Annotated in this window: 45 protein-coding genes, 3 tRNA genes and 1 pseudogene; 41 read left to right on the top strand and 8 right to left on the bottom strand. The window is 65.8% G+C overall.

Annotated features, from left to right (window positions below):
* From HLH48_RS18535 to parC, 32 genes are all read left to right on the top strand, one after another.
* Nucleotides 1–713: ADP-dependent NAD(P)H-hydrate dehydratase (locus HLH48_RS18535; RefSeq protein WP_182998961.1), on the top strand; the 713-nt coding region annotated here is incomplete at its 5' end.
* A 29-nt stretch (nt 714–742) separates the two neighbouring features.
* Nucleotides 743–827 (top strand) — tRNA-Leu (locus HLH48_RS18530).
* A gap of 147 nt (nt 828–974) precedes the next feature.
* Entirely contained in the window at nt 975–2,312 is a 1,338-nt protein-coding gene (gene tig, locus HLH48_RS18525; protein ID WP_182998960.1) for a trigger factor, read from the top strand.
* 199 nt (nt 2,313–2,511) lie between these two features.
* Complete coding sequence (locus HLH48_RS18520; RefSeq protein ID WP_182998959.1) at nt 2,512–3,150, top strand: ATP-dependent Clp protease proteolytic subunit; 639 nt, start codon at nt 2,512–2,514, stop codon at nt 3,148–3,150.
* 207 nt (nt 3,151–3,357) lie between these two features.
* Nucleotides 3,358–4,617 (top strand): ATP-dependent Clp protease ATP-binding subunit ClpX, encoded by a 1,260-nt coding sequence (clpX, locus tag HLH48_RS18515; protein WP_114727217.1) that lies wholly within the window; start codon nt 3,358–3,360, stop codon nt 4,615–4,617.
* A gap of 341 nt (nt 4,618–4,958) precedes the next feature.
* A complete protein-coding gene (gene lon / locus HLH48_RS18510) occupies nt 4,959–7,358 on the top strand; it encodes an endopeptidase La (RefSeq protein WP_246387514.1) in 2,400 nt (799 codons plus the stop codon).
* Between the two features lie 171 nt (nt 7,359–7,529).
* Complete coding sequence (locus tag HLH48_RS18505; protein WP_012227333.1) at nt 7,530–7,814, top strand: HU family DNA-binding protein; 285 nt, start codon at nt 7,530–7,532, stop codon at nt 7,812–7,814.
* Nucleotides 7,815–7,947: 133 nt separating this feature from the next.
* Nucleotides 7,948–8,022 (top strand) — tRNA-Val (locus tag HLH48_RS18500).
* Between the two features lie 88 nt (nt 8,023–8,110).
* Nucleotides 8,111–8,187 (top strand) — tRNA-Asp (locus HLH48_RS18495).
* Nucleotides 8,188–8,471: 284 nt separating this feature from the next.
* Nucleotides 8,472–8,837: an NADH-quinone oxidoreductase subunit A gene (locus tag HLH48_RS18490; protein ID WP_182998957.1), complete on the top strand. Its 366-nt coding sequence runs from the start codon at nt 8,472–8,474 to the stop codon at nt 8,835–8,837.
* Nucleotides 8,838–8,874: 37 nt separating this feature from the next.
* Nucleotides 8,875–9,450, top strand: coding sequence for a NuoB/complex I 20 kDa subunit family protein (locus HLH48_RS18485; RefSeq protein WP_182998956.1), 576 nt, complete (start codon nt 8,875–8,877; stop codon nt 9,448–9,450).
* A 19-nt stretch (nt 9,451–9,469) separates the two neighbouring features.
* Nucleotides 9,470–10,108, top strand: coding sequence for an NADH-quinone oxidoreductase subunit C (locus HLH48_RS18480; RefSeq protein WP_182998964.1), 639 nt, complete (start codon nt 9,470–9,472; stop codon nt 10,106–10,108).
* 52 nt (nt 10,109–10,160) lie between these two features.
* Complete coding sequence (locus HLH48_RS18475) at nt 10,161–11,411, top strand: NADH-quinone oxidoreductase subunit D (RefSeq protein ID WP_182998955.1); 1,251 nt, start codon at nt 10,161–10,163, stop codon at nt 11,409–11,411.
* A gap of 5 nt (nt 11,412–11,416) precedes the next feature.
* Nucleotides 11,417–12,055 carry a complex I 24 kDa subunit family protein gene (locus tag HLH48_RS18470; RefSeq protein ID WP_182998954.1) on the top strand — a complete coding sequence of 213 codons (639 nt, stop codon included), beginning with the start codon at nt 11,417–11,419 and terminating at the stop codon, nt 12,053–12,055.
* A 14-nt stretch (nt 12,056–12,069) separates the two neighbouring features.
* The gene (gene nuoF / locus HLH48_RS18465) at nt 12,070–13,395 is read left to right on the top strand and encodes an NADH-quinone oxidoreductase subunit NuoF (RefSeq protein WP_182998953.1); all 1,326 of its coding nucleotides are present in this window, start codon (nt 12,070–12,072) and stop codon (nt 13,393–13,395) included.
* 5 nt (nt 13,396–13,400) lie between these two features.
* The gene (nuoG, locus tag HLH48_RS18460; protein ID WP_182998952.1) at nt 13,401–15,467 is read left to right on the top strand and encodes an NADH-quinone oxidoreductase subunit NuoG; all 2,067 of its coding nucleotides are present in this window, start codon (nt 13,401–13,403) and stop codon (nt 15,465–15,467) included.
* Between the two features lie 6 nt (nt 15,468–15,473).
* Nucleotides 15,474–16,499, top strand: coding sequence for an NADH-quinone oxidoreductase subunit NuoH (nuoH, locus tag HLH48_RS18455; RefSeq protein WP_182998951.1), 1,026 nt, complete (start codon nt 15,474–15,476; stop codon nt 16,497–16,499).
* Entirely contained in the window at nt 16,499–16,987 is a 489-nt protein-coding gene (gene nuoI / locus HLH48_RS18450) for an NADH-quinone oxidoreductase subunit NuoI (RefSeq protein WP_182998950.1), read from the top strand. The genes nuoH and nuoI overlap by 1 nt, the downstream gene beginning before the upstream one ends.
* Nucleotides 16,988–17,047: 60 nt before the next feature.
* On the top strand, nt 17,048–17,812 hold the full coding sequence (locus HLH48_RS18445; RefSeq protein WP_182998949.1) for an NADH-quinone oxidoreductase subunit J: 765 nt from the start codon (nt 17,048–17,050) through the stop codon (nt 17,810–17,812).
* Nucleotides 17,809–18,132: an NADH-quinone oxidoreductase subunit NuoK gene (nuoK, locus tag HLH48_RS18440; RefSeq protein WP_182998948.1), complete on the top strand. Its 324-nt coding sequence runs from the start codon at nt 17,809–17,811 to the stop codon at nt 18,130–18,132. Before HLH48_RS18445 ends, nuoK begins: the two co-directional genes overlap by 4 nt.
* Before the next feature lie 7 nt (nt 18,133–18,139).
* Nucleotides 18,140–20,080 (top strand): NADH-quinone oxidoreductase subunit L, encoded by a 1,941-nt coding sequence (nuoL, locus tag HLH48_RS18435; RefSeq protein ID WP_182998947.1) that lies wholly within the window; start codon nt 18,140–18,142, stop codon nt 20,078–20,080.
* 23 nt (nt 20,081–20,103) lie between these two features.
* On the top strand, nt 20,104–21,528 hold the full coding sequence (gene nuoN, locus HLH48_RS18430; protein WP_182998946.1) for an NADH-quinone oxidoreductase subunit NuoN: 1,425 nt from the start codon (nt 20,104–20,106) through the stop codon (nt 21,526–21,528).
* Complete coding sequence (locus HLH48_RS18425; RefSeq protein WP_182998945.1) at nt 21,525–22,310, top strand: biotin--[acetyl-CoA-carboxylase] ligase; 786 nt, start codon at nt 21,525–21,527, stop codon at nt 22,308–22,310. The genes nuoN and HLH48_RS18425 overlap by 4 nt, the downstream gene beginning before the upstream one ends.
* A gap of 258 nt (nt 22,311–22,568) precedes the next feature.
* Nucleotides 22,569–24,215, top strand: a complete 1,647-nt coding sequence (locus tag HLH48_RS18420; RefSeq protein ID WP_182998944.1) for a ribonuclease J — start codon at nt 22,569–22,571, stop codon at nt 24,213–24,215.
* Between the two features lie 278 nt (nt 24,216–24,493).
* The gene (gene proS, locus HLH48_RS18415; protein ID WP_182998943.1) at nt 24,494–25,810 is read left to right on the top strand and encodes a proline--tRNA ligase; all 1,317 of its coding nucleotides are present in this window, start codon (nt 24,494–24,496) and stop codon (nt 25,808–25,810) included.
* A gap of 3 nt (nt 25,811–25,813) precedes the next feature.
* Nucleotides 25,814–27,064, top strand: a complete 1,251-nt coding sequence (locus HLH48_RS18410; RefSeq protein ID WP_182998942.1) for a lipoprotein-releasing ABC transporter permease subunit — start codon at nt 25,814–25,816, stop codon at nt 27,062–27,064.
* The gene (locus tag HLH48_RS18405) at nt 27,057–27,746 is read left to right on the top strand and encodes an ABC transporter ATP-binding protein (protein ID WP_182998941.1); all 690 of its coding nucleotides are present in this window, start codon (nt 27,057–27,059) and stop codon (nt 27,744–27,746) included. The genes HLH48_RS18410 and HLH48_RS18405 overlap by 8 nt, the downstream gene beginning before the upstream one ends.
* A gap of 150 nt (nt 27,747–27,896) precedes the next feature.
* On the top strand, nt 27,897–31,325 hold the full coding sequence (dnaE, locus tag HLH48_RS18400) for a DNA polymerase III subunit alpha (RefSeq protein WP_182998940.1): 3,429 nt from the start codon (nt 27,897–27,899) through the stop codon (nt 31,323–31,325).
* 182 nt (nt 31,326–31,507) lie between these two features.
* Nucleotides 31,508–32,296 (top strand): 30S ribosomal protein S2, encoded by a 789-nt coding sequence (gene rpsB / locus HLH48_RS18395; protein ID WP_182998939.1) that lies wholly within the window; start codon nt 31,508–31,510, stop codon nt 32,294–32,296.
* 119 nt (nt 32,297–32,415) lie between these two features.
* Nucleotides 32,416–33,321: a translation elongation factor Ts gene (gene tsf / locus HLH48_RS18390; RefSeq protein WP_182998938.1), complete on the top strand. Its 906-nt coding sequence runs from the start codon at nt 32,416–32,418 to the stop codon at nt 33,319–33,321.
* 42 nt (nt 33,322–33,363) lie between these two features.
* The gene (gene recO, locus HLH48_RS18385) at nt 33,364–34,107 is read left to right on the top strand and encodes a DNA repair protein RecO (protein WP_182998937.1); all 744 of its coding nucleotides are present in this window, start codon (nt 33,364–33,366) and stop codon (nt 34,105–34,107) included.
* A 79-nt stretch (nt 34,108–34,186) separates the two neighbouring features.
* Nucleotides 34,187–36,406 (top strand): DNA topoisomerase IV subunit A, encoded by a 2,220-nt coding sequence (gene parC / locus HLH48_RS18380; RefSeq protein ID WP_182998936.1) that lies wholly within the window; start codon nt 34,187–34,189, stop codon nt 36,404–36,406.
* Between the two features lie 26 nt (nt 36,407–36,432).
* On the opposite strand, the gene HLH48_RS18375 is transcribed toward parC, so the two are convergent.
* From HLH48_RS18375 to HLH48_RS18365, 3 genes are all read right to left on the bottom strand, one after another.
* On the bottom strand, nt 36,433–37,212 hold the full coding sequence (locus HLH48_RS18375; RefSeq protein WP_182998935.1) for an arginyltransferase: 780 nt from the start codon (nt 37,210–37,212) through the stop codon (nt 36,433–36,435).
* Between the two features lie 142 nt (nt 37,213–37,354).
* Nucleotides 37,355–38,350: a porphobilinogen synthase gene (gene hemB, locus HLH48_RS18370; RefSeq protein WP_182998934.1), complete on the bottom strand. Its 996-nt coding sequence runs from the start codon at nt 38,348–38,350 to the stop codon at nt 37,355–37,357.
* Between the two features lie 102 nt (nt 38,351–38,452).
* Nucleotides 38,453–39,853 carry an APC family permease gene (locus HLH48_RS18365; RefSeq protein ID WP_246387512.1) on the bottom strand — a complete coding sequence of 467 codons (1,401 nt, stop codon included), beginning with the start codon at nt 39,851–39,853 and terminating at the stop codon, nt 38,453–38,455.
* Nucleotides 39,854–40,120: 267 nt separating this feature from the next.
* Between HLH48_RS18365 and glyA the strand changes: the two genes are divergently transcribed.
* A complete protein-coding gene (gene glyA, locus HLH48_RS18360) occupies nt 40,121–41,419 on the top strand; it encodes a serine hydroxymethyltransferase (RefSeq protein ID WP_182998932.1) in 1,299 nt (432 codons plus the stop codon).
* 107 nt (nt 41,420–41,526) lie between these two features.
* Here the strand turns inward: glyA and HLH48_RS18355 are convergent, their stop codons facing one another.
* From HLH48_RS18355 to HLH48_RS18345, 3 genes are read right to left on the bottom strand one after another with little or no spacing between them, the layout of a single operon-like run.
* Nucleotides 41,527–42,852, bottom strand: coding sequence for a c-type cytochrome (locus HLH48_RS18355; RefSeq protein WP_182998931.1), 1,326 nt, complete (start codon nt 42,850–42,852; stop codon nt 41,527–41,529).
* The gene (locus HLH48_RS18350; protein WP_182998930.1) at nt 42,849–44,627 is read right to left on the bottom strand and encodes a GMC family oxidoreductase; all 1,779 of its coding nucleotides are present in this window, start codon (nt 44,625–44,627) and stop codon (nt 42,849–42,851) included. The genes HLH48_RS18355 and HLH48_RS18350 overlap by 4 nt, the downstream gene beginning before the upstream one ends.
* A 14-nt stretch (nt 44,628–44,641) precedes the next feature.
* A complete protein-coding gene (locus tag HLH48_RS18345; RefSeq protein WP_246387505.1) occupies nt 44,642–45,340 on the bottom strand; it encodes a gluconate 2-dehydrogenase subunit 3 family protein in 699 nt (232 codons plus the stop codon).
* A gap of 327 nt (nt 45,341–45,667) precedes the next feature.
* On the opposite strand from HLH48_RS18345, the gene HLH48_RS18340 reads away from it, so the two are divergent.
* From HLH48_RS18340 to HLH48_RS18315, 6 genes are all read left to right on the top strand, one after another.
* On the top strand, nt 45,668–45,811 hold the full coding sequence (locus tag HLH48_RS18340) for a hypothetical protein (RefSeq protein WP_182998928.1): 144 nt from the start codon (nt 45,668–45,670) through the stop codon (nt 45,809–45,811).
* 125 nt (nt 45,812–45,936) lie between these two features.
* On the top strand, nt 45,937–46,563 hold the full coding sequence (locus HLH48_RS18335) for a GlcG/HbpS family heme-binding protein (protein ID WP_182998927.1): 627 nt from the start codon (nt 45,937–45,939) through the stop codon (nt 46,561–46,563).
* A gap of 80 nt (nt 46,564–46,643) precedes the next feature.
* Entirely contained in the window at nt 46,644–47,330 is a 687-nt protein-coding gene (locus tag HLH48_RS18330; RefSeq protein WP_246387503.1) for a sorbitol dehydrogenase family protein, read from the top strand.
* Nucleotides 47,331–47,333: 3 nt separating this feature from the next.
* Complete coding sequence (locus tag HLH48_RS18325) at nt 47,334–48,992, top strand: GMC family oxidoreductase (protein WP_182998926.1); 1,659 nt, start codon at nt 47,334–47,336, stop codon at nt 48,990–48,992.
* Nucleotides 48,989–50,416, top strand: a complete 1,428-nt coding sequence (locus tag HLH48_RS18320; RefSeq protein WP_182998925.1) for a cytochrome c — start codon at nt 48,989–48,991, stop codon at nt 50,414–50,416. Before HLH48_RS18325 ends, HLH48_RS18320 begins: the two co-directional genes overlap by 4 nt.
* 83 nt (nt 50,417–50,499) lie before the next feature.
* Complete coding sequence (locus HLH48_RS18315; protein WP_182998924.1) at nt 50,500–51,651, top strand: lactonase family protein; 1,152 nt, start codon at nt 50,500–50,502, stop codon at nt 51,649–51,651.
* Nucleotides 51,652–51,684: 33 nt separating this feature from the next.
* Here the strand turns inward: HLH48_RS18315 and HLH48_RS18310 are convergent, their stop codons facing one another.
* The gene (locus tag HLH48_RS18310) at nt 51,685–52,716 is read right to left on the bottom strand and encodes a M14 family metallopeptidase (protein WP_182998923.1); all 1,032 of its coding nucleotides are present in this window, start codon (nt 52,714–52,716) and stop codon (nt 51,685–51,687) included.
* A 180-nt stretch (nt 52,717–52,896) separates the two neighbouring features.
* On the bottom strand, nt 52,897–54,081 hold the full coding sequence (locus HLH48_RS18305; RefSeq protein ID WP_182998922.1) for a DEAD/DEAH box helicase: 1,185 nt from the start codon (nt 54,079–54,081) through the stop codon (nt 52,897–52,899).
* A gap of 93 nt (nt 54,082–54,174) precedes the next feature.
* Here HLH48_RS18305 and HLH48_RS18300 point away from each other — a divergent pair, with 93 nt between their 5' ends.
* Both HLH48_RS18300 and HLH48_RS18295 read left to right on the top strand, forming a co-directional pair.
* The gene (locus HLH48_RS18300) at nt 54,175–55,143 is read left to right on the top strand and encodes a mitochondrial fission ELM1 family protein (protein WP_246387508.1); all 969 of its coding nucleotides are present in this window, start codon (nt 54,175–54,177) and stop codon (nt 55,141–55,143) included.
* Nucleotides 55,144–55,307: 164 nt separating this feature from the next.
* Nucleotides 55,308–55,805: pseudogene (locus HLH48_RS18295) on the top strand (winged helix-turn-helix domain-containing protein); the annotation flags it as partial.
* Nucleotides 55,806–55,936: the final 131 nt, after the last annotated feature.

Genomic DNA, 55,936 nt, shown 5'->3' with positions numbered 1-55,936 from the left:
CCGGGGCGGGGCTGGTGCTGCTGGCGGCCGGGCCGGCGGCGGATCGGTACCGCATGGCCGAGCCGGGGTTGGTCGTGGATGACGGCGACCTGTCCGGCCTGCTGGAGGACCGGCGCAGGGTGGTCTGGGTCTGCGGGCCGGGCCTGACGGAGCAGGAGGTGGGCCGGGTGTTGCCCATGTTGCTGGAGGCTGGGCGGACGGTGCTGGCCGATGCGGGGGCGTTCGCCTGGGCGGCCGGGGCGCCGGAGCGCCTGGCCGGGGTGAGCGTGGTCACGCCGCATGAAGGGGAGTTCGCCCGGGTCTTCGGCGCGCCGCCGGCCGGGCGGCTGGCGGCGGCGCGGGCGGCCGCCCGGCGGATCGGGGCCGTGGTGGTGCTGAAGGGGCCGGATACCGTGATCGCGGCGCCCGACGGCCGGGCGGCGATCAACGACCATGCCTCGGCGGCGCTGGCGACCGCCGGGTCGGGCGATACGCTGACCGGGATCATCGCCGCCCTTCTGGCGGCGGGGATGGCGCCGTGGCAGGCGGCGTGCGCCGGGGTGTGGATTCATGGCGAGGCCGGGATGCGCGCGGGACCCTGGCCGGTGGCCGAGCAGTTCGACCGGCATCTGGGGGCGGCCAGGGCGCGGGCGGTGTCGCTGGGCCTGGCGGCGGCGCCCCGGGGCGCGGACTCGCGCCTTTGTCGGCTTGCCGGATCTGGCGGCGTGCGCTAAAGCCGCGCGCTTGGAGACCGGGCGCCGATGCGGGCGTGGTGGAATTGGCAGACACGCCAGATTTAGGTTCTGGTGGCGCAAGTCGTGGGGGTTCAAGTCCCTCCGCCCGCACCAGCCCGGCGAGAGACTGATGGAATTGGTGTGGGAGTCGGGCGCCGCGCGCGGCGCTGCCCGTGCCGGTTGTTTTGGCGTGCGGATGTCGCCGTCCGGGGTGGACACGTGCGTTCTTTGGAAGTTCTGACCGAGAGGATGGCCTGGCAGATGCAGGTTACTGAAACGCTTTCCGACGGCCTGAAGCGCGGCTTTACCGTCACGGTGCCCGCCGGCGAACTGGAGAGCAAGCGGACCGCCCGCCTGAAGGAAATGGGGCAGTCCATGAGCCTGCCGGGTTTCCGTCCCGGCAAGGTGCCGCTGAGCCTCGTCACGCAGCGCTACGGTGCCGCCGTGCAGGGCGAGGTGCTGGAGCAGGCCGTCAGCGAGGCCACCCGCGCGCTGCTGGAGGACCGCAATCTGCGCCCCGCGTTGCAGCCGCGCGTCGACCTGGTGTCCGGTGCCGAGGCGGACGGCAAGGCCGATCTGCAATTCACCGTCGAGATGGAAGTGCTGCCCGAGATCGCGCAGCCTGACCTGTCGGGGCTGACGCTGACGCGCCTGAAGGCGACGCCGGATGCCGAGACGGTCGACAAGGCCCTGAAGGACATTGCGAGCCGCCAGCGCAATTTCGAGACGATCGAGGAGATCCGTCCGGCCGCGCAGGGCGATATCGTGGTCGTCGATTTCGTGGGCAAGCTGGACGGCGAGCCGTTCGAGGGCGGCACCGCCGACGACGTGAATGTCGAGATCGGCGGCGCGGGCTTCATCCCCGGTTTCGCCGAGCAGATCGAGGGCCTGTCGCCGGGCGAGGAGAAGGTGATCACCGTCACCTTCCCGGCCGATTATTCGGCGGAGAACCTGGCGGGCAAGGAAGCGACCTTCGACATCAAGGCGAAGGGGTTGAAGCGCGCGATCGATGTCGCGATCGACGACGACCTGGCCAAGAAGATGGGTTTCGAGGGGCTGGAGCAGGTTCGCGACCTGATCACCAAGCAGGTCGAGCAGGAATACGAGCAACTGTCGCGCCTACGCATCAAGCGCGAGCTGCTGGACGCGCTGGCCGGGAAGACCGATTTCGAGGCGCCCCAGGGGATGGTCGAGGCCGAGTTCGCCCAGATCTGGCAGCGGGTCGAGGCCGACCGCAAGGAAGGCCAGTTGGACGATGAAGACCAGGGCAAGGACGAGGAGACCCTGCGGGCCGATTACCGCAAGATCGCCGAGCGCCGGGTGAAGCTGGGCCTGCTGCTGGCCGAGATCGGCCGGGCGAACGCCATCACCGTCTCGCAGGACGAGATGTTGCAGGCGATCCGCGCCGAGGCCATGCGCTACCAGGGCCAGGAACAGGCGGTGTTCGACTTCTTCCGCAAGAACCCGCAGGCGGCCGAGAGCCTGCGCGGCCCGATCTTCGAGAACAAGGTCGTCGATTACGTGATCGAGCTGGCCACGGTGACCGACAAGGACGTGACGCCCGAGGAACTGGCCGAGATCCCGCCCGCCGATCTCTGATCGGCCCGGTTTTCCGCCAACGGAGCCTCCATCGCTTTTATCGCCGCGAAATGATGGCGGTGGGGTGGTATCCGGACGGTTTATCTCTATCTTGATGGAGGTAACCGGGGAACGACCCGGCCACCATGCCCGGCGGCGCCGCAGGTGCCCTCGGGATGGTGAGTCGGGTCTTCGCGTCTTCAGGAACGGGAATGAGACTATGAGGGATCGGGATCCCGTGGAGATCTTCAGCAACGCCCTAGTGCCCATGGTGGTCGAGCAGACCTCGCGCGGGGAGCGGGCTTTCGACATCTATTCCCGCCTGTTGCAGGAACGGATCATCTTCCTGACCGGGCCGGTCTACGATCAGGTGGCGGCCCTGGTGTCGGCGCAGCTCCTGTATCTTGAGAGCGTGAACCCGACCAAGGAGATCTCGTTCTACATCAACAGCCCCGGGGGCGTGGTGTCGGCCGGGCTGGCGATCTATGACACCATGCAGTATATCCGCAGCCCGGTGAGCACGGTGTGCATCGGCCAGGCGGCCTCGATGGGGTCGCTGCTGCTGGCGGGCGGCGAGAAGGGGCGGCGGTTCGCGTTGCCGAACGCCCGCGTCATGGTGCATCAGCCCTCGGGCGGCGCGCAGGGGCAGGCCAGCGACATCGAAATCCAGGCACGCGAGATCCTGACGATTCGCCAGCGCCTGAACGAGATCTATGAAACCCATACCGGCCAGTCGCTGGAAGAGATCGAGCGCAAGCTGGAGCGCGACAGCTACATGTCGGCCGACGAGGCGCTGACCTTCGGCATCGTGGACGAGGTGGTGCGCAATCACGCATCGACGGCCGCGGCCAAGAGCTGAGGCCGGCCAAGATAGTGATTTATCGCGCGTCCCGGCCCTGAAGCCCTCCGGGATGCGGGGGCGGGATGCCAAGGTGGGGCATGTCCTGCTGATCTTCGGCGGTGCCCGCCGGCTTGGGCGGGCTTGATAGGAGGCTCGTCCTGAGTCAAGATTTTCGACCCCGGTCCGGACGCCATGCGGCCCGGCATTCCGGGGTGAGGAGCGGTTATGAATAACAAGTCCAGCGATTCCAAGAACACCTTGTACTGCTCGTTCTGCGGCAAGTCGCAGCATGAGGTCCGGAAGCTGATCGCTGGTCCGACTGTCTTCATCTGTGACGAATGCGTCGAACTGTGCATGGATATCATCCGTGAGGAGCACAAGACGCATCTGGTGAAGTCGCGCGATGGCGTGCCGACTCCCAAGGAGATCTGCAAGGTTCTGGACGATTACGTGATCGGGCAGTTCCATGCGAAGAAGGTGCTGTCGGTCGCGGTCCACAACCATTACAAGCGCCTGGCCCACAGCCAGAAGAACAACGACGTCGAAATCGCGAAGTCGAACATCCTGCTGGTCGGGCCGACCGGCTCGGGCAAGACACTGCTGGCCCAGACGCTGGCGCGGATTCTCGACGTGCCCTTCACGATGGCCGACGCGACCACGCTGACCGAGGCCGGCTATGTCGGCGAGGATGTCGAGAACATCATCCTCAAGCTGTTGCAGGCCGCCGACTACAATGTCGAGCGGGCGCAGCGCGGCATCGTCTATATCGACGAGATCGACAAGATTTCGCGCAAATCCGACAATCCGTCGATCACCCGTGACGTCAGCGGCGAGGGCGTGCAGCAGGCGCTGCTGAAGATCATGGAAGGGACGGTGGCCTCGGTGCCGCCGCAGGGCGGGCGCAAGCATCCGCAGCAGGAATTCCTGCAAGTGGACACCACCAACATGCTGTTCATCTGCGGCGGAGCCTTTGCCGGGCTGGACAAGATCATCGGCGCGCGGGGCAAGGGCTCGGGCATCGGCTTCGGTGCCGATGTCCAGTCGCCCGACGAGCGGCGGACCGGGGCGATCCTGCGGGATGTCGAGCCGGAGGATCTGCTGAAATTCGGCCTGATCCCCGAGTTTATCGGCCGTCTGCCGGTGGTGGCGACGCTGGAGGACCTGGACGAGGCGGCGCTGATCGAGATCCTGACCAAGCCGAAGAACGCGCTGGTGAAGCAATATGCCCGGCTGTTCCAGATGGAAGGGGTCAAGCTGACCTTTACCGAGGACGCGCTGAAGCAGGTGGCGCTGCGGGCGATCGCCCGGCGGACCGGCGCGCGCGGCCTGCGCGCGATCATGGAGAGCATCCTGCTGTCCACCATGTTCGACCTGCCCGGGCTGGAGAACGTGGAGGAGGTCGTGATCAACAAGGAGGTCGCCGAGAACAAGACCAGCCCGGTCTATGTCTACGGCAAGGAAAAGCCCGCGGAGCAATCGGCCTGATCGGTCGCGCGTGCCGCCTGCTCCCCCGAGATTTCCATCCTGCATCGGTGGATGCCGCGCGCCGGCGGTCATGCCCGATTTCTTCTCCTCATTCTGGGGTCTTGCCGTGGCGGCCCCGAATGACGACTTGATGTTTTCCGTCATCGCGTCAGCGAGACACCGGGCGGTGCGCGCCGCCATTGGGCGCCTGCCCGCGATCGTCCTTCAGGAGGTCACACGATATGCCCAAACCCACCCGATCCGAGTCCGATCGTCCCGATAGCGGCGAGGCCGCCGCTGTCGAGGACCATGTTTCGCCCGTGTCCGTGTCCGCGCCCGACTCCGACGGGGAGGGGGCCGGGATGTCCGACTCCGAGACGATGGCGGTGCTGCCGCTGCGCGATATCGTCGTCTTTCCACACATGATCGTGCCGCTGTTCGTCGGGCGCGAGAAATCGGTCCGGGCGTTGGAAGCGGTCACCAAGCATGACAAGCAGATCCTGCTGGTCGCGCAGAAGAATGCCTCGCAGGATGATCCGTCGGCCGACGACATCTATCGCTACGGCACGGTGTCGACGATCCTGCAATTGCTGAAGCTGCCCGACGGCACGGTGAAGGTGCTGGTCGAGGGGGTGCGCCGGGCGCGGATCACCGCGCTGCACGATATCGATGGGCATTTCGAGGCCGAGATCACCGCGGTGGCCGAGGAGCCGACCGTCGATAACGAGGGCGAGGCGCTCGGGCGCACCGTGGTTTCGCAGTTCGAGCAATATATCAAGCTGAACAAGAAGATCGCGCCCGAGGTGCTGGTTTCGCTGAACCAGATCGAGGATCTGTCGAAGCTGGCCGACACCATTGCCAGCCACCTGAATTTGAAGATCGCGGAGAAGCAGGAGATCCTGGAGATCCCTGGCGTCAATGCCCGGCTGGAGCGGGTGTTCGCGCATATGGAAGCCGAGATCGGCGTTCTCCAGGTGGAAAAGCGCATCCGCAACCGCGTCAAGCGGCAGATGGAGAAGACGCAGCGCGAGTACTATCTGAACGAGCAGTTGAAGGCGATCCAGAAGGAACTGGGCGAAGGCGAGGAAGGCCGGGACGAGACCGCCGAGCTTGAGGAGAAGATCGCCAAGGCCCGCCTGCCCAAGGAGGCTCGCGACAAGGCGCTGGGCGAGTTGAAGAAGCTGCGGGCCATGAGCCCGATGTCGGCCGAATCGACGGTGGTGCGCAATTATCTGGACTGGATCCTGAGCCTGCCGTGGAAGAAGCGGTCGAAAGTGCGCGGGGATCTGGCCGAAGCCGAGAAGGTGCTCGATACCGACCATTACGGTCTGGAGAAGGTCAAGGAGCGCATCCTGGAATATCTGGCGGTCCAGAGCCGGGCGCAGAAGGTCAAGGGGCCGATTCTCTGCCTGGTCGGGCCGCCCGGCGTGGGCAAGACCTCGCTGGCGCGGTCGATCGCCAAGGCGACGGGGCGGCACTATGTGCGCATGTCGCTGGGCGGCGTGCGCGACGAGGCCGAGATTCGCGGCCATCGGCGGACCTATATCGGCTCGATGCCCGGCAAGATCATCCAGGGGATGAAGAAGGCCAAGGCCTCCAACCCGCTGTTCCTGCTGGACGAGATCGACAAGCTGGGGTCCGACTGGCGCGGCGATCCGTCCTCGGCGCTGCTGGAGGTACTGGATCCGGAGCAGAACGGCACGTTCGCCGACCATTATCTGGAGGTCGATTACGACCTGTCGGACGTGATGTTCGTCACTACCGCCAACAGCCTCAACATGCCTCAGCCGCTGCTGGACCGCATGGAGATCATCCGCCTGTCGGGTTATACCGAGGACGAGAAGGTCGAGATCGCCAAGCGCCATCTGTTGAGCAAGCAGGGCGAGGCCCATAGCCTGAAGCCGGACGAATGGTCGGTCAGCGACGATGCGCTGCGCGAGATGGTGCGCAGCTATACCCGCGAGGCCGGCGTGCGGAACCTGGAGCGCGAGATCGCGACCCTGGCCCGCAAGGCGGTGCGCGAGATCGTGACCGGCAAGGCCAAGAAGGTGGCGATCACCCGCAAGAACCTGGAAAAATACGCCGGTGTGAAGCGGTTCCGCTATGGCGAGACCGAGGCCGAGGACATGGTCGGCGTGGTGACCGGGCTGGCCTGGACCGAGGTGGGCGGCGAGATCCTGACCATCGAGAGCGTGATGGTGCCGGGCAAGGGCGCGATCAAGCATACCGGCAAGCTGGGCGACGTGATGCAGGAAAGCGTCGCGGCGGCGCTGTCCTATGTCCGCAGCCGGGCGGTGAGTTTCGGCATCAAGCCGACCCTGTTCGAGAAGCGTGACCTGCATGTGCATGTGCCCGAGGGGGCCACGCCGAAGGACGGGCCTTCGGCCGGGATCGCGATGGCGACCTCGCTGGTCAGCGTGCTGACCGGCATCCCGGTGCGGCGCGACGTGGCGATGACCGGGGAGATCACGCTGCGCGGCAGGGTCCTGGCGATCGGCGGGTTGAAGGAGAAGCTGCTGGCCGCCCATCGGGCGGGCATCAAGACCGTCTTCATTCCCAAGGATAACGAGAAGGACCTGGTCGATATTCCGGACACGGTGAAGAAGGGCCTGCGCGTCATTCCCGTCTCGCATGTCGACGAGGTGATCGGCAAGGCTTTGGCCAGGCGCCCGGAGGCGATCGAGTGGAGCCAGGAGTCGGAAGACGCGGTGGCCAGCCCGGCCCCTGCAACGGGAATGGCAGCCTCGTCTCTGCCGCATTGAGACCGCATTGATTGTGTCAAAAAGGCACCAGCCCCCCGGTTCGGCCCGATTTTCGGCCGATCGGGGGAGTGTGCTTGGTTGACGCGATGAAAAACGGCTGCATAGTGCGGGCCACTGCGGCGTTGGCGAAAACATGGTTCCGGCGCGCGCACAGAGAAAGAAAGGCGTAAAATGGAGAAGCCACTTAACAAGCAGGAACTCGTCGCCGCTGTGGCGGATGATGCCGATCTGCCGAAGGCGAAGGCTGGCGAAGTGGTCGACGCCGTGTTCAGTGCGATCGAGAAGGCCCTGTCGAAGAAGCAGGAAGTCCGCCTGGTGGGCTTCGGCACCTTCGTGACGGCGACCCGCAAGGCCGCCAAGGGCCGTAACCCCCGCACGGGCGAGGAAATCGACATTCCGGCTTCGACCTCGGTGCGCTTCAAGCCGGGCAAGAACCTGAAGGAAGCCGTGAGCTGATCACGCCCTGACAGGGTTGGGGCGGGCGGCCCGTTCGCCCGCCCCCGGCTGGCCCGGTGGGCCAGCCCCGTTTGGGAGCCTGACCGGACAGGTGCGCCGGATCGCCGCCCGCGCAGGTGCGGCCAGGTTTCGAGGGCGATTAGCTCAGCGGTAGAGCGTCTCGTTTACACCGAGAGGGTCGGCGGTTCGATCCCGTCATCGCCCACCAGCATGGTGCCTGTCCGGCGATCGGACAAAAAGACGATCGTCTGGTTGACGCGTCCGGGCAGCATGGTTAAACACCGCCTCACGCCTTCGCGGGTGTAGCTCAGTTGGTTAGAGCGCCGGCCTGTCACGCCGGAGGTCGCGGGTTCGAGCCCCGTCACTCGCGCCATGGTCGTTTCATGCCTGATAATGATCGACCGCGTGGCACCTGTCTCAAGGTGCATTTCCCCAATAATCCGATCTGTGTCCGGCCCTTTATTCTGGCCGGAGAAATGTGGGTTGTCCGTAACGCGCATGTTCGCGTGGCGTATTCGTCATCACGGGAATGTTCATCACTTGATGACGCGTCGCGGTCTGGTCGGGTCCGGACGATGGGTCTAACCTCCTGACCATGACGACGCCCTGTTTCGTCGTGACGCCGCGTCGGCGTGCCATCAGCCAGGGAGACGCGCCATGCAGCCGGTGCTCGCAAATTATTTCCCCGTTCTCGTCTTCGGTGTGCTGGCGGTCGTCATCGCCGGCGCGATGCTGGGAAGCTCCCTGCTCTGCGGCCATCAGAAGCCCTATGCCGAGAAGGTCTCGGCCTATGAATGCGGGTTCGAGGCGTTCGACGATGCGCGGCATCGGTTCGATGTCCGGTTCTATCTGGTGGCGATCCTGTTCATCATCTTCGACCTCGAAGTCGCCTTTCTTTTTCCGTGGGCGGTCAGCCTGTCGCGAATCGGCCTGTTCGGCTTTCTGTCGATGATGGGGTTCCTGGGCATATTGACGGTCGGGTTCATCTATGAATGGTGCAAGGGCGCGCTGGACTGGGATTGAGCGGCACCGGGGCCGGGCTACGGGAGGGAACAGAGGCATGAACAAAGCTGATGCGACAGGGGACGGGCAGGGCGCGATCGCCTGGAACCGCGAAATGCTGCCCCCGGGGCCGGAACAGGATGCCGTCATCAAGGGGATTACCGGCGAGATCACCGAGAAGGGGTTCGTCGTCGCCAATCTCGACAAGCTGGTCAATTGGGGCCGCACGGGCAGCCTGTGGCCGATGTCCTTCGGGCTGGCCTGCTGCGCGGTGGAAATGATCCACGCCTATATGCCGCGCTATGATCTGGACCGGATGGGGATCATTCCGCGTGGCTCGCCGCGCCAGTCGGATGTGATGATCGTGGCGGGCACGCTGACCAACAAGATGGCGCCGGCCCTGCGCCGGGTCTATGACCAGATGGCCGAGCCGCGCTGGGTGATCTCTATGGGGTCCTGCGCCAATGGCGGGGGCTATTACCATTATTCCTATTCCGTCGTGCGTGGATGCGACCGGATCGTGCCGGTGGATGTCTATGTCCCCGGTTGCCCGCCGACGGCCGAGGCGCTGATCTATGGCATCCTGCAATTGCAGAAGAAGATCCGCAGAACAGGGACGATTCTCCGTGGCTGAACCGGGTGCCGAACTGACGATGCAGGTGTCTCTGGCGCGCGGCGCGCTGGGGGCCCTGGCCTTTGCGCTGTCGACCGGCGTGCCGGGGATCCACGCGGCCGCGATCGAGGGGGGCGAACTGGTGGTGCGGACCAGCCGCGACCGGCTGCTGGCGCTGATGAGCCTGTTGCGCGACGATCCGCGTTATGCCTGCGAGCAGTTGATGGATCTGTGCGGCGTCGATTATCCGGCGCGGGCCGAGCGGTTCGAGGTCGTCTATAACCTGCTTTCGGTGACGCATAATCACCGGATCCGCGTGATCGTGACGACGGACGAGACCAATCCGGTGCCGTCGGTCCATCATTTATGGCCGTGCGCCACATGGTGGGAACGCGAATGCTATGACCTGTTCGGCGTCCTGTTCTCGGGCCAGCCGGATCTGCGCCGCATCCTGACCGATTACGGGTTCGAGGGGCATCCGTTGCGCAAGGATTTTCCGCTGACCGGCTATGTCGAGATGCGATACGACGAGGATCGGCGCCAGGTGGTCTATGAACCGGTCAAACTGACGCAGGATTTCCGTAATTTCGATTTCGAATCGCCGTGGGAGGGCATCCTGACCCTGCCGGGCGACGAGAAGGCGCATGAATCCCGCCAGGGGCTGAAGCTGCCGCGATGACGGGACCATCCAGACACGAGGCGAGGACGCGCACGGTGAGGGAGAGCGGACGATGAGCGAGATTGTCCTTCACGAGGATATTCCCGAGGCGCTGCTGTCCGAGGGCGCGGCCGCCGAAGCCGAGATCCGGACGGTGGAGATCGATTCCCACGCTCTGAATTTCGGCCCCCAGCATCCTTCGGCCCACGGTGTGCTGCGGCTGGTGCTGGAGATGGAGGGCGAGGTCGTCGCCCGCGCCATTCCGCATATCGGGCTGCTGCATCGCGGCACCGAAAAGCTGATCGAATACAAGACCTATCCGAAGGCGCTGCCGTATTTCGATCGGCTCGATTACGTCTCGCCGATGTGCGAGGAGCAGGCCTTCGCGCTGGCGACGGAAAAGCTGCTGGGGATCGAGGCCCCGGACCGCGCGAAGTGGATTCGCGTGATGTTCGCCGAAATGACGCGCATCCTGAACCATATCCTGAACCTGACCTCGTTCGGGCTGGATTGCGGCGCGCTGACCCCGGCGCTGTGGGGGTATGAAGAGCGCGAGAAGCTGATCGAATTCTACGAGGCGGCGTCGGGCGCGCGCTTCCATGCCAATTATTTCCGCCCGGGTGGGGTTGCGCGTGACATGCCGGCGGGCCTGGAGGAGCGGATCGCGGAGTGGGCGCGGGACTTCCCGCGCTGGATCGACGATCTGGAAACGCTGCTGACCAACAACCGGATCTGGAAGCAGCGAACGGTGGGGATCGGCGTGTTCACCACCGAGCAGGCGCTGGCCTGGGGGTTCAGCGGGCCCTGCCTGCGGGCGTCGGGCGTGCCGTGGGACCTGCGCCGCGCGCAACCGTATGACAATTACGACAAGGTGACGTTCAACATTCCCGTCACGCGCCAGGGCGATTGCTACGACCGCTATCTGGTGCGTGTGGCGGAGATGCGCGAGAGCGTGAAGATCGTCGAGCAGTGCCTGGCGCAGATCAGGCCGGGGCCGGTCAAGGTGCAGGACCACAAGATCACCCCGCCGCCGCGCCGGGAGATGAAACGCTCGATGGAAGCGCTGATCCATCATTTCAAGCTGTTCACCGAAGGCTATCACGTGCCGCCGGGGGCGACCTATACGGCGGTCGAAAGCCCCAAGGGCGAATTCGGGGTCTATCTGGTCGCGGATGGCAGCAATCGGCCCTACCGGTGCAAGATCAGGCCCACCGGCTTCGCCCATCTCCAGGCGATCGACGAGATGTCGCGCCGCCACATGCTGGCCGACGCGGTTGCCATCATCGGGTCGCTGGACCTGGTGTTCGGCGAGATAGACAGGTGACAGAGATGTCCGCTCATTCCCCCATCGACCAGATCGAACAGCCCGACGGCTTCGCCTTCGATGCCGAGAGCGAAGAGCAGATCGCGGCGATCCTGGCCAAATATCCGCCCGAGCGTAAGGCGAGCGGCACGCTGCCGCTGCTGTATGTGGTGCAGAAGCAGATGGGCCGGCAGACCGGCAGCGCCTGGGTGCCGCGCGTGGCGATGGACGAGGTGGCGCGCCGGCTGGAGGTTGCGCCGATCCGTGTCTACGAGGTGGCGACCTTCTACCTGATGTTCAATACCAAGCCGATCGGGCGGTATCATCTTCAGGTCTGCACCACGACTTCGTGCTGGCTGCGTGGCTCGGACGAGGTGGTCGCGGCGTGCAAGAAGGCGACCGGGATTTCGGGGTTCGGCCAGTCGAGCGCCGACGGGTTGTTTACCTTGACCGAGGTCGAGTGTCTGGGGGGCTGCGCCAATGCGCCCATCCTACAGGTCGATGACGATTTCTACGAGGATCTGGACGGGCCGCGCACGATCGAACTGATCGAGGCGCTGCGGCGCGGCGAGCGCCCGGTGCCGGGACCGACGATCGACCGGCTGAATTCGGCGCCGGAAGGTGGGCGCAGGACGCTGGCGGACAGTCCAGCGAAGCAGGGCTGAGGGGGAGAGACGGCATGTTGCAGGATAAGGACCGGATCTTCACCAATCTGTACGGTCAGCATGACTGGCGGCTGGCCGGGGCGCGCCAGCGCGGCGACTGGGACGGCACCGCCGAGATTTTGGCGCGCGGGCGCGACGCCATCGTCAACGAGATGAAGGGGTCCGGCCTGCGCGGCCGGGGAGGGGCGGGTTTTCCGACCGGGGTCAAATGGTCGTTCATGCCCAAGAATTCGGACGGGCGCCCGCATTATCTGGTCATCAATGGCGACGAATCCGAGCCGGGGACCTGCAAGGATCGTGAAATCCTGCGGCACGAGCCGCACAAGCTGATCGAAAGCGCGTTGATCGCGTCCTTCGCGATGGGGGCGCATGCGGCCTATATCTATATCCGCGGCGAGTTCTTCAACGAGGCGCGGCATCTTCAGATCGCGATCGACGAGGCCTATGCGGCCGGGCTGATCGGCAGGAATGCCGCCGGATCGGGCTGGGATTTCGATTTCTACATTCATCGCGGCGCCGGGGCCTATATCTGCGGCGAGGAAACCGCGCTGCTGGAGAGCCTGGAGGGCAAGAAGGGGCAGCCGCGCATGAAGCCGCCCTTTCCGGCGGCGATGGGGCTGTATGGCTGCCCGACGACGGTCAACAATGTCGAGAGCATCGCGGTTTCGTCCACCATCCTGCGGCGCGGAGCCTCGTGGTTCTCGGCGCTTGGGCGGCCGAACAATGCCGGCTCCAAGCTGATGGCCATTTCGGGCCATGTGAACACGCCCTGCGTGTTCGAGGAAGAGCTGGGCGTGCCGCTGAAGGAGATCATCGAGACGCATGGCGGCGGGGTCCGCGGCGGCTGGGACAATCTGCTGGCGGTGATCCCCGGCGGCTGCTCGGTGCCGGTGCTGCCGGCGTCGGTGTGCGAGACGGTGCTGATGGATTACGACAGCCTGCGCGCCGAGCGCTCGGGCCTGGGCACCGGCTGCATGATCGTGATGGACAAATCGACCGACATCATCCGGGCGATCGCCCGGTTCTCGCAATTCTTCAAGCATGAGAGCTGCGGCCAGTGTACGCCGTGCCGCGAGGGCACCGGCTGGATGATGCGGGTCATGAACCGGATGGTCGAGGGTCGGGCGGAAATCGAGGAAATCGACATGCTCGAACAGGTGACGCGCCAGGTCGAAGGCCACACGATCTGCGCGCTGGGCGACGCGGCGGCGTGGCCGATCCAGGGGCTGATCCGGCATTTCCGTCCGGTGATGGAGGAGCGGATCGCGTCCTACAAGGCGGCCCACGGCGTGGGGCGGATCACGCAGGTGCCGCTCGGCATTCCTGTGGCGGCGGAGTAAGGGCGATGGTGAAGGTAACCGTCGACGGGATCGTCGTGGACGTTCCCAACGGGTCCAGCGCGCTCCAGGCGTGCGAGGCGGCCGGCAAGGAAATTCCGCGCTTCTGTTTCCATGAGCGCCTGTCGGTCGCGGGCAATTGCCGCATGTGCCTGGTGCAGGTGGTGCGGGCGCCGAAGCCGGTGGCGTCCTGCGGCTTTCCGGTCGGGGAAGGGATGGAGATCCTGACCGACACCGAGATCGTGCGCAAGGCGCGGCGGGCGGTGATGGAATTCCTGCTGATCAACCATCCGCTGGACTGCCCGATCTGCGACCAGGGTGGCGAGTGCGATCTACAGGACCAGGCGTTCGGCTATGGCGCCGATCATTCGCGTTATCACGAAGCCAAGCGCGCGGTGACGGATAAATATCTCGGCCCGCTGGTCAAGACCGTGATGACGCGGTGTATCCAGTGTACGCGCTGCATCCGCTTTGCGACCGAGATCGCGGGCGTGCCCGAACTGGGTGCGGTCTCGCGCGGCGAGAACATGGAAGTGACCAATTACGTCGAGAAGGCGCTGACATCCGAACTGTCGGGCAACCTGATCGATATCTGCCCGGTGGGCGCCCTGACCTCCAAACCCTATGCCTTTACCGCGCGGCCGTGGGAATTGAAGCGGACGGATTCGATCGATGTCAGCGATGCGGTAGGGACCAATATCAGCCTGCATGTGCGCGGCACCGCCGTGCTGCGGTCGGTGCCCCGGGTCAATGACGCGGTGAACGAGGAATGGCTGGCCGACAAGGGGCGGTTTTCGGTCGACGGGTTGAAGCATCGCCGGCTGGATCGGCCCTGGGTGCGGGTGCATGGCAAGCTGCATCCGGTCTCGTGGCAGGACGCGTTCGTGGCGATCGGCCGGCGGCTGGAGGGCGTGGCGGGTGAGCGGATCGGCGCCATTGCCGGCGATCTGTGCGACGCCGAGAGCATGCTCGCGCTGAAGGACCTGATGACGGCGCTGGGGTCGCCCAATATCGACTGCCGGCAGGATGGCGCGGAGTATGATCTGTCGCACCGGGCCTATTATACCTTCGGCACCACCATCGCCGGGATCGAGGAGGCCGATGCGCTGCTGGTCGTGGGGTCGATCCCGCGCCAGGAGGCGCCGGTGCTGAACGCGCGCATCCGCAAGCGCTTCCTCTCGGCGGGAAGGGGCGGCTTTCCGGTCGGGCTTGTCGGCGCGCCGACGGCCGACCCGACCTACAAGGCGGACGTGCTGGGCGAGGGGCCGGAGGTGCTGGCCGCGCTGCGGGATGGCACGCATCCCTTCGCCGAGGTTCTGAAGACGGCGAAGAAGCCGATGATCATCGTCGGGCATGGCGCGCTGACGCGGTCGGATGCGCGGGCCATCCTGGCCGCTGCCTGGGCGCTGGCGGCCGAAACGGGGGCGGTGGGTGCCGGATGGAACGGCTTCAATGTCCTGCATCGCGCGGCCAGCAGGGTCGCCGGACTGGATCTGGGGCTGGTGCCCGGCAAGGGCGGGCGCAGCGCCGCCGGGATGATGAGCGGCGGTGTCGAGGTGCTGTGGCTGCTGGGGGCGGACGAGTTCCATACCGCGCAGATCGGGCCCGAGACCTTCGTCATCTACCAGGGCCATCACGGCGACGCGGCGGCGGCACGGGCGGATGTGATCCTGCCCGGCGCGAGCTATGCCGAGAAATCGGGAACGTATGTGAATACCGAGGGGCGGGTCCAGCGGTCGTTCCAGGCGGTCATGCCGCCCGGCGACGCGCGTGAGGATTGGCGCATCCTGCGGGCGTTTTCCGAGGTCGTGGGGCATACGCTGCCCTATGACACCATGGAGGCGCTGCGCGAGCGGCTGGCCACGGTCAATCCGGTCTTCCGGGTGATCGGCGGGCTGGACGAGGTGGACGTGTCGGCGCTGCCGGGGCCGGTGGGGGTCGGCGCGGTGTCGCCGGTGCCGTTCCGCCCGGTCTTCGACGATTATTATCAGACGGATCCGATCTGCCGGGCCAGCCCGACGATGGGCGAGTGTTCGCGGATCTATGTCCATCCCCGGACCGTGGCGGCGGAGTAAGGCGACGTGGCGCATTTCTTTCTGCACACATTGATCGGCCAGGTGATCCTGACGGTCCTCGAGGCGCTGGCCGTCCTGGTGCCGCTTCTGCTGGGCGTGGCCTATCTGACGCTGGCCGAACGCAAGGTCATGGCGGCGATGCAGCTTCGCAAGGGGCCGAACGTCAATGGCCCGTTCGGCGTGTTGCAGGCCTTCGCCGACGCGATCAAGATGATGACCAAGGAAACCGTGATCCCGTCGGGGGCCAATCGCTTCCTGTTCCTGTTTGCGCCGTTCCTGACCTTCTCGCTGGCCATGACCGCCTGGGCGGTCATTCCCACCAATGACGGGTGGGCGGTGGCCGATATCAATGTCGGGGTGCTGTACCTGCTCGCCATTTCCTCGCTGGGGGTCTATGGCGTGCTGATCGCGGGCTGGGCGTCCAATTCGAAATACGCCTTTCTCGGCGGGCTGCGCGCGGCGGCGCAGATGGTGTCGTACGAGGTGTCGATCGGCCTGGTGATCGTGTCGGTGCTGCTGGCGGTGGGGAGCCTGAACCTCAACGATATCGTGCTGGCGCAGCGCCATGTGTGGTTCTGCCTGCCGATGTTCCCGATGTTCATCATCTTCTTCATCTCGGCGCTGGCGGAAACCAATCGCGCGCCGTTCGATCTGCCCGAGGGCGAGAGCGAGCTGGTGGCCGGCTTTTTCGTCGAGTATTCGGCGCTTGCCTTCGGCCTCTTCTTCCTCGGCGAATATGCCAACATGTTCCTGATGTCGGGAATGGTCAGCATCCTGTTCCTCGGTGGCTGGCTGCCGCCGATCGGGATCGCGCCCTTTACCTGGATACCGGGGCCGCTGTGGCTGATCGCGAAAATCCTGTTCTGCCTGTTCGTCTTCATCTGGGTGCGCGCGACGTTCCCGCGTTACCGCTACGACCAGTTGATGCGGCTGGGGTGGAAAGTGTTCCTCCCGCTCTCGCTGGTGTGGATGGTGCTGACGGCGGGTTTCCTGATGGCGACCGGGCTGCTGCCCCAGGGAGGAGCGAGCTGATGGGCACTCTCGACCGAACGGTCCGTTCCTTTCTGCTGGCCGAACTGGTGGCCGGCATGGGGGCGACGCTGCGGGCTTTCTTCAAGCCCAAGGTGACGATCAACTATCCCTACGAGAAGGGACCGCTGTCGCCGCGTTTTCGTGGCGAGCATGCGCTGCGCCGCTATCCGAACGGCGAGGAGCGCTGCATTGCCTGCAAGCTGTGCGAGGCGGCCTGCCCGGCGGAGGCGATCACCATCGAATCCGAACCGCGCGATGACGGGTCGCGGCGCACCACGCGCTACGACATCGACATGACGAAATGCATCTATTGCGGGCTGTGTGAGGAAGCCTGCCCGGTCGACGCGATCGTCGAGGGGCCGAATTACGAGTTCGCGACCGAGACGCGGGAAGAACTCATGTACAACAAGGACAAGCTGCTCGCCAACGGCGACCGCTGGGAAAGCGTCCTGGCGCGGCGGCTGGAACTCGATGCGCCCTATCGCTGAGGGGGAGGCCGGGACAGTGCGGCAGCGGGAGAAAAGAGCCATGCGGCAGGAAGGTCACCGATGATGACCCAAATCGTCTTCTACGTGTTCGCGACGGTGCTGATCCTGTCGGCCGGAATGGTGGTCAGCGCGCGGAATCCCGTTCACTCCGTGCTGTTCCTGATCCTGGCCTTCTTCAATGCGGCGGGTCTGTTCCTGGTCGCGGGCGCCGAGTTCCTGGCGATGATCCTGGTCATCGTCTATGTCGGCGCCGTCGCGGTGCTGTTCCTGTTCGTGGTGATGATGCTCGATGTCCGCTTCGCGCAGATGCGCGAGGGATTGCAGCGCTACGCCCCCTTTGGCGCGGCCGTGGGGCTGGTGCTGCTGGCGGAACTGGCGCTGGCCTTCAGCCACTGGCGGGTGGCGCAGGACATCGCCTCCGTGCCGCATGTGGTGGCGGCGCCGGGCCGGACCAATACGGCCGCCCTGGGTGACGTGCTGTACACGCACTACGTCTTCCTGTTCGAATCGTGCGGCCTTGTGCTGCTGGTCGCGATGATCGGCGCCATCGTGCTGACGCTGCGCGAACGGCCGATGGGGCGCAGGCAGAATATCGAGCGGCAGCACGAGCGCACCGCGGCGGATACGCTGGCCATGATGACCGTGCCGCTGGGGCAGGGGGTGACGGCCAATGGCGGTTTCCGCCGGCCGGAACGTTCCTACTACATCGCGTCGGTGCCCGGATCGTACGGGGTGACGGCCGAGCCCGTGCCCCAGGCCACTCCGGCCCATGAGACCCAGCGGGGCGGGCACGGCGCCGACAATCATGGAGGGCTGGCGCAATGACCGGCGGACTGGGAAGCATCGGCATCGGGCCTTATCTGACGGTCAGCGCCATCCTGCTGGTTCTGGGCGTGTTCGGCATCTTTCTGAACCGCAAGAACGTCATCATCATCCTGATGTCGATCGAGCTGATCCTGCTGTCGGCGAATTTGAATTTCGTCGCGTTTTCCTCGGCACTCGGCGATCTGTCCGGGCAGGTCTTCACCCTGTTCGTCCTGACTATCGCGGCGGCGGAATCCGCTATCGGGCTGGCGATCGTGACGGTCTATTTCCGCAATCGCGGGTCGATCGAGGTCGACGACGTCACCATGATGAAGGGCTGAGCGGGCCATGCAGACGGCATCCATCCTTTTCGAGATCGCGGTCCTCGGCCCCCTGTTCGCCTGCGTGGTGGCGGGGCTGTTCGGGCGGGTGATGGGCGACGGGCCGGCCAAGGCGCTGACCACTTCCGTCATGCTCATCGCAGCCCTGTGCGCCGGTGGCGCGCTGGTTACGGCGATGCATGCCGGCGGCATGCCGGTCGTGGTGCAACTGGCGGACTGGATCCGCGCCGGCAGCTTCCATGCCGCCTGGACGCTGCGGCTGGATACGCTGTCATTGTCCATGGTCGCCATGGTGACGCTGGTCTCGGCCCTCGTGCATGTCTACAGCGTCGGCTACATGGGGCACGAGACGATCCCGACCTATCGGTTCTTCTCGTATCTCTCGCTGTTCACCTTCGCCATGCTGATGCTGGTGACGTCGAACGACCTGATCCAGCTCTTCTTCGGCTGGGAGGGCGTGGGCCTGGCCAGCTATCTGCTGATCGGCTACTGGTACGACCGGCCCAGCGCCTGTGCCGCCGCGATCAAGGCCTTCGTGGTCAATCGCGTGGCCGATCTGTTCTTCATGGTCGGGATCGCGCTGCTGTTCGTCGAATTCGGCTCGGTCACCTACGACAATATCTTCGCGCTGGTGCCCGCGCATGGCGACGATACCTATACGCTGTTCGGCACGCACCGGATCTATGAGACGATCTGCCTGCTGCTGTTTATCGGCGCGATGGGCAAGTCGGCGCAGCTTTTCCTGCACACCTGGCTGCCGGACGCGATGGAGGGCCCGACGCCGGTCTCGGCCCTGATCCATGCGGCGACCATGGTGACGGCCGGGGTGTTCCTGATGGCGCGGATGTCGCCGCTGGTGGAGTTCGCCCCCGATACCAAGGCCTTCATCCTGTTCATTGGGGCGACGACCTGCTTCTTCGCCGCCACGGTCGGGCTGGTGCAGCCGGATATCAAGCGCACGATCGCCTATTCCACCTGTTCGCAGCTTGGCTACATGTTCATGGCGGTGGGGGCCGGGGCGTATCAGGCATCGGTCTTCCATCTGACGACGCATGCCTTCTTCAAGGCGCTGCTGTTCCTGGGCGCGGGTTCGGTCATCCATGCCGTGCATGACGAGCAGGACATGTTCCGCATGGGCGGGTTGTGGAAGAAGATTCCGCTGACCTATGGCGCGATGTGGGTGGGCAGCCTGGCCCTGGCCGGCATCTTCCCCTTCGCCGGCTACTGGTCCAAGGATGCGATCCTGGAAGCCACGTGGATGGCGCATAGCGGCCTGGGCTTCTATGGCTGGACGTTGGGCTGCGTCACCGCCTTCATCACCGCCCTGTATAGCTGGCGGCTGATCTTCCTGGTGTTCCATGGCGCGCCGCGCGAGGCGCACCTGCATGAGGGCGCGCATGAAAGCCCGGCCTGGATGACGGTGCCGCTGGTGCTGCTGGGGATCGGCGCCGTGCTGGCCGGCCTGCTGCTGGCGCCGTACTATATCGGCGCGGGCCAGGAAGCGTTCTGGAACGGGGCGATCGTGAACGCGCCGGGCAACACCATCATCGCGACGCTGGAACAGACGCCGGAACTGATTGCGCTGGTGCCGACCGTTGCTGGCGTGCTGGGTATTCTGGTGGCCTATCTGTGCTATGTGGCCAGCCCCGGCGTCCCGGTGTCGCTGGCGGCCAGCCTGCGGCCGATCTATCTGTTCCTGCTGAACAAATGGTATTTCGACGAACTGTACGACCATCTGTTCATCCGGCCGTATCGCGCCCTCGCCACCCTGCTGTGGAAAGGTGTGGACGAGGAGGTGATCGAGGGGATTCCCCACGGCCTGGCCCGGGTGACGGCGGGGACCGCCGCCCAGGCGGTGCGGACCCAGACCGGTTCGATCGCGATCTATGCCTTCACGATGCTGATCGGCCTGGTGGTGCTCGTCTCCACCCTGCTGGTCTTCCATTGATCTCCGGGAACGGGTTTGAACCGATGAACTGGACACTTGCTCTGCCGGAAATCGTCCTGGCGCTGTGCGGCCTCGCGATCCTCGTCTTCGGGGTGGTGCAGAAGAAGGAACAGCCCTTTCTCTCCTGCTCCATGCTGAGCATCGGCGCCTTCGCCCTGACCGCGTTCCTGGTCGTGATGTCGCCCGACGGGATCGGTTACAACCACATCTTCATCAATGACAGCTTCGCCCGCTTCATGAAGATCCTCAGTCTGGCGGGCGGGGCGCTGACGACGGTGCTGACGGTCGGCTATGCGCGGGAGATGAAGATCGAGCGGTTCGAATTTCCGGTCCTGCTGCTGTTCTCGACCCTTGGCACCATGATGATGGCGTCGTCGGGCAACCTGATGACGCTGTTCATCGGGTTGGAACTGTCGTCGCTGGCCATCTACATCCTCTGCGCCTTCGCGCGGGACGATGTGCGGGGGGCCGAGGCGGGGCTGAAATATTTCGTGCTCGGATCGTTGGCGTCGGGACTGCTGCTCTATGGTTCGGCCCTGGTCTACGGATTTGCCGGCACCATGGAATATGGTGCCATCCGGACCGCGCTGAGTGCGACCTCCGCCGTGCCGATGGGGTTGATGATCGGCATCGTGTTCATGCTGGCGGGCCTGACCTTCAAGCTGTCGGCGGTGCCGTTCCATATGTGGACGCCTGATGTCTATCAGGGCGCGCCGACCCCGGTGACGGCCTTCATGGCCGGGGCGCCGAAGATCGCGGCCTTCGCGCTGTTGCTGCGGGTGATGGCGGGGCCGTTCGGCCATGTTTCGCCGCAATGGCAGATCCTGATCGAGGCCATTGCGATCGTCTCGATGCTGTTCGGGTCGCTGGCGGCCATTCCGCAGACCGACATCAAGCGGCTGATGGCCTATTCGTCGATCGGGCATATGGGCTACGCGCTGATGGGCCTGTCCGCCGGCACCGAGGAGGGCATGCGCGGCACGCTGGTTTATCTGACCACCTATCTGCTGATGAATGTCGGGGTCTTCGCCGTTATCATCGCCATGCGCCGCAAGGGGCGCGCGGTGACGCGGATCGCCGATCTGGCCGGATTGAACCGCACCGATCCAGGGCTGGCCACCGCGATGGCGATCTTCATGTTCAGCATGGTCGGCGCGCCGCCGATGGCCGGGTTCTTCGGCAAGATGCTGGTGTTCTATGCCGCGGTGAACGCGCACCTGTTCGGGCTGGCGGCGGTCGGTGTCGTCAGCAGCGTGATCGGTGCCTATTATTATGTGCGCGTCATCAAGGTGATGTTCTTCGACGAGGCGGCGGCGCCGCTGGATCGGCGGCCGCTGTCGCTGTCCTTCGTCTCGGTCGGGATGGGGATCGCGACCGCCGGGTTCCTGATCGTGCTGGGGCCGGTTTCGACGGCGGCCGAGGCCGCGGCGCAGGCCCTGTTCAGGTGACGGTACGATCGGCGCCGGGGGCTGTCGCCTGGCGTCTGGACGTTCATGACGAACTGGGCTCGACCTCCGACTGCTGCATCGCGGCGGCCGGGCAGGGGGCGGAGGCGGGACTGGCGATCATGGCCCGGCGCCAGACCGGGGGCCGGGGCAGCCGGGGGCGCGACTGGCAGGACCCTGGCGGCAATCTTGCCTTGTCGGTCCTGCTGCGCCCCGGCGAGGCGGACGGCGCGGTGGGGCTGTGGCCGTTCGTGGCCGGGCTGGCCTTTCATGGGGCGATTCTGCCCTGGATTCGCGATCCGGCGCTGTTGCGGCTGAAATGGCCCAACGACCTGCTGCTGGGGGGGGACAAGACCGCCGGCATCCTGATCGAGAGCGGGAACGATGCCAGGGGGCGGTGGCTGGTCATCGGGTTCGGGGCGAACCTGCGTGCCGCGCCGTCGATTGCCGGGCGGACCCTGGCCTGCGTCGCCGCGTTTGGCACCGCCCCGGATCCTGAGATTCTGGCCCGTGCGATCTGCGTCGAACTGGATCGATGGCAGGCGGTGTGGCGCGCGGACGGGTTCGAATCGCTGAGGGCAGCATGGCTGGAGCGCGCCCACCCTGCGGGTACCAGGCTTGTGGTGCGCGGCGAAAGCGGGCAGGTAGAAGGTTCGTTCGTCGGTCTGGACGAGCAGGGGATGCTCCTGCTGCGCTGTGCCGAGGGGCTGAGACGGATTTCGACCGGCGAGATCCTGCTGCTGGACCGCGATGCCGCAGGGGCGTCCGGGAGCAGGGGAACCTGACGGCCGGTCAGGGTTTAGGGGCGCGTCGGTCCGACGATCGTCGAGCGGGAACAGGGAGTTCCCGGCTCCGATCGCGCGGGCCGCGCGGCGGGATTGCCCCCGGGTGGGGCGTGGATGTCTGGCGGACGGGATTGCCGTCCGCGCGGGGAAATGCCGGCGCGCCCGTGGAGGGCCATGCGGACCGTACCCATATTTGCATATTCCCGTGGGGAGGCTGTTTTCCTCCTCATGATTCGTGTTGGTACAAAAGGATAGGTTATGAGCGACACCAATGATGGTCTGGCCTTTCTGCCTCTGGGCGGAACGGGCGAGATCGGCATGAATCTGAATCTCTACCGGCTGGGTTCCACCTGGCTGGCGATCGATTGCGGCATCGGCTTTTCCGGCAACGACACGCCGGAAGCCGAGATCCTGATGCCGGACCCGGTCTTTATCGTCGACCGGAAGGCCGATCTGGCGGGGCTGGTGATTACCCACGCGCATGAGGACCATCTGGGGGCGGTCGCCCATCTGTGGCCACGCCTCGGCTGTCCGATCTATGCCACGCCCTTTGCCGCCGCCGTACTGCGCCGCAAGCTGAGCGAGGCGCATCTACAGCAGCAGGTGAAGATCCATGTCATCGCGCCCGGCGGCGCCTTTCATGTCGGGCCGTTCGACCTGCGCTTCATTCCGGTGACGCATTCCGTGCCCGAGGCCCAGGCGGTGGTGCTGCGTACGCCGTATGGCATCATCGTCCATACCGGCGACTGGAAGTTCGACCCCCAGCCGATGGTGGGACCGCCCACCGACGTCGCGGCCTTCGAGGCCCTCGGCGACGAGGGCGTGCTGGCCATGGTCTGCGACAGTACCAACGTGATGACCCAGGGGCCGTCGGCCTCGGAATCCGATGTGCGGCGGAGCATGACCGACCTGATCGCCTCGTTGAGCGGGCGTATCGCCGTGACCTGCTTCGCCAGCAACGTGGCCCGCATCGAGACCGTCGCCAAGGCCGCCCAGGCGGCCGGCCGGTCGGTGGTGATCGTTGGCCGGTCGCTGCGCAATCTGGACGTGGCGGCGCGGGAATGCGGCTACCTGGCCGATGTGCCGCCCTTTCTGTCGGAGCAGGAAGCCAATTCGCTGCCCGATGACGAGGTGGTGATGATCATCACCGGCAGCCAGGGCGAGCCGCGTTCGGCGCTGTCGCGCATCGCCAGCGACAGCCACCCCAATATCTCGCTGGGCCAGGGGGATACGGTCATCTACAGCAGCCGCATGATCCCGGGCAACGAGCAGGCGGTGATGCAGGTGCAGGATAACCTGACGCGCCGCGGCGTGCGGGTGCTGACCGATCGCGATCATCTGGTCCATGTGTCGGGCCATGCCACGGGCGGCGACGTGCGGCGGCTGTTCGACCTGGTGCGGCCGCGCTTTGCCGTGCCGGTGCATGGCGAATGGCGCCACCTGACCGCCAATGCCGCCATCGCGCGCGAAAAGGGCGTGTTGCCGATCCTGCTGGAGGATGGCGACATCCTGAACCTGGCGCCGGGAACGGTCGAGGTCGTGGATACCGCGCCGACCGGCCGGCTGGTGCTGGATGGCGGGCGGCTGCTGCCGATGAATGGCGGCGTGCTGGCGGCGCGCCGGCGCATGCTGTTCAACGGCATCGTGATGGGCAGCTTCGCGGTGGATGACGAAGGCTATCTGATCGGTGATCCGAAGGTGAGCGCGCCTGGCCTGCTGGACCCCGAGGACCCCGAGACGACGCGCCTGACCGAGGAATTCGGCGACGCGCTGGACGAGATCCCCGATGAGTTGCGTCGGGACGACAATACGTTCCGCGAGGCGGCGAAGACGGCGCTGCGCAGGGCGCTGGGGCGGAAATTGCAGAAGCGGCCGCTGGTCGACGTTCATCTGCTGCGGGTCTAGGACCTGCAAAAGGGGCCGCCGGAAGGTTGCGGCAGAAAGGTCATGTCGCCCTTTCTGCCGGCCCCGGACGTTTTTTCCCTAAACCCGGCGTTTCTCCGGATTGGGTGGGCGCACTGTATGAGTCCTGGCCGGCCCTGTCACGGGTCGGGGCGGCTTCGGCCCTTCACAGTTGGGTGTTGTCGGCCGGACATGGCGGCGGCGCGGATTCTGGCGTATTCACCTTGTCCTGAGTAACGATCCACCCGGCGCTGCGCCGGTTTTTCGAGGTTGATAACGGTATGCGTCTGTCGCGCGGCTTCCTGCCCACTCTCAAGGAGAATCCTGCCGAGGCGCAGGTCGTTTCCCACCGGCTGATGTTGCGGGCTGGGCTGATCCGCCAGACGGCGGCGGGGATCTATGCCTGGTTGCCGGCGGGATTGCGCGTCTTGCAGAACATCGCGCGCATCGTGCGCGAGGAGCAGGACGCGATCGGGGCGCAGGAACTGCTGATGCCCACGATCCAGTCGGCGGATCTTTGGCGCCGGTCGGGCCGCTATGATGCCTATGGTCCGGAAATGCTGCGCATCCAGGACCGGCACGAGCGCGAACTGCTGTACGGACCGACCAACGAGGAGATGATCACCGACCTGTTCGGCCAGGTGGTCAAATCCTATAGGGAACTGCCGCAGGCGCTATATCATATCCAGTGGAAATTCCGCGACGAGGTGCGGCCGCGTTTCGGCGTGATGCGCGGGCGCGAATTCCTGATGAAGGATGCCTACAGCTTCGATGCCGATTATGCCTCGGCGGTCGATTCCTATCGGCGGATGATGCTGGCCTATCTGCGCACGTTCCAGCGGCTGGGCGTGAAGGCGATCCCGATGGTGGCCGATACCGGGCCGATCGGCGGCGAATTGAGCCATGAATTCCTGATCCTGGCGCCGACGGGCGAAAGCGGCGTCTTCTTCGACAGCGGGTTCGAGGCGCAGGACTGGCTGTCGGAGCCGGTGGATATCGACGACCGGGCGTCGCTGGAGGCGTTCTTTACCCGCATGACCTCGTTCTATGCCGCGACGGACGAAAAGCACGACGAGGCCGCCTGGGCGGACGTGCCGGCCGAACGCCGGCGCGAGGGGCGGGGGATCGAGGTCGGCCATATCTTCCATTTCGGTCGCAAATATACCGAATCGATGGGGATTACCGTCAGCGGACCGGATGGCGCGCCGCTCTATCCGGAAATGGGGTCTTACGGGATCGGCGTTTCGCGCCTGGTGGCCGCGATCATCGAGGCCAGCCATGACGAGAACGGCATCATCTGGCCCGACAGTGTGGCGCCGTTCCGGGCCGCAATCCTGAATTTGAAGTCCGGCGATGCGACCTGCGACGCCATCTGCGAGACGATCCATGGCGCCGCGCCCGAGGCGTTCCTGTATGACGATCGGGGCGAGCGCGCCGGGGTGAAGTTCGCCGATGCCGACCTGATGGGCCATCCGTGGCAGGTCATCGTCGGGCCGCGCGGCGCCAAGGAGGGCGTGGTGGAGCTGAAGCGCCGCGCCGACGGCACGCGCGTCGAACTGTCGGTGGACGAGGCCCTGGCGCGTATTCTCGGGGGCTGATCGATGTTCGGTCCGTTCGAACGGGCGGTTGCCGGCCGGTATCTGCGCGCCCGCAAGGGCGAGCGGTTCGTATCGGTCATCGCCATCTTCTCGCTGGTCGGGATCGCGCTGGGCGTGGCGACGCTGATCATCGTCATGTCGGTGATGAACGGGTTCAAGGCCGACCTGATGGGGCGGATCCTCGGGCTGAACGGTGACCTGAGCCTGTTCGGCGTGAGCCGGACCATCGGGAATTATGACGATCTGGCCGCGACCGTGCGCCAGGTGCCCGGAGTGGTGACCGCGACGCCGCTGATCGAGGGGCAGGCGCTGCTCAATTCCGGTTCGTACAACGCGGGCGGCATGGTGCGGGGCATGACCATGCAGGGCCTGCGCGACCTGCACGAAGTCAGCGACTCGCTGGTTGCCGGATCGCTGGACAAATTTGTCGGCAATGATGCGATCATCATCGGGGTGACGCTGGCGGAGCGGGCGGGACTGTCGGTGGGATCGAAGATCACGCTGATCTCGCCCAACGGGGCGGCGACGCCGTTCGGCATGATGCCGCGCATCCGCGCCTATCATGTGGTGGGCATCTTCGATGCCGGCATGAACGACTATAATGTGGGCTATGTGTTCCTGCCGCTGGCGGCGGCGCAGATCTATTTCGAGATGCCGGGGCAGGTGACGCAGATCCAGGTGATGACGCGGGATCCGACGAATGTGCGGCCGGTGCGTCAGGCGATCGAACAGGCGGTCGTCTCGGACCCCAGGGTGCGGGTGCTGGACTGGACGCAGACCAACAACGCCTTCTTCGGTGCGGTGCAGGTGGAGCAGAACGTGCTGTTTCTGATCCTGACGCTGATCGTGCTGGTGGCGGCGTTCAACGTGATTTCGTCGCTGATCATGATGGTGAAGGACAAGACCGGGGATATCGCGGTGTTGCGCACCATCGGGGCCACGCGGGGCGCGATCATGCGCATCTTCCTGATGTGCGGGGCCTCGGTCGGGGTGACGGGGACGGTGATCGGCACGGCGATCGGGATCGTGTTCTGCCTGAATATCGAGCGGATCCGCCAGTTTCTGCAATCGTTGACGGGAACCAACCTGTTCAATCCGGAAATCTATTACCTGGAGCGCCTGCCGGCGAAGCTGGTCTGGCCGCAGGTGTTCGAGGTGATCGTCATGGCGCTGGTGCTTTCGTTGCTGGCGACGCTTTATCCGTCCTGGCGCGCGGCGCGAACCGATCCGGTGGAGGCCCTGCGTCATGAGTGACGCCGCCGGGAGCCCGCTGGTGCTGCGCGACGTGCGGCGCACCTTTCGCAGCGGCGACGAGAGGCTGGACGTGTTGCGGGGCGTGGACCTGACCCTGCGGGCCGGTGAGATCGTGGCGCTGGTCGCGCCTTCGGGCACCGGCAAGTCGACCCTGCTGCATCTGGCCGGACTGCTGGAATCGCCCGATGCCGGGCAGGTCGTCGTCGGCGGGCGGGATGCCGGCCGGCTGGGCGATCTGGAGCGGACGGCGATCCGCCGCCGGATGATCGGCTTCGTCTATCAGGCGCATCACCTGCTGCCCGAATTCACGGCGCGAGAGAATGTGGTGCTGCCGCAACTGATCGCGGGCGCGCGCCGCGCCGATGCGCGGGTGCGGGCGGAGACGCTGCTGGGTTCGTTCGGGCTGGCGCATCGGCTGGACCATCTGCCCGGGCGCCTGTCGGGTGGCGAGAAGCAGCGCGTGGCGATCGCCCGGGCCCTGGCCAATCGGCCGGGAATCCTGCTGGCCGACGAACCGACGGGGAATCTGGACGTGAGGACGTCCGGTGCCGTGTTCGATGAGCTGGTGCATATGGTGCGGGGGCAGGAGGTGGCGGCGCTGATCGCGACGCATAACGAGGAACTGGCGGCACGGATGGATCGGGTGGTGACGTTGCGCGATGGGCGGCTGGTCGATACGTGAGGCATCTTTTCCTGAAGAAAAAGAAGCAGAAAGACTTTTGATTCGTTCGGGGCGTCGCGGGGCGCAAGCAAAAAGCTCCTGAACGGATCGGACGTTTTTTGGTTCTTTTTTTCAAAAAAGAACGACGGACCTTGTGATAGCATCCCTGGCATGTCCCATGCCGATTTCGTCCATCTTCGTGTCCATTCCGCCTATTCGTTGAGCCAGGGGGCGATTCGGGTGCCGGATATCGCCGGGCTGGCGAAGGATATGCGGATGCCGGCGGTGGCGATCACCGATACCGGCAATCTGTTCGGGGCGCTGGAATTTTCGCAATATTGCTCGGGCAAGGGGGTGCAGCCGATCATTGGCTGCCAGATCGGCCTGCCGCCGCGCGGGGACAAGCCCGGCCTGCCGGCCGAGCCAGTGGTGCTGCTGGCGCAGGATGATATTGGGCTGATGAACCTGCAATATCTGTCCTCGCAGGGGTTTTTGCAGGGCGATACCGCCGAGCCGACCGTGACGCTGGAGACGCTGTGTGCGCGTGCCGAAGGGCTGATCCTGCTGACCGGCGGGACGCGGGGGCCGCTGTTTCGCCTGTTGGCCGACGGGCAGCAGGCGGAGGCGGCGCGGTGGCTGGAAACGGTGCGCGAGGCGTTTGGCGACCGGCTGGCGGTGGAGTTGCATCGCCATGGTCTGCCGGTCGAGCAGGCGGTGGAGCCGGGGATGATCGCGCTGGCCGACCGGCTGGGCCTGCCGCTGGTGGCGACCAATGAATGTTTCTTTCCCGATCCGGGGATGTACGAGGCGCATGATGCGCTGCTGTGCATCGCGCAGGGCCGCACGATCGCGGAGCGAGACCGCTGGCGGGTGACGCCGGAACATTGGTTCAAGCCGCCTGGGATGATGCGCGAACTGTTCGCCGACCTGCCGGAGGCCTGCGACAACACGCTGGCGATCGCCCGGCGCTGCGCGGTGCGGGTGGAGACGCGCAAGCCGCTGCTGCCGGTGTGCCCCAAGGTGCAGCCGGGGGCGACCGAGGAGGAGACGCTGCGGGCGATGGCGGCCGAGGGGCTGGAGCATCGCCTGGCGCGCATGGTGATGGATGACGCGACGCGGCAGGTCTATCGCGAGCGGCTGACCTTCGAACTCGACATCATCGCGAAGATGGGCTTCCCCGGTTATTTCATGATCGTGGCCGACTTTATCCAGTGGGCGAAGGCGCATGACATTCCGGTAGGGCCGGGGCGCGGATCGGGCGCGGGCTCGCTGGCCGCCTGGGCGCTGACGATCACCGATATCGATCCGATTCCCTTCAACCTGCTGTTCGAGCGGTTTTTGAACCCCGAGCGCGTGTCGATGCCGGATTTCGATATCGATTTCTGTCAGGATCGACGGGACGAGGTGATCCGCTACGTGCGCGGGGAGTATGGTCCCGACCGGGTGGCGCAGATCATCACCTTTGGAAAATTACAGGCGCGGGCGGCGGTGCGCGACGTGGGCCGCGTGCTGGGCCTGCCGTTCGGCATGGTCAACAAGGTCGCGGAACTGATTCCGAACAACCCGGCCAAGCCCGTGACCCTGAAGCAGGCGATCGAGGGCGAGCCGCGCTTGCAGGAGATGCGCGACGACGACGAGGCGATCCGCCGGCTGCTGGAGATCGGCCAGCAGCTTGAGGGGCTGTATCGCCATGCCAGCACGCATGCCGCCGGCGTGGTGATCGGGGACCGCCAGTTGGTCGAACTGGTGCCGCTGTATCGCGACCCCAAGAGCGACATGCTGGTGACGCAGTACAACATGAAGTTCGTCGAGCAGGCGGGGCTGGTGAAGTTCGACTTCCTGGGTCTGACCACACTGACCATTCTTCAGCGGGCGGTGCAGTTTCTCAAGGGGCTGGGCGAAACGGTGGAGTTGTCCGCCCTGCCGCTGGACGACGCGTTGACCTACGAGATGCTGGCGCGCGGCGACACGGGCGGCGTGTTCCAGTTCGAAGGCGCTGGCATGCGCGACGTTCTGAAGCAGATGCGCCCGACGCGGCTGGAGGATCTGATCGCCGCGGTGGCGCTCTATCGGCCGGGGCCGATGGCCAATATCCCCGATTACTGTCGCCGCAAGCATGGCGAGGCGTGGGAGCCGCCGCACGAGGAGATCCGGTCGATCCTGGAAGAGACCTACGGCATCATGGTCTATCAGGAGCAGGTGATGCAGATCGCCCAGAAGATGGCGGGCTACAGCCTGGGCGGTGCCGACCTGCTGCGTCGCGCCATGGGCAAGAAGATCCGCGCGGAGATGGACACGCAGCGCGAGATCTTTACCGAAGGCGCGGTGAGACGCGGCATCGACCGGGAGAAGGCGGTCGAGGTCTTCGACCTGATGGCCAAGTTCGCGGATTACGGCTTCAATAAATCCCATGCCGCCGCCTATGCGCTGGTATCGTACCAGACGGCGTGGATGAAGGCGAACCATCCGGTGGCCTTCCTGGCGGCGTGCATGTCGCTGGCGCGGGAAAAGACCGACAAGCTGGCGGCGTTGCGCCAGGAGGCCGAGCGGCTGGGGATTCCGGTGCTGCCGCCCGATATCAATGCGTCGGGCGCGGATTTTACCGTCGAGCGTCTAGGGGATGGGCGGCTGGGCATTCGCTATGCGCTGGCGGCCGTGAAGAAGGTCGGGTTTTCGGCGATGGAGGCGCTGGTGGCGTCGCGGGGCGGGCGGCCGTTCGCCGATCTGGCCGATCTGGCGGCGCGGGTCGATCCGCGCCAGTTGAACAAGATGCAGGTCGAGAACCTGGCCAAGGCGGGGGCCTTCGACACCATGACCCCCAACCGGCATCTGGTCGCGGCGGCGGCGGAAACCGTGCTGCGCCGGGCGAACGCGCAGGCGGAGGAAGCGGCCAGCGGGCAGATCGGCCTGTTCGGCGGTGGCGGCGCGGCGGCGGCGGCCGAGCCCCTGCGGCTGCCCGACGTGGCGGACTGGCCGGAATTCGAGCGGCTGGGGATGGAAGCCGAGGCGATCGGCTTTCATCTGACCGCGCATCCGCTGGATTCCTACGGGCCGTTGCTGCGCCGGCTGGGCGCGGTTCGGGCGACGGGGCTGGAGGCGGCGGCGCAGGCCGGGGTGACGCGGGTGAAGATCGCCGGGTGCGTGGTGGACCGCAAGGAACGGCCCACGCGGACCGGCAGCAAGATGGCGTGGGTTCGCCTGTCGGATTCCAGCGGCGGGTGCGAGGTCACGCTGTTTTCCGAGGTGCTCTCGCGCACCCGCGAGATCCTGACCGCCGGCACGGCGATCCTGGTGACGGCGGATCTGCGTCTGGATGGCGAGGCGCTGCGCATCACCGCCAGCGACGTGGTATCGCTGGAGCAGGCGGCGGCGGATGCGGCGGCGGAACTGCGTATCTGGTTCGATCGTGAGGAGGCGGTGTCGCCGATCTATGACATCCTGGCCGACAGCCGGGGCGGGCGGGGCCGCGTGATCCTGCTGCCGTCGGTGGCGGAGACGCGGGATGTCGAGGTGACGCTGCGCGGTGCCTATCGCGTGACGCCGCGCATGGCGCAGGCGATCCGGGCCGTGGCGGGGGTCGCGCGCGTCGAGCAGGGATGACAGGCTGGCCGACATGCGGCGGTTTTCCGCCCCGCCGCGCTTGCAATATGCGGCGAAAATGGCCATAGGACGCCCGTCGGTGGAAATACCGGCAATTCGCACGCGAGGCTGTTCCTCTGGTGTCCCCTTGCGGGACCGGGGCCTCGCGGAGGACCAACCAGAAGACCAAGGATACAGCCGCCATGGCTATGCCCGATTTCACCATGCGCCAACTGCTGGAAGCCGGCGTCCATTTCGGACACCATACCCGCCGCTGGAACCCCCGTATGGCGCCGTTCCTGTTCGGTGTGCGCAACCAGGTCCATATCATCGACCTCCAGCAGACCGTCCCGATGCTGGACCGCGCCCTGAAGGCGATCCGTGACACCGTCGCCGGTGGTGGCCGCGTGCTGTTCGTCGGCACCAAGCGCGCCGCCGCCGACCAGATCGCCGAAGCCGCGAAGCGGTCCGGCCAGTATTACGTCAACCATCGCTGGCTGGGCGGCATGCTGACGAACTGGAAGACCATCACCGGTTCGATCAAGCGCCTGCGCCAGATCGACGACATGCTGGGCGGGGACACGCACGGCCTGACGAAAAAGGAAATCCTGGACATCACCCGCAATCGCGAGAAGCTGGAGCGGTCGCTGGGTGGCATCAAGGAGATGGGCGGCCTGCCCGACATCCTGTTCGTGATCGACACCAACAAGGAGAAGCTGGCGGTCGAGGAAGCCAACAAGCTGGGCATTCCGGTCGTGGCGATCCTGGACAGCAATTCCGACCCGCGCGGCGTGACCTATCCGATCCCGGGCAATGACGACGCCATCCGCGCCATCGCCCTGTATTGCGAGCTGGTGTCGGGCGCGGTGCTGGATGGTATTTCGGCCGAGCTGGGTGCGTCGGGCCAGGATTTCGGCGCCGCCGAGGAACTGCCGATCGACACGGCCGCCGAAGTGGCGGCCGCGGAAGTCGAGGCCGCTCCGGCGGTCTGATCCCGGCGGGTCGCCTGGAAGGACCCCGGCCCCTGCGGGGCGGGGTCTTGTTGAAGATGAAAGCGCGGGCGCGTCCGGCCTCGAGGCAGGACGCGCCCCTGCCTTGAGGAGAGACGGATATGGCGGAGATTACCGCGGCTCTGGTGAAGGAACTTCGTGAGAAGACCGGCGCCGGCATGATGGATTGCAAGAAGGCCCTGAACGAGGCCGCCGGCGAGATCGAGGCGGCCATCGACTGGCTGCGCAAGAAGGGCCTGGCCGCCGCGGCGAAGAAGTCGGGCCGCGTCACGGCCGAAGGTCTGGTCGCCGTGGCCGCGGCCCCGAACCGTGCCGCCATCGTCGAAGTGAATGCCGAGACCGATTTCGTCGCCCGGAACGAGAGTTTCCAGGGCTTTGTCGAGGCCGTGGCGAAGGCCGCGCTGGTCGCCGGCGAAGACCTGGAGAAGATCAAGGCAGTCGTGCTGGACAGCGGCCGCACGGTCGCCGAGGAACTGACGCACCTGATCGCGACCATCGGCGAGAACATGTCGATCCGCCGCGCCCGCGTGCTGAGCGTGCCGTCGGGCGTCGTGGCCAGCTACATCCATTCGGCCGTGCGTCCGGGCCTGGGCAAGATCGGCGTCCTGGCCGCCATCGAGGCGCCGTCGGAGAGCGAGGCGCTGGAGACGCTGGGCCGCCAGATCGGCATGCATGTCGCCGCGACCCGCCCGGCCGCGCTGGATATCGACAGTGTCGATCCGGCGTCGCTGGAGCGTGAGCGCGCGGTGCTGGTCGAGCAGGCACGGGCGTCGGGCAAGCCCGAGGCGATCATCGACAAGATGGTCGAGGGCCGGATCCGCAAGTTCTACGAGGAAGTCGTTCTCCTGGAGCAGGTGTGGGTGCATGACGGCGAGAGCCGTGTGCGCAAGATCGTCGAGAAGGCGGGCGCCAAGCTGGCCGGCTTCGAGCGCTTCCAGCTCGGTGAGGGAATCGAGAAGGAAGAGAACGACTTCGCCGCCGAAGTCGCGAAGGCGGCCGGCGGCTGATTTGCGCCGGGCATAGGGCATGAACGGGGCGGGGCCTTCCTGATGGAATGGGAGGCGCCCGCCCTTGTGCTGTCTGCCGCCCCCTATGGCGAGAGCAGCGCCATCATTCATCTGCTGACCGAGGAGCATGGGCTGTTCCACGGCCTGTCGCGCGGCGGGGCCGCGCGCGCCGGGCGGGCGTTGTGGCAGCCCGGCAATCTGGTCCGGGCCGTGTGGCGCGGGCGTTTGCCCGAGCAACTGGGCAATCTGTCCGGCGAACTGGTGCATGGGTCCGCGGCGCGCGTGATGTCCGCCCCACTGGCGCTGGCCATGCTGGCCTCGGTCTGTGCCGTGGCCGATGGCAGCCTGCCGGAGCGCGAGCCGCATCCGCGCATCTTCGATTTGCTGACCCGTTTCTTTGCCCTGATCAGCCTGGACCCGGAAATGGCGGCGTGGAACGGCATGGCCGCGCTGCTGCGGTGGGAGGCCAGTCTGCTGGCCGACCTGGGCTATGGCCTCGATCTGTCGGCCTGTGCGGTGACCGGGGCGACGGAGGGGCTGGCGTGGGTGTCGCCCCGCACGGGGCGCGCCGTCAGCGATTCGGGGGCGGGGACGTGGCGGCCGCGCCTGCTGCGGCTGCCTGGCCTGTTCCTGGACGAGTCCGATCCCGGCACGCGTGCCGACTGGCGGGACGGATTGCGGCTGACCGGGCATTTCCTGGCGCGCGATGCCTTTGGCCAGCATCATCGGCCGTTGCCGGCGGCGCGGCTGCGGCTGGCGGACATGATCGGAGCGGAGCCGGACTGAGCGCGGCTGGCACCGCCATCCGCGTGATGGACAAATCCTGCATTTTCTCTATCTGTTCCTCCGGACAGGAGGAGTGCGCATGTCAGTGGAAACCAGTGGCCATATCGAGGAGACCCCCCTCGCGGACGCGTTGAGCGTGCGCTATCTGGCCTATGCGATGTCCACCATCATGTCGCGGTCGCTGCCCGATGTGCGCGACGGGCTGAAGCCGGTGCATCGGCGGATGATCTTTGCGATGCGGCAATTGCGCCTGGACCCGACATCGGGGTTCAAGAAATGCGCCCGCGTCGTGGGTGACGTCATCGGTAAATATCATCCCCATGGCGATGCCTCGGTCTATGAGGCGCTGGTCCGGCTGGCGCAGGATTTCGCCGTGCGCTACCCGCTGGTCGAGGGGCAGGGGAATTTCGGCTCGATCGACGGCGATAACGCTGCGGCGATGCGCTACACCGAGGCCCGGATGACCGAGGTCGCGCGGGCGCTGTTGCAGGGGATCGACGAGGACGCGGTCGATTTCCGCCCGACCTATGATGGCGAGGAAGAGGAGCCGGTGGTGCTGCCGGCGGCCTTTCCCAACCTGCTAGCCAATGGCGCGGCGGGGATCGCGGTCGGCATGGCCACCAACATTCCGCCCCATAATGTGGGCGAGATCTGCGACGCGGCGATGCTGCTGGTGCGCAAGCCCGACTCCAGCGTCGCCGATCTGCTGGCCCTGATGCCGGGCCCGGATTTTCCGACCGGCGGCGTGATCGTCGAGGATCGCGAGACGCTGGTGCAGGCGTACGAGACCGGGCGCGGCAGCATGCGCATTCGCGCGCGGTGGGCCGTCGAGCAGGGCCGGTTCGGCACCTGGCAGATCGTGGTGACGGAAATTCCGTACCAGGTGCAGAAATCGCGCCTGATCGAGTTGATCGCCGACCTGATGGAGCAGAAGAAGCTGCCGCTTCTGGGCGATATCCGCGACGAGAGTACTACCGACATCCGCCTGGTGCTGGAGCCGAAGACGCGCAGCGTCGAGCCCGAGGTGCTGATGGAGACGTTGTTCCGCGCCACGCCGCTGGAGAGCCGGTTCGGCCTGAACATGAACGTGCTGGGGGCCGACCGGGTGCCGGGCGTGCGCGATCTGCGACAGGTGCTGCAAGCCTGGCTGGATCATCGGCACGAGGTGCTGGAACGGCGCAGCCGCCACCGGTTGCAGGCGGTGGACCGCAGGCTGGAGATCCTGGAAGGGTTCCTGGCGGTTTATCTGAATCTCGACGAGGTGATTCGGATCATTCGCGAGGAGGACGATGCGAAGGCCGGGCTGATGGCCGCGTTCTCGCTGAGCGAGTTGCAGGCGGATTCGATCCTGAACATGCGCCTGCGCAGCCTGCGCCGGCTGGAGGAGATCGAGATCCGCAAGGATCATGCCGACCTGACCGCCGAGCGTGCCGGGCTGAATGCCCTGCTGGCGAGCGACGCCCTGCGCTGGAAGACGATCACCGGGGAGATCAGGGAGATCCGCAAGGCCTTCGGGAGCGGTGCGTTGGGCGCGCGGCGGACCGAACTGGCGGCCCCGCCGCGCGCGATCGATGTGTCGGTGGTCGAGGCCGTGGAGCGCGAGCCGTTGACCATGATCCTGTCGGCCAACGGGTGGGTGAAGACCGTCAAGGGCCATGCGGTCGACCCGGGAGCGCAGAAATTCAAGGAAGGCGACAGGTTCCGCCTGGCGGTCGAATGCCAGTCCACCGATCGGCTGTGCTTCTTTGCCACCGATGGGCGGGCCTTTACGGTGCGGGCGGCCGATCTGCCGCGTGGCCGGGGCGACGGCCAGCCGATCCGCCTGCTGGCCGACCTGTCGAACGACGAGGACGTGGTGGCGGTGTTTCCGGTGCGCGAGGGCGCGCGGCATCTGCTGGCCTCCAGTTCCGGGCGTGGCCTGCTGGTGCGTGACGAGGACATGGTGGCGGAGAAGCGGACCGGGCGGCAGGTGCTGAACCTGAAAGACGACGAGAGCGCGCGGATCTGCCTGCCGGTCGAAGGCGACCATGTGGTGGTGTTGGGCCGGAATCACCGCATGCTGGTCTTTCCTGTGGCGCAATTGCCGGAAATGGCGCGGGGACTGGGCGTGGCCTTGCAGAAATACAAGGATGGCGGGCTGCTGGATGCGTGCATCCTGTCCTCGACGGGCGGGGTGGCATGGCCCGACCCGGCGCGGGTGCGTGCCTTCGCCGAGTTTCGCGAGTATCTGGGCAAGCGGGCCGATGTCGGCCGCGCGGCCCCGGCCTGGGCGACCCGGAAGCCCAAGCCGAAGGCTTAGGTCGGGTGGGGGGCCGGCCCCCGTTCCTAGTCCGGGAGGCCGGCCGGGAAACGGGTCGCGTTGCTGCCGTCGGCGGGCAGGTTGCCCAGGTCGAGGGGCCCCCACGTGCCGTGGTGGAGGATTTCCGCCGGGTGGAAGCGGGATTTGTAGGCCATCTTGGCGCTGTCGCGGATCCAGTAGCCAAGGTAGAGATAGGGCAGGCCCAGGCGGCCGGCATGGGCGATCAGGTGCATGATGGCGTAGGACCCCAGCGAACGGCTTTCCATGCCGGGGTCGTAGAAGCTGTAGACCGCCGACAATCCGTCATCCAGCCGGTCGATCAGGCTGACGCAGACCAGTTGGTCTTCCTGGTTGCGGAATTCGACCATCGCCGTATCGACCGGCGTATCCTCGATCATGGCGCGGTAATCGTAGAAATTCATCGCCGCCATGTCGCCTTCCGCGTGGCGGGCGAACTGGTAGCGCTGGAACAGGACGAATTGCTCGGTGGTGGCATGGGCCGGGACCTCGAACCCCTCGATCGTCGCGTTGCGGCGCAGGGTGCGGCGCTGCGTGCGGTCCGGGCTGAAGGTGGCGACCGGGATCCGGATCGGCACGCACGCGTTGCACGACGGACAGACCGGCGCATAGGCGATGGTATGGCTGCGCCTGAATCCGGCGCGGGACAGGCGGTTATGCAGCCGCTCGGCGTCCGGGCCGCCGATGTCGGTCACGACCTTGCGTTCCATGCGGCCGGAAATATAGGGGCACGGCATGGGAGCGGTCGTGTAGAAAAGCTGCGGACGACGCGGCGATGTGTAGGTCATACGCCTCCTCGACAGGCTTCGGCGGCCCCGGACACGTACCCTGGAACGTCGCGAGGCAGCGGTTCAGCCCGATGCTAACGGCAAAGCGGACGCCTTGCATCACAAACCGCGCCGGACATGACGATTTTTGACCTGCCGACGGTCAGCCGTCGCGCAGGCGGCGCGCGGCCTCCACGGCGAAATAGGTCAGCACGCCGCTGGCGCCGGCGCGGCGGAAGGCCAGCAGGCTTTCCAGCATCGTGCGCTCCGGGTCCAGCCAGCCATTTTCCATCGCGGCGGTCAGCATCGCGTATTCGCCCGACACCTGGTAGGCGAAGGTCGGCACCGCGAAACGGTCGTGGACGCGGCGGATGATGTCCAGATAGGGCATGCCCGGCTTGACCATCACCATGTCCGCGCCCTCGGCCAGGTCCAGCGCCACCTCGCGCAGGGCCTCGTCGCTGTTGGCCGGGTCCATCTGATAGGTCTTCTTGTCGCCTTTCAGCAGGCCGCCCGAGCCCAGGGCGTCGCGGAACGGGCCGTAGAACGCGCTGGCATATTTGGCGGCGTAGGACATGATCCTCGTGTCGAGCAGACCCTGGGCATCGAGGTCGCGGCGAATAGCGCCGATGCGACCGTCCATCATGTCGGACGGAGCGATGATGTCGATGCCCGCCGCCGCCTGATTGACCGCCTGTCGCGACAGGACCGCGACGGATGCGTCATTGACCACGTAGCCGTCCTGGATCAGCCCGTCATGGCCGTGGTCGGTGTAGGGGTCCAGCGCCACGTCGCCGATCAGGCCGATTTCAGGAAATTCGCGCTTCAGCAGCCGGGCGGCGCGGCACATCAGATTGTCCGGATTGACAGCCTCGGACCCTTTTTCGTCCCGCGCGGAGGTGGGGGTGATCGGGAACAGGGCGAGGGCCGGAATGTCCAGCTTCGCCGCCGGTTCGACATGGGCGGCCAGCCGGTCCAGCGTCACGCGGCGGACGCCGGGCATCGACGCCACGTCGGTCTGGCTGTCGGTGCCTTCCATGACGAAGATCGGCCAGATCAGATTGTCGACCGTCAGTTTCGTCTCGGCGACCAGGCGGCGGGTGAACGGGTCCTGGCGGTTGCGGCGCAGGCGGGTGGTGGGAAACTGGCCGAGCGTCATGGTTGCGGTCTCCGGAAATGACCGCTTCATTATGGAACGCGTTCACCGGGGTGGCCAGATGCGTGGGCGCCGGGGGGCTATGCCCCGGCGCCCCGCCGCCGGTCAGCTATCGGGGGCCAGGTGGCTGTTGCGCCGGCTGTAGCCGAAATAGATCACCATGCCGACGACCAGCCAGATCGCCAGTCGCACCCAGGTCAGCCCGTCCAGCGACAGCATGACCGCCATGCAGCAGACGATGCCGAGGAGGGGAATGACCGGGCCGCCCGGCACGCGGAAGCGGCGCTCCATGTCCGGGGCGCTGCGGCGGAGGAACATGACGCCGATGCAGACGATGACGAAGGCCAGCAATGTGCCGATGGAGGTCATGTGGGCGAGTTGGTCGATCGGCAGGAATGCCGACAGCGACCCGGTCAGGACCATGAACAGCAGGTTGGAATACCAGGGCGTGCGCCAGGTCGGGTGGATGGAGGCGAACAGGCGCGGCAGCAGGCCGTCGCGCGCCATGGCGTAGAAGACGCGGCTCTGTCCCAGCAGCAGCACCAGCAGGACCGAGGTGAAGCCGCAGATGATGCCGCATTTCACCGCCAGTTTCAGCCAGGCGAAGGGTGTCTGGTCGATGGCGGTGGCGACCGGTGCCGCGTCGCCCAGCATGTCCTTGTAATTTACCAGCCCGGTGAGCACGAGCGAGAACAGGACATAGGCGACGGTGCAGATCAGCAGGCTGCCCAGGATGCCGATCGGCATGTCGCGCCCGGGGTTGCGGGCCTCCTGCGCCGCGGTGGAGACGGCGTCGAAGCCGACATAGGCGAAGAAGATGGTGCCGGCCGCCCGCATGATGCCCGACAGGCCGAAATGGCCGAATGTGCCGGTATTGGCCGGGATGAAGGGCACGTAGTTCGCCGTCTTGATATACGGCACGCCGAACGCGATCACGGCGACGATGATCGCGAGCTTGACCACCACGATGACGGCGTTGACCCGCGCCGATTCGGAAACGCCGCGGATCAGCAGCGCCGAGACGACGCAGATGATGAAGGCCGCGGGCAGGTTCATCAGCCCCGCGACATGGCTGCCGTCGGGCAGCACCACGCTTTCGAAGGGCGACGCCAGCAATCGGGGCGGGAGGGAGATCCCCCAACTGCCGAGCAGGGACGCAACATAACGGGACCAACTGACCGACACGGCGGCGGCGCCGACCGCGTATTCCAGCACCAGGTCCCAGCCGATGATCCAGGCCACGACCTCGCCCAGCGCCATGTAGGCGTAGCTGTAGGCGCTGCCGGCGATGGGGATCATGCTGGCCAGCTCGCTGTAGCACAGTCCGGCGAAGCCGCAGGCGATCGCGGCGACGATATAGGACAGCACCACCGCCGGCCCCGCATTTTCCGACGCGGCGATGCCGGTCAGCGAGAACAGGCCGGCGCCTATGGTGCAGCCGATGCCCAGCGCGATCAGGCTGGCCGGGCCGAGGACCCGCCGCAGGCCCTGGCTGTCGGCGGGCATTTCGATTCGTTTGCGGCGGAGCAGGCTTGAACTGAAGCGAGTGGCGGGCGGCTGCGCCATGCAGGGCGTCTCCTGGAAAAGGGATGTCGGACGGAAGCAAACCGGGTCGCGGGGCGGCCGGCGGAGGACTGTCGGCTATTCGATGTGTGGCCTCGCTGGCTTGAAGACGCTAGAATGCGACAAATTGCAATGACGCGCGGGCGAGGGCCATTGGAACCGTTCCAGGGGCTGACGAAAGCGTTGCACGAACGTTTGGAGATTATAACGATGTCGGACCATTTGAGCCAGAGCGGGTTGCAATCCTATTTCCGTGCCCCTCTTTCCGAGCGGGACCCGTTGGTGGCCGGGATGATCGCGGGTGAGCTGGAACGTCAGCGTGACGGGATCGAGCTGATCGCCAGCGAGAACATGGTCTCGCAGGCGGTGCTGGAAGCCCAGGGCAGCGTCCTGACCAACAAATATGCCGAAGGCTATCCCGGCCGGCGTTATTACGGCGGCTGCGTCGAGGTGGACAAGGTCGAATCCCTGGCGATCGAGCGCGTGAAGGCGATGTTCGGCGCCGAATTCGCCAATGTGCAGCCGCATTCCGGCGCCAATGCCAACCAGGCGGCCTTCATGGCGCTGGTCAGCCCCGGCGATACCATCCTGGGCATGAGCCTGGCCGCCGGCGGTCACCTGACGCACGGGGCCGCGCCGAATTATTCCGGCAAATGGTTCCGCGCGGTGCAGTACGGCGTCCGGCGGGACGATGGCCTGCTGGATTACGAGGAGATGGAGCGCCTGGCCCGCGCCGAGCGGCCGAAGCTGATCGTGGCGGGGGGCTCGGCCTATCCTCGCGTGATCGATTTCGCGCGCTTCCGCGCCATCGCGGACGAGGTCGGGGCGTATCTGATGGTCGACATGGCCCATTTCGCGGGATTGGTGGCGGCCGGGCTGTATCCCTCGCCGGTGCAGTACGCGCACGTCACCACCAGCACCACGCACAAGACGCTGCGCGGCCCGCGTGGCGGGGTGATCCTGACCAACGACGCCGACCTGGCGAAGAAGATCAATTCGGCGGTGTTCCCCGGCTTGCAGGGCGGACCGCTGATGCATGTCATTGCGGCCAAGGCGGTGGCGTTCGGCGAGGCGTTGCAGCCGGAATTCCGCGCCTATCAGGAAGCGGTGGCGGCCAATGCCAAGGTGCTGGCCGAGACGCTGCTGGAATGTGGCTTCGACATCGTGACCGGCGGCACCGACAGCCATCTGCTGCTGGTCGACCTGCGCCCCAAGAAGGTGACTGGCCGCGCCGCCGAGCGCGCGCTGGAGCGCGCCGGGATCACGGCGAACAAGAATGCCGTGCCGTTCGATCCGGAGAAGCCGGCGGTGACGTCGGGGATTCGCCTGGGCAGCCCGGCCGCGACCGCGCGCGGGTTCGGGGTCGAGGAATTTCGGGCGATCGGGAAGATGATCGACGAAGTCCTGACCGCGCTGGCCGAGAAGGGGGAGGACGGCGCGAGCGCGGCCGAGCAGGCGGTGCATGAGAAAGTGAAGGCGCTCTGCGCCCGCTTCCCCATCTATCGCTAAGCCTTCTGCCGTAATGGAGTTGTGAACGCGCGCCGGGGGTGACCCGGCGCGCGTTTTTTTATTGAATTGAATGCCGGGCACCGCGATTCGGCACCTGTTTCCATTGCTCAGTTCAGCGGAACGGGTTTTTCGCTCAGGACCGGGGGGGGAGCCGAGTGTTGCAGGCTGGCGACGCTCGTCGCATCGACAGGAGATGCGTTGTTGCCCCAGGCCCCACGGATGAATGTCACCACGTCCGCGATCTGCTCGGCACTGAGCCTCTGGCCGTAGGCCGGCATGACGAATGCGGAAGGCGCGCGGGCCATGCCGGGGAGTGCCGCGCCGCTCTGAACGACATGGACGAGGGAATCCGGCTTGTCGCTCATGACCACCGGGTTGCCCGCAAGCGGGGGAAAGGCCGGGGCGTAGCCCGCGCCGTCCGTGCGGTGGCAGGCGGCGCAATGATCGACATACACTTTGGCGCCGCGTGCCGTGGCGTTGCCTTGCCGCAGGGACGTGGCGGCCGCCGGATCGTACTGCCATGCCGTGGCCTTCGGATCGTTCGGCCCTAGAAAGCGGAGATAGCGGGCGATGGCGTGCAGGTCGGCGTCGCTGAGGTGCTGCGTGCCATGGGAGATGGCGTCGGTCATGCCGCCGAACGCTTCGCCCTTGCGGTTTCGCCCGGTGGCCAGGAACGTGACGATGTCGTCTTCCGACCAGGACGCCAGGCCGGTGCGCTGGTCCTGGCGCAGGCTCGTCGGAACGAAGCCGTCGACGGGGGCGCCACCCGACAGGAAAAGCGTGCTGCTACTGGCGGACAGGGTCTTCTCCTGCAACGCGATGCCGCGCGGAGAATGGCAGGCGCCGCAATGGCCGGGCCCCTCGACCAGATAGGCGCCGCGTGCGATGGCGGAATCGGGGAACGGGCGAGCGACGTCCTTTTGCGCGGACTGGACCGAGGGAGCGAAGGCCGCCCGCCACAGCGACATCGGCCAGCGCATCGACAGGGGCCAGGAGATGGCGGGCGTGGCGCTGGCGACGGGCTGTACGCCCTTCATGAAATAGGTGAAGAGCGCGTGGATGTCGCTGTCGCTCATGCGGGCGTAGGACGGGAACGGCATGGCGGGATACAGGCTGGCCCCGTCGCGGCGGACGCCCTCGCGGACGGCGCGGGAGAACGCCGCCTCGGAATAGGCCCCGATGCCGTGAATCGGGTCGGGCGAGATGTTGGGCGCGTAGATCGACCCGAAGGGAAGCCTGAAGGCCAGCCCGCCCGCGAAGGGGCGGCCGCCCTTGACGGTATGGCACGCGCTGCAATCGGATGCCTCGGCGACATACCGGCCCCTGGCGACCAGATCTCCGGTGTCATCGGCGCGGGCGTGCGGGGCGGACGCAAGCAGGAGCAGGGCCGCCGCGCCGAGGGCCGCCGCGAACGGGAATGCGCGGATTTTCATGCCTGCACCATGGGGCCGGGGTTTTTCAGATAGGTCGTACGGATGTGATAGGCCGACCAGTAGGCCAGCGCGGCGACCATGCCTGTCGGATTGTACCCCATGCCTTGCGGGAACGCGCTGGCGCCGATGACGAAGACGTTCGGGACGTCCCAGCTCTGGAGATAGCGGTTGACGGCGCTCGTCTTCGGGTCGGCGCCCATGACGGCGCCGCCGCCGAGATGGGTTGTCTGATAGCGCCGCGTATCGAACGGTTCGCCCGCCTTCAGCGTGCCCAGCGCGTAGCGGGTGGCACCCATCGCCTTCATGATGGGTTCGATCCTGCTTACGACATACTGGTTCATGCGGATGTCGTTGTCCTTCCACGTGAAGGTCATTCTGAGCAGGGGTTGGCCGTAGGCGTCCGAGTAGGTGGGGTCGAGATCCAGATACACGTCGCGGTAGGCCATGTTGCTGCCGTGCGCGTCGATCGCCAGCGAATGGCGGTAGGTGTCCACCAAGGCGTCCTTGTAGCCTTCCCCCCAGGTCGGTGCCTTGCCGCCGGGGCCGCCGATGGCGGCGGCGATGGGCTTGACGCCGGCCTGGTTGACCCACACCGGTGCGCCGCCGACGAAGCCGAGCGGGCCGTGGTCGAAATTCAGGCTGTTGAAATCGTCGATGGCGACACCCGCGCCGCCGGCGCCGACGAACTGGTTGGTATAGTGCCTCGCGGGCAGCCAGGCGCGGGAGGTCGTGATCGTCTGGTAGACGAAATTCCGCCCGACCGTGCCGGTGTTGCGCACCGGGTCGTATGGCTGGCCGATGCCGGACAGCAGCATGAGATGGACATTGTGGAACTGGAAGGCGCTGATGATGACGAGATCGGCGCGCAGTTCGACCTGCTGCCGGGTGCGCAGGTCCAGGTAGGTGACGCCCGTAGCCTTCCTGCCGTCGCTGTCGAGATTGACCTTCAGGACATGGGCTTTGGTGACCAGCGTGAATTTCGGGTCCTGACGCAGGGCCGGCAGGATATTCACGTTGGGAGATGCCTTGGAATACATGTAGCAATCATATCCGCTGCAATATCCGCAGAAATTGCATGGGCCCATCTGCACGCCATAGGGGTTGGTATATTGTGCCGAGGCGTTGGCCGCCGGCAGGGAATAGGGGTGGTACCCGACATTGGCGGCGGCGGTCTTGAAGAGGGTCGCGGAGTAGACGTCCTTCATCGGGGGCAGGGGGAAGGCGTCGGAACGATCCGGCGCGAAGGGATTGCCCTTGCCGGCGACCTTGCCCCTGATGGTATGGGGCTCGCCGGACGTGCCGAAGACTTTCTCGGCCTTGTCGAAGAACGGCTCCAGTTCTTCGTACGTCACGTCATAATCCTGAAGGTTCATGCCTTCGGGAATGAAGGACTTGCCGTATCTGGCGATAATGTTGGTCCGAAGCGCGAGATCGTCGGGGGCGACGCGGAAATGGACGCCCGACCAGTGCAGGCCGGCGCCGCCGACGCCCTCGCCGGGAAGGAAGGCGGCGAGGCGGCGGTAGGGCACCGCTGTCTGGTCGACCGTATTGCGGATGGTGACTGTCGTCTGCGACAGATTCTGGAAAAGGCGGTGGCGGATGGCACCCCGGAGTTCGTCGATGGAGCTGGGATAATCGCCTTCAGTCGCCGTTGCGCGGTCGTCGCCCCGTTCCAGGATCGTGACGGACAGGCCCGCCTCGGTCAGTTCCTTGGCGAGGATCGAGCCCGCCCAGCCTGCGCCGATAATGATGGCGTCGGTTTTCATTGTACTCATGATATGAAAATTCCTTAGGCCGTTTCGCCAGAAATCGAAACGGGACCGAACGGGTAGGGAGCCCCGTCCTGGTTGACCCAATCCATGAAGTCCGCGCGCGCGCCGGGGAAGCCGAGGAGGGTCCAGCCGGCAAGGCCCTTGTTGCCGCCATGGAGCGGATCGGAAAACACGCCTTCGAGCGTATTCTGCCGCAGTTGTTCGAAGAACGTGTGGCCCGGCACGGAGCCGAGCGCGATATCGCCCTGCTCCAGGGCTTTCAGGACCGTCGTCTGATCGGCGGCATCGAGATCCGCGAAGCCGCGGCCGTCGTGGTGGTCGCGCACATAGGCGTCGGCCGCCGCAATGCCCTGCCGATAGATCTCGCGCGGCGGCAGCGAAAGCTGATACCCGAGATTGGCTGGCGCGTTCTGGAATGGCCCGGACATGTACCACAGCGCGCCGTGGCCATAGGGCGTGTCCATCTGGCGATCGATGAATTCGGGGGCGCCGAGGCTGCGCGCGCCCGGCCCGTGTCCGTCGGTCGGGAAGATCCGCTCGCACGCCGCGTTGAGAAAGCGCCATTCGGCCTCGTTGAAATAGCGCGGCGTGTAGGGACCGGCCTGGCCCGCGGCCAGGGCGTCGGCCCAGACTTCGTGATTACTGTAAAGCCAGAAGGAGGCCGATCCGAGCAGGCCTCCGATAAAGGTGCGGCGGGTTGAGGACGGTGTTTTCATGGCGAACTCCATTACAGAAAGTCGGAAAGGCGGGTTTGTAAATAAAAAATTATTTATACCCTTGGAGGGAACGATTTTCGTTCGGGAAATTTTATTGTACAAATATTTTTCATTTCTATTTTTGTCTTTTTCTTGATTGTTTCTTGGTTGTATTTTTTTTGACGTTGAATAGTTCTTTGTTTTGAACGGCGATGCTCGTGGCTTGACGCGACCAGGGGAAAGATTGTGGCATCACACGCATGAGGTGGAAGAATGTGAAGTTGTAGGCTGTTGCCGAGCAGGCACGGGAATTCGCCTGAATCGATCTAAAAGAATGACACATGTGAGTTGAAGCCCATCATCGCGACGTTGCGCAAGCGTCTTTGGTCATCAAGTATCCCTGACGAGTTCCCTGCGTCGACCATGGCGATCGTCGTATCGCGTGTGCCGGACGCGACGCCAATCGGGATGGGTGAATTGCCGGAAGTGTGAAAATCATTTTAGACCCATCCAATACCAGTAGGTTGGGTCTGTAGGCAAAGGGAACGTTTCTTCGTGACGATAGAGTGCCATGGGCCGGTATTCGGGGCGCGAAACGGACGTTTGAGACGTGTCGAATGGCGACGAATTCACAATATCGTGAATTGGATCGATCTAGTGAAACGCCTGCCCGTCATGCAAAGGGCGCTTTGGATGCGACGGAATATCATCGAAAGGCGAGCCACGTGCTGCGACTGAAAAGCGTATCGGCGAAGATAGGCTTGCGCCTTCCACGTCGCATTTTGCGCGGACCGGCGATCGATCCGGCGGGCTTGCCGAACACGGCTTGCACCGATACCAGCCCTGCCTCCGTGGCCATTTCCCTACCTCAAGCGAGGGCGATGGCGCGGGCGGCCGAGGAAAAAGCCGTGTCGATCGGTACGTCGATCGTCGTGACGGTCGTGGATGAGGGCGGCCGAACGATCCTGGTGGAGCGGATGGCGGACGCGCAACTGGCCAGTCTGGAGCTTTCGGAACGCAAAGCCGTCAGCGCGGTGTTTTACAAACGCCCATCCGCCGCATTCGAAAAGGCGCTGGCCGGAGGAAAGATGGCGGTACTGGCGCTGCCGCATGCGATGCCGGCGGCGGGCGGTCTGCCGATCCTGCATGATGGCCGCCTGATCGGCGCCATTGGGGTGAGTGGAGGCAACAACGCCCAGGACGAGGAGGCGGCGGAAGCCGCCCTGTCGGCCATCGGATCGTGAACGGGATCCGGCCCCTGTTTCCGTTTCGGTATCGTTTTGTTTTCCGTGGTCCCCGTATGCGTCCTGGAGAAAAGTGAGGCATGAACAGACATAGTGACGTGGACGGCGCGGAGCCGGCCTCGCATTCCGGCATGCGACGCCGTTCGCTCATGATGGGAACGGTCGTGGCCGGGTTTTCGGTGGTGCTCGGCGATTTCGGACTTTCGGAGCATGCCGCGTGCGCGGCGACCGTCGACGACGGGGCTTTCCTGTCGGTCTCGCGGGCCGTCACCGGCCATGCGGACCTGGATCCGATCATCGCGCGCCGGCTGTTCGCGGCGATGCGGGCGACATTTCCGGAATATCGCGACAGGATCGGCCGCCTTTTCGACCTGGTTGCGCAGGGGGGGAGTCCGAAGGAGATCCTGGCGCGTTCGGGCGACCTGAAGGGCGACCTGCTGGCGTTGATTGCGGCCTGGTATACAGGTTCGGTCGAAGACAGGACGAATGCGCCGATGGTGGCGTATGACGACGCGTTGATGTACCGGCCGACGCGGGACGGATTGCCGGTGCCTACCTATTGTTTCGGTCGGCCTGGCTGGTGGGCGGAACCGCCGCCGCCGCTGGGCATTCCGGTGCGCGCGTCCCTGCCGGCGATGCCGCCCGCGCCGGTGCCACAGGGGATCGAGAGCAGGACGCCGCCGCAGACCACCCCGTTGGGGACGATCGCGCCGCAATCGCCGCCTCATTCCCCCCTTCATTCCCCGCTGCCGCACAGGGAGCTATAACGCGTGGCTATACCAGAATTTTCCACGACCGGAGACGTGTCGGCCGACGTCGTCGTCGTCGGCTCGGGTGTCGTGGGCGGCATGATCGCGAACGAGCTGGCGTCGGCCGGGCATTCGGTCGTCATCCTCGAAGCCGGTCTGCGCCTCAAGCGCGCGCAATATGTCGAGAACTGGCGGAACATGTCGTTCCATAATCGCCTCCATTCCGACTTTCAGGGGCTGTATCCGCAATCTCCCCTGGCTCAGGCGCCGCTCTATTTTCCACCGAACGATTATGTCGGCCTGTCCGGCCCCAACGGGTCGGCGTTCAAGCAGGGCTATCTGCGGACGGTCGGCGGCACGACGTGGCATTGGGCGGCATCGTGCTGGCGGCATCTGCCGGTCGATTTCGAGATGAAGTCGCGCTATGGTGTCGGCCGGGACTGGGCGATTTCGTACAACGATCTCGAACCTTATTATTGCCGGGCGGAAGAGGAGATGGGTGTTTCCGGCCCGCATGACGTGTCGCTCCAGTCGCCGAGCGAGCGCAGCCGCCCCTATCCACGCGACATGATTCCATTCGGCTATGGCGACCGACGGGTGGCGGAGATCGTCAATCCGCATGGCTTTCACCTGGTGCCGATTCCTCAAGGGCGGAGCGTGGAGCCGTTCGGCGATCGGCCGGCCTGTTGCGGCAACAATAATTGCCAGCCGATCTGCCCGATCGGTGCGATGTATAACGGCATCCAGCATATCGATCGCGCGGAAGCCAGGGGAGCAGTGACGATTGCCGAGGCGGTGGTCTACCGGATCGATACGGACGAGAACAATCGCGTCACGGCTGTCCACTGGTATGACGCGGAGCGCAGGTCTCACAAGGCGTCGGGCAGGACGTTCGTGCTGGCCTGCAACGGGATCGAGACGCCGCGGCTCCTGCTGCTGGCCGCCAACGCGCGCAATCCGAACGGTATCGCCAATTCGTCCGATCAGGTCGGTCGGAACATGATGGACCATTCGGGGGTGCATGCGTCCTTTCAGGCCAGCGAGCCGCTGTGGTTCGGTCGTGGTCCGGCGCAGAGCAGTTGTATCGTCGGGCCGCGAGATGGCGATTTCCGAAGCCGGTATTCCGCCAACAAGATGATCCTGAACAATATCAGCCAGGTCGCGCCAGCGACCGAGCAGGCGCTGAAACTCGGGCTGGTGGGGACGGAACTGGATGATGAAATCCGCCGCCGCGCGGCGTGCGGCGTCGATCTGTCGATCAGTCTCGAACCGCTGCCCGACCCCGACAACCGTCTGACCCTGAGCAAGACCCGCAAGGACCCGCTTGGCCTCGCCTGTCCGGATATTCATTACGACGTGGGCGACTATGTTCGGAACGGGCTCGATGCGGTCAATACCCAGGTCCGGCAGATCGCGGGGCTTCTGGGCGGGACGGAATTGCGTATCACCACCGACTACAACGCGAACAATCACATCATGGGCGGTACGATCATGGGGACCGACCCCAGGGATTCGGTCGTGGACGGCAATTGCCGGAGCCATGACCACGGTAATCTGTGGCTGCCCGGCGGGGGAGCCATGCCGTCCGCCAGCGTCGTCAACACGACCCTGAGCATGGCGGCTCTTGGCCTGAGGGCGGCCGATTCCATAAAAGCCGATTTCGAAAAGGGACGGGTATGAGACGATGGTCCGGAAAGGGGCTGGGGCTGGCCGGCCGTGTCGGGTTGGCCGCCGTGGCGCTGCTCTTGTCTCGTGCCGTCGTCCATGCGCAGAGCGTGGATGCAAATGAGCCGATCGCCGAGCGCGGGCGTTATCTGGCCGTGGCAGCGGATTGCGCGGCCTGCCATACCGCGCCGGGGGGTGGAAAGCCGTTTGCCGGAGGCTACGGCATCGCCTCGCCGCTCGGGGCGATCTATTCGACCAATATTACGCCGTCCAGGGATTTTGGCATCGGGACGTATAGCGAGGCGCAGTTCGGCCGCGCCCTGCGGGAGGGGATTCGCGGCGACGGTGCGCATCTTTATCCAGCGATGCCCTATACATCCTACACCAAGCTGACCGATGCGGATGTTCATGCGCTGTACGTCTATTTCATGACGGACGTGAAGCCGGTCGAGGCACCGGCACGGCGCACGGTGCTGCCGTTTCCCTACAACATTCGCGCTACCATGGCGGTGTGGAACGCGCTCTTCCTCGACGATAGGCGCTTCGAACCGGAGTCTGGCAAATCCGTCGCGGTCAATCGCGGGCATTATCTGGCTTATGCGCTGGCGCATTGCGACACTTGTCACACTCCGCGCAACGTGATGATGGCCGAAATGGGCGGCAGGGCGCTGGGAGGTGCCTCGCTCTCGTCGTGGTATGCGCCGAATATCACGTCGGACCCGAAAAGCGGCCTCGGTGGCTGGAGCGATGACGATCTGGCCCGGTATCTCAAGACCGGCGATGTGCCCGGAAAGGCCCAGGCGGGCGGCCCGATGGCGGAGGCTGTCGAACATAGCCTGCAATATCTGAATGACGACGATATCAGGGCGATCGTCGCCTATATCAAGCAGGTGCCGGCCATTGCGGACGCCGCGGACAAGGCGCCGCGCGATACGTACGGCAAGCCGTCGGATCGGGAAGCCGCGTATCGCGGGCTTGACGCGCGGGCGCTGGTCCGTGGGGAGCGGCTGTTCACGGGGGAATGCGCGGCGTGTCATCGTCCGACGGGAACGGGGAGCCCCGACGGCTATTATCCGCAGCTTTTTCATAATACCGCCGTGGGTGCCGCCCGGCCGGACAACCTGATTTCCACCATTCTGATGGGCGTGCGCCGCGAGGTGGGAGGGCATACCGTCTACATGCCCGGCTTCGGGAGCGGATCGTATGTCGATTCGCTGTCGGATCAGGACATTGCCGATATCAGCACGTATGTCGAACAGCAGTTCGGCAATCCGGCGGTGCGGGTGTCGGCGGAGGAGGTGACGCTGATCCGCACCGGTGGCCCGAAGCCGCTGATCGCGCGGCTGGGGGCGTTTGCCGTGCCGGGTATGATCGCCGGTGTGCTGATGCTTGCCGGGGCTGCCCTGCTGGTTCTGAGGCGGGTCGGGAAAAAGCCTTGAAAAAATTGGTGGAAACGTGAAACGACCCGATCGGAAGGCCGTCTCGGCCCTTCGGTTCATGGTCCGATGAAGTGGGATCAAAGATGCGCAACCCGTTGATGCTTGCCTTGACGGCACTGATTGCCTTCGCCGCGCCCGCCTGCGCGCAGACTGTGGTGTCGGCTAATGACGGACACTCCATTCTTCAGGATGGCGTGCAAGTGCTGCCCCGACCGCTGCTGCCCGATACGCTGTCCGTCCTGGAAAGGGGAGAGAGCGGCGCATGGCGGGTGCGGGCGAGCGTCCAGGTGGCCGCCAGCGTGGTCGGGCCGCCGACGGCGCTGGAATTTACACATGATGGAAAGATTGTTTTCGTGTCGTCGGCGTCGCGGCCGGATGTGAAGACCGGGAAGATCGTGCCCGACGATCGCATCAGTGTCGTCGATGTGTCGGGGCCGACGCCCCGGGTCGTCCAGCAGGTGGCCTCGGCCCCCGGTGCGACCACGATGCGCCTGACGCCCGACGGGCGGCATCTGCTTGTCGCCGACGGCCGCTCGGGCGTGCTGACATGGTTTCGCTTCGACGGCGGCAGGCTCGGCGAGCGCAAGGTGATTGTGCTGCCGGTTTCCGGCTTTCCGGCCGGTTTGACGATCCTGCCGGACGGCAAGCGCGCGCTCGTGAGCCTGTGGCAGGCGGACCGGGTCTATCTTCTGCACATCGCGGGCGATGACGTTTCGGTCGATCCCGTTCCGCTCGACATCGCGCCGGGGCCGTGGAACATCCGCATGACCCCGGATGGGCATTATGCGGTCATGGGCATGCTCGGTCATGGCGAGGGCCTGCCGGGTGCGCTCGCGGTGCTCGATCTGACGGCGTCGCCGATCCGGGAGGTCGGGCGGGTGACCGTGCCCAATGCGCCAGAGGGGTTGGATATTTCCCCGGACGGCCGGTATGTCGCGGTGGTGTCGCAGAACGGATCGGCGTTGCCGCCGCGTTCGCCGCGCTACAATCCGCGTGGTGTGGTGACGATGCTGGGCCTGGATAACGGGCAGTTGCATATACTCGCGCAGGCGCCCGGGACGTTGTGGCCGCAGGGACTGGTTTTTTCTCCGGATGGCAGGGAGGTTCTCGTCCAAGGCGTCATGGATCGCAGCCTGCGGACGTTGGGATGGAACGGGCGGAGGCTCGACCTGATCGGTGATGCGCCGCTGCCGGGGGGCGGGGCGGATCTGGAGAGGGCCCGGATCGCGGGTTGAGGCCGGGAAGCCTGCGGGATCGGGTCGTTCGGTCTAGGGCCGGGGATACGATGTCTGTGCCAGCCTGACGGCGGTCTGACCACGGCCGGGGCGAAGGTTGGGCATGACGAGCATGCAGTCCGGGTAGGGGGTGCGGATCTCGTCTGGTCCGTCCTGGGCGAGCAGGGTGCCCTGGCGACGGATGATCTCGCCTCCCAGGAATGGCCTGACGAATCGGAAGCTTGGCGTCTGGGCCGTCACGATATCGGTTACCACCAGGTGGCGACTGGCGGCGACCGGGGACTCGGGTACGGCGGGCAGCAGACCGCAATGCCGCAGCAACGCGCGTACCGCGCTGTCGGTTGTTTCGACCGTGTCGGCGGCCCAGTGGGCGCCGGCTTCCAGCAGGCAGGCGGCGTAGGGACTGTCGGGGTCTGCGAAGCGGGCGTAGTCGATCAGGCGGGGACCAGCTTGATGGCCGTGGTCCGAGACCACCAGCGGCGGGTCGCCGATCATCGTCGACAGGCGGCGGCCGCTCTCCGTGGCGCCGGCCAGGATCAATGGCGCGCCGGGCCAGAGCATTGAATGCAGGTCCATCAGGATGTCGGCGGTGTCGATCACCGGCAGGATCGCCCGCGCACGATCCAGTTCTGTCGAACGGCGGGGGCTGGAGAGGGACTGGCGGTTCCAGACCCGGTTCATGTCTTCCTCGACGAAGCGCGAGGCGACCGGATTGTCGGGCGTGAAGCGGGCAAAGGCCGCGAGGTTGGCGAACACCAGGGACAGGCGCCCGCATGCCGGACGGACCTGCTCGCGCAGCAGCCGGTCGAGAACGATGGCGCCGGCGAACTCGTTGCCATGAATCAGGGCCGTCAGCACTACGTGGGGGCCGGGGCGGGGAGCCTCGTGATGCATCACGCCGGGGATGCCGCAATGATCGGCCAGCCACGGGGAGAGGTCGGGGGGCGTGATCTCCTGGGTGCAAATCGGCAACGCCTGGGGGGCGGGTGGCAGGGTTTCGAGAAATTTCGGGCGGCGGCGCACTCGGGGCGAGGACGCGGGGCGAGAACCTGTGCCGCAACTCATTCCGCCAGACTCCGTGCGCCCGCCGGCCAAATGCCGGTCAGGCCATCGTCATGCGCCAGGGGAGCGGTCGGGCGGATCATGACGACGATTTTATAGTTTCGCGCCGGACCTGCAATGCCGCGAGATGGCGGCTGTCCTGTCCGAGAAATTCTTATGAGAATGTCTCGGATCGGCAGGCCGTCAGGTGGGGTCGATTGCCGTTATCCTGGCACTGGTCTGCCGTTCGATCTCACGCAGCAATTGCCGTTCCTCCGGCGCGCACAGCGACAGCGCCGTGCCGCGACGGCCGGCGCGGGCGGTGCGGCCTATACGGTGGATATAGGTCTCGGGCTGTTCGGGGACGTCGAAATTCACCACCAGCATCACATCTTCGATATCGATGCCGCGTGCCATCACGTCGGTGGCGACCAATACCCGCAGCGTGCCGCGGCGGAAGCTGGCGAGCGTGCGGTCGCGCCGTGCCTGCCCATGGTCACCATGCAGGGCCGCGGCCGGCAGGCCGGCGGACACCAGCGCGCGGGCCAGGCTGTCGCTGGCCTGTTTGGTGCGGGTGAACACCATGACCCGGTCCGGCGTGTCGCGCTTCAACAGCGCGATCAGCGTGGCGTTCTTGCGTGTGGCCGCGACGAAGGCGACTTGCTGGCGGATGCGGGGGGGCGGAGATGTGGCCTCGGGCGGGGCAATGTGCAGTGGACGGTGCAGCAGCCGGCGGCCCAGGGTGGCGACGGCGGGCGGCATGGTCGCGGAAAACAGCAGGGTCTGGTGCCGGGTCGGCAGGCGTTCGGCAATGGCCTGGATATCCTCGATGAAGCCGAGTTCCAGCATCCTGTCCGCCTCGTCCAGAACCAGACAGGTGGTCGCGTCCAGCCCGATCGTCCTGTCTGCCAGGTGATCCAGGAGGCGGCCGGGGGTGGCGACCAGAATATCGGCGCCGCCACGCAGGGCGCGAGTTTGCCGGTCCTTGGGCACGCCGCCGATCGCCAGGCCGATCATCAACTGGCAGCCATGGGCGCAGGTACGGATGGCGGATGCGGTCTGGCTGGCCAGTTCTCGGGTCGGAGACAGGATCAGCGTCCGGACCATGCCGGGGGCGCCTTCCTGCTCGGTCGTGGTCGGCCGGGGAGCGGCGAGGAGCCGTTGGAGTAGCGGCAGGGCGAAGGCGGCGGTCTTGCCGCTGCCGGTGCGCGAGAGGGCTTCGACATCCTTTCCAGCAAGGATCGGCGGGATCGCCAAGGCCTGGATCGGCGAGGGCATGGCGTAGCCGGCGCGGGCGATATTGGCCAGGATCCGGGCGTTCAGACCCAGTTGCGCGAAGGATGGCGCGTCTGTGCTGGTCGTATCGGCAGGGGGGAGCGTGTCGGTCATCCTCTGAGGGGATACCGTGTGTGGGAGCCGGGGGGAAGAAAGCGAATGTCGGACGGCATTGACGGCTGCGAGGGTCGGGCGGCAGATGGCGCGATGAGCATCCCCGACCCCCCGTCTGTCCTGGCCCCTGCGGCGCACGCGGTGGCAGTGGTGGCGGAGGATCTGGCCGGAATGCGGTCGCAGGCCTTCGGGTTGGCGACGCGTGCCGGATTGGACCCGTTTTTCTGTCCTGTGCGGGCACGGAGCCTGTGGGGCCGTGTGCCTGCCGCGTGGTGGCCCGCGCCGATGCGGGCCGTCGATCCGTTGGATGTGGGGACTGCTGGGCTGGTGTTCAGCGTCGGCGGCACTGGCGGCGCGGTGGGCGCCGCGTTGCGCGGAGGCGCGCGGCGGGTGGTGCAGATCCAGAATCCGCGCCTGCGGCTGGATCGGTTCGATCTGGTGGTTGCCAACCGGCATGATGAAATCAGCGGCCCCAATGTGCTGTTGTCGCGAACCGCGTTGCATGGGGTTTCGCCCGAGCGGCTCGCGGCGGCGCGGGTGGCGTGGCTGCCGCGTCTGGCGCATCTGCCGCGTCCGCTGGTTGCCGTATTGCTGGGTGGATCCAATGGCCGCTTTCAGTTGAACGAAGCAGTAGCGGCGCGTCTGGTCGTGCAATTGGCAGAGATGATGGGTCGCGACGGGATCGGGGTGGCTGTGACGCCGTCGCGGCGGACCAGCGAGGGCGTGTGCAGGATCGTTCGCGAGGCGCTGGCGCCTCTGGGCGGCTGGGTGTGGGACATGCGGGGGGACAATCCGTATCTGGGGCTGCTGGCCTGCGCCGATGCCGTCTTGGTGACGCAGGACAGTGTTTCGATGGTGTCCGAGGCTGTGGCGAGCACCGCGCCCGTGATGATCGTGGACCTGCCGGGCCGGTCACGGCGGATTGGGTTGTTTCTGCGCGAACTGGCCGGTGCCGGCCGCATCCGCCGCTTTATGGGGCGGCTGGAGGCGTGGCCTGTGACGCCGCTGGATGACACGATCGAGGTGGCTGAGGCCATGCGTCGAAGGCTGAGTCTGGACTAACAACTTGAAATCATGACAGGAAACGCGCGCCACCGGCGGTCCGGCACGCGTTTTCCGGGCGGGAGCGGCTTATACCAACCTGCTGACGAGGTGATTCATGAAGGGTACCGCGAAGCGCGGAATTGTGATTCATAGGATGCCGGAGTCAACGGAAGGCACCTGGAATGGGCAAGGCGCTGTCATTACGAGCGGACTACGACGCTGCGGGTTTGCGTAGACTGGCACGGACAACGAAACACGCTGGTCAGTCTCGACGGCTTGTAGCGCTGGCGGCGATCTATGATGGAGCCTCACGGGGGGCTGCGGCGCGCCTGGCTGGCACGGATCGGCAGATTGTGCGGGACTGGGTGGTGCGGTTCGACACCGACGGCCCTGATGGGCTGGTGGATCGTCATGCCGGGGGTGCTGCGCCACGGATCACGCCGTCCGTTCTGGAGGCCCTGGCGCATCGGATCGAGGAGGGATCGATTGCGGCCGTCCATGGCGTGACGGGCTGGCGATTGCGCGATCTTTGCGCATGGCTTCATGAACAGCACGGCGTCAGCCTGTCTGAATCCCGAATGAGCCGGATCGTTCGCCGCGAGGGTTTTCGCCTTCTGACAGCCCGCCCTCGGCATTATGCCCAAAATCCCGAGGCACAGGACATTTTTAGAGCGGAATTCATTCTGAATGAGTCGTCAGGGGTACCCAAGCGGGCGTATTTATGATTCATCATGATGGCCGGACGGGAGGCCGGCGGTCATGTCGAAAGCTCTGTCCGTGGATCTTCGCACCCGTGTTCTGGCTGCGGTCT

This window comes from Gluconacetobacter sacchari, assembly GCF_014174255.1.
Lineage (GTDB): Bacteria > Pseudomonadota > Alphaproteobacteria > Acetobacterales > Acetobacteraceae > Gluconacetobacter > Gluconacetobacter sacchari.
Note: the sequence above shows the minus strand (reverse complement) of the source record. Positions and strands in the feature narration are given on the sequence as shown.

Excerpts from the sequence above, each read along its gene's own strand:
- HLH48_RS18335 (WP_182998927.1), top strand. The coding sequence starts at position 45,937 with ATGGCGACGAATTCACAATATCGTGAATTGGATCGATCTAGTGAAACG.
- lon (WP_246387514.1), top strand. The coding sequence starts at position 4,959 with ATGTCCGACTCCGAGACGATGGCGGTGCTGCCGCTGCGCGATATCGTC.
- HLH48_RS18445 (WP_182998949.1), top strand. The coding sequence starts at position 17,048 with ATGATGACCCAAATCGTCTTCTACGTGTTCGCGACGGTGCTGATCCTG.
- HLH48_RS18330 (WP_246387503.1), top strand. The coding sequence starts at position 46,644 with ATGAACAGACATAGTGACGTGGACGGCGCGGAGCCGGCCTCGCATTCC.
- parC (WP_182998936.1), top strand. The coding sequence starts at position 34,187 with ATGTCAGTGGAAACCAGTGGCCATATCGAGGAGACCCCCCTCGCGGAC.
- hemB (WP_182998934.1), bottom strand. The coding sequence starts at position 38,350 with ATGACGCTCGGCCAGTTTCCCACCACCCGCCTGCGCCGCAACCGCCAG.
- proS (WP_182998943.1), top strand. The coding sequence starts at position 24,494 with ATGCGTCTGTCGCGCGGCTTCCTGCCCACTCTCAAGGAGAATCCTGCC.
- HLH48_RS18470 (WP_182998954.1), top strand. The coding sequence starts at position 11,417 with ATGTCCGCTCATTCCCCCATCGACCAGATCGAACAGCCCGACGGCTTC.
- tig (WP_182998960.1), top strand. The coding sequence starts at position 975 with ATGCAGGTTACTGAAACGCTTTCCGACGGCCTGAAGCGCGGCTTTACC.
- HLH48_RS18410 (WP_182998942.1), top strand. The coding sequence starts at position 25,814 with ATGTTCGGTCCGTTCGAACGGGCGGTTGCCGGCCGGTATCTGCGCGCC.
- HLH48_RS18320 (WP_182998925.1), top strand. The coding sequence starts at position 48,989 with ATGAGACGATGGTCCGGAAAGGGGCTGGGGCTGGCCGGCCGTGTCGGG.
- HLH48_RS18420 (WP_182998944.1), top strand. The coding sequence starts at position 22,569 with ATGAGCGACACCAATGATGGTCTGGCCTTTCTGCCTCTGGGCGGAACG.
- HLH48_RS18345 (WP_246387505.1), bottom strand. The coding sequence starts at position 45,340 with ATGAAAACACCGTCCTCAACCCGCCGCACCTTTATCGGAGGCCTGCTC.
- HLH48_RS18475 (WP_182998955.1), top strand. The coding sequence starts at position 10,161 with ATGAGCGAGATTGTCCTTCACGAGGATATTCCCGAGGCGCTGCTGTCC.
- recO (WP_182998937.1), top strand. The coding sequence starts at position 33,364 with ATGGAATGGGAGGCGCCCGCCCTTGTGCTGTCTGCCGCCCCCTATGGC.
- nuoF (WP_182998953.1), top strand. The coding sequence starts at position 12,070 with ATGTTGCAGGATAAGGACCGGATCTTCACCAATCTGTACGGTCAGCAT.
- nuoN (WP_182998946.1), top strand. The coding sequence starts at position 20,104 with ATGAACTGGACACTTGCTCTGCCGGAAATCGTCCTGGCGCTGTGCGGC.
- HLH48_RS18405 (WP_182998941.1), top strand. The coding sequence starts at position 27,057 with ATGAGTGACGCCGCCGGGAGCCCGCTGGTGCTGCGCGACGTGCGGCGC.
- HLH48_RS18520 (WP_182998959.1), top strand. The coding sequence starts at position 2,512 with ATGAGGGATCGGGATCCCGTGGAGATCTTCAGCAACGCCCTAGTGCCC.
- HLH48_RS18315 (WP_182998924.1), top strand. The coding sequence starts at position 50,500 with ATGCGCAACCCGTTGATGCTTGCCTTGACGGCACTGATTGCCTTCGCC.
- HLH48_RS18505 (WP_012227333.1), top strand. The coding sequence starts at position 7,530 with ATGGAGAAGCCACTTAACAAGCAGGAACTCGTCGCCGCTGTGGCGGAT.
- rpsB (WP_182998939.1), top strand. The coding sequence starts at position 31,508 with ATGGCTATGCCCGATTTCACCATGCGCCAACTGCTGGAAGCCGGCGTC.
- nuoG (WP_182998952.1), top strand. The coding sequence starts at position 13,401 with ATGGTGAAGGTAACCGTCGACGGGATCGTCGTGGACGTTCCCAACGGG.
- HLH48_RS18490 (WP_182998957.1), top strand. The coding sequence starts at position 8,472 with ATGCAGCCGGTGCTCGCAAATTATTTCCCCGTTCTCGTCTTCGGTGTG.
- tsf (WP_182998938.1), top strand. The coding sequence starts at position 32,416 with ATGGCGGAGATTACCGCGGCTCTGGTGAAGGAACTTCGTGAGAAGACC.
- HLH48_RS18355 (WP_182998931.1), bottom strand. The coding sequence starts at position 42,852 with ATGAAAATCCGCGCATTCCCGTTCGCGGCGGCCCTCGGCGCGGCGGCC.
- nuoI (WP_182998950.1), top strand. The coding sequence starts at position 16,499 with ATGGGCACTCTCGACCGAACGGTCCGTTCCTTTCTGCTGGCCGAACTG.
- glyA (WP_182998932.1), top strand. The coding sequence starts at position 40,121 with ATGTCGGACCATTTGAGCCAGAGCGGGTTGCAATCCTATTTCCGTGCC.
- nuoK (WP_182998948.1), top strand. The coding sequence starts at position 17,809 with ATGACCGGCGGACTGGGAAGCATCGGCATCGGGCCTTATCTGACGGTC.
- nuoL (WP_182998947.1), top strand. The coding sequence starts at position 18,140 with ATGCAGACGGCATCCATCCTTTTCGAGATCGCGGTCCTCGGCCCCCTG.
- HLH48_RS18485 (WP_182998956.1), top strand. The coding sequence starts at position 8,875 with ATGAACAAAGCTGATGCGACAGGGGACGGGCAGGGCGCGATCGCCTGG.
- HLH48_RS18300 (WP_246387508.1), top strand. The coding sequence starts at position 54,175 with ATGAGCATCCCCGACCCCCCGTCTGTCCTGGCCCCTGCGGCGCACGCG.
- HLH48_RS18480 (WP_182998964.1), top strand. The coding sequence starts at position 9,470 with ATGCAGGTGTCTCTGGCGCGCGGCGCGCTGGGGGCCCTGGCCTTTGCG.
- HLH48_RS18310 (WP_182998923.1), bottom strand. The coding sequence starts at position 52,716 with ATGAGTTGCGGCACAGGTTCTCGCCCCGCGTCCTCGCCCCGAGTGCGC.
- HLH48_RS18305 (WP_182998922.1), bottom strand. The coding sequence starts at position 54,081 with ATGACCGACACGCTCCCCCCTGCCGATACGACCAGCACAGACGCGCCA.
- HLH48_RS18350 (WP_182998930.1), bottom strand. The coding sequence starts at position 44,627 with ATGAGTACAATGAAAACCGACGCCATCATTATCGGCGCAGGCTGGGCG.
- dnaE (WP_182998940.1), top strand. The coding sequence starts at position 27,897 with ATGTCCCATGCCGATTTCGTCCATCTTCGTGTCCATTCCGCCTATTCG.
- clpX (WP_114727217.1), top strand. The coding sequence starts at position 3,358 with ATGAATAACAAGTCCAGCGATTCCAAGAACACCTTGTACTGCTCGTTC.
- HLH48_RS18375 (WP_182998935.1), bottom strand. The coding sequence starts at position 37,212 with ATGACCTACACATCGCCGCGTCGTCCGCAGCTTTTCTACACGACCGCT.
- HLH48_RS18365 (WP_246387512.1), bottom strand. The coding sequence starts at position 39,853 with ATGCCCGCCGACAGCCAGGGCCTGCGGCGGGTCCTCGGCCCGGCCAGC.